General features: G+C 62.4%; 44 protein-coding genes and 1 pseudogene (1 of these 45 running past the window's edge). 13 read left to right on the forward strand and 32 right to left on the reverse strand.

The features are described 5' to 3' along the window. Window positions 1-689: 689 nt before the first annotated feature. From LB558_RS31105 to LB558_RS31115, 3 genes are all read right to left on the reverse strand, one after another. Window positions 690-1286 (reverse strand): hypothetical protein, encoded by a 597-nt coding sequence (locus LB558_RS31105; RefSeq protein ID WP_224701064.1) that lies wholly within the window; start codon window positions 1284-1286, stop codon window positions 690-692. Between the two features lie 23 nt (window positions 1287-1309). Next, complete coding sequence (locus LB558_RS31110) at window positions 1310-2053, reverse strand: DUF4142 domain-containing protein (protein WP_224700994.1); 744 nt, start codon at window positions 2051-2053, stop codon at window positions 1310-1312. Window positions 2054-2755: 702 nt separating this feature from the next. After that, window positions 2756-3133, reverse strand: coding sequence for a low affinity iron permease family protein (locus LB558_RS31115; protein ID WP_224700066.1), 378 nt, complete (start codon window positions 3131-3133; stop codon window positions 2756-2758). A 521-nt stretch (window positions 3134-3654) separates the two neighbouring features. On the opposite strand from LB558_RS31115, the gene LB558_RS31120 reads away from it, so the two are divergent. After that, entirely contained in the window at window positions 3655-3954 is a 300-nt protein-coding gene (locus tag LB558_RS31120; protein ID WP_224700995.1) for a DUF1236 domain-containing protein, read from the forward strand. 169 nt (window positions 3955-4123) lie between these two features. On the opposite strand, the gene LB558_RS31125 is transcribed toward LB558_RS31120, so the two are convergent. Then, the gene (locus LB558_RS31125; protein ID WP_224700996.1) at window positions 4124-4441 is read right to left on the reverse strand and encodes an ArsR/SmtB family transcription factor; all 318 of its coding nucleotides are present in this window, start codon (window positions 4439-4441) and stop codon (window positions 4124-4126) included. A gap of 993 nt (window positions 4442-5434) precedes the next feature. Between LB558_RS31125 and LB558_RS31130 the strand changes: the two genes are divergently transcribed. From LB558_RS31130 to LB558_RS31145, 4 genes are all read left to right on the forward strand, one after another. After that, window positions 5435-7984: a caspase family protein gene (locus LB558_RS31130; RefSeq protein ID WP_224700997.1), complete on the forward strand. Its 2550-nt coding sequence runs from the start codon at window positions 5435-5437 to the stop codon at window positions 7982-7984. 14 nt (window positions 7985-7998) lie between these two features. After that, the gene (locus tag LB558_RS31135; RefSeq protein WP_224700998.1) at window positions 7999-8328 is read left to right on the forward strand and encodes a hypothetical protein; all 330 of its coding nucleotides are present in this window, start codon (window positions 7999-8001) and stop codon (window positions 8326-8328) included. Between the two features lie 248 nt (window positions 8329-8576). After that, window positions 8577-9677, forward strand: coding sequence for an OmpA family protein (locus LB558_RS31140; protein ID WP_224700999.1), 1101 nt, complete (start codon window positions 8577-8579; stop codon window positions 9675-9677). 7 nt (window positions 9678-9684) lie between these two features. Next, window positions 9685-10929: a caspase family protein gene (locus tag LB558_RS31145; RefSeq protein ID WP_224701000.1), complete on the forward strand. Its 1245-nt coding sequence runs from the start codon at window positions 9685-9687 to the stop codon at window positions 10927-10929. Window positions 10930-10974: 45 nt separating this feature from the next. Here LB558_RS31145 and LB558_RS31150 read toward each other — a convergent pair whose 3' ends face one another. Next, a complete protein-coding gene (locus tag LB558_RS31150) occupies window positions 10975-11568 on the reverse strand; it encodes a DUF6931 family protein (protein WP_224701001.1) in 594 nt (197 codons plus the stop codon). A 190-nt stretch (window positions 11569-11758) separates the two neighbouring features. Here LB558_RS31150 and LB558_RS31155 point away from each other — a divergent pair, with 190 nt between their 5' ends. Further along, window positions 11759-12295: an OmpA family protein gene (locus LB558_RS31155; protein WP_224701002.1), complete on the forward strand. Its 537-nt coding sequence runs from the start codon at window positions 11759-11761 to the stop codon at window positions 12293-12295. Window positions 12296-12305: 10 nt separating this feature from the next. On the opposite strand, the gene LB558_RS31160 is transcribed toward LB558_RS31155, so the two are convergent. From LB558_RS31160 to tagH (LB558_RS31195), 8 genes are all read right to left on the reverse strand, one after another. Then, window positions 12306-13898, reverse strand: a complete 1593-nt coding sequence (locus LB558_RS31160; RefSeq protein ID WP_224701003.1) for a caspase family protein — start codon at window positions 13896-13898, stop codon at window positions 12306-12308. A 165-nt stretch (window positions 13899-14063) separates the two neighbouring features. After that, window positions 14064-16487 carry a M23 family metallopeptidase gene (locus LB558_RS31165; protein ID WP_224701004.1) on the reverse strand — a complete coding sequence of 808 codons (2424 nt, stop codon included), beginning with the start codon at window positions 16485-16487 and terminating at the stop codon, window positions 14064-14066. Further along, the gene (locus LB558_RS31170; protein ID WP_224701005.1) at window positions 16484-16894 is read right to left on the reverse strand and encodes a DUF1036 domain-containing protein; all 411 of its coding nucleotides are present in this window, start codon (window positions 16892-16894) and stop codon (window positions 16484-16486) included. The genes LB558_RS31165 and LB558_RS31170 overlap by 4 nt, the downstream gene beginning before the upstream one ends. Window positions 16895-17002: 108 nt before the next feature. Then, the gene (locus tag LB558_RS31175) at window positions 17003-19588 is read right to left on the reverse strand and encodes a serine/threonine-protein kinase (protein ID WP_224701006.1); all 2586 of its coding nucleotides are present in this window, start codon (window positions 19586-19588) and stop codon (window positions 17003-17005) included. Continuing rightward, window positions 19585-20367, reverse strand: coding sequence for a PP2C family protein-serine/threonine phosphatase (locus LB558_RS31180; protein ID WP_224701008.1), 783 nt, complete (start codon window positions 20365-20367; stop codon window positions 19585-19587). Before LB558_RS31180 ends, LB558_RS31175 begins: the two co-directional genes overlap by 4 nt. Window positions 20368-20526: 159 nt before the next feature. Beyond that, on the reverse strand, window positions 20527-24090 hold the full coding sequence (gene tssM, locus LB558_RS31185) for a type VI secretion system membrane subunit TssM (RefSeq protein ID WP_224701010.1): 3564 nt from the start codon (window positions 24088-24090) through the stop codon (window positions 20527-20529). Between the two features lie 22 nt (window positions 24091-24112). Further along, complete coding sequence (gene tssL / locus LB558_RS31190; RefSeq protein ID WP_224701012.1) at window positions 24113-25624, reverse strand: type VI secretion system protein TssL, long form; 1512 nt, start codon at window positions 25622-25624, stop codon at window positions 24113-24115. Window positions 25625-25922: 298 nt separating this feature from the next. Further along, window positions 25923-26975 (reverse strand): type VI secretion system-associated FHA domain protein TagH, encoded by a 1053-nt coding sequence (tagH, locus tag LB558_RS31195; RefSeq protein WP_224701014.1) that lies wholly within the window; start codon window positions 26973-26975, stop codon window positions 25923-25925. A 241-nt stretch (window positions 26976-27216) separates the two neighbouring features. Here tagH (LB558_RS31195) and tssI point away from each other — a divergent pair, with 241 nt between their 5' ends. Genes tssI through LB558_RS31210 form a run of 3 tightly spaced genes read left to right on the forward strand, consistent with a single transcriptional unit; the run spans window position 27217 to window position 31148 of the window. Beyond that, window positions 27217-29541: a type VI secretion system tip protein TssI/VgrG gene (tssI, locus tag LB558_RS31200; RefSeq protein WP_224701016.1), complete on the forward strand. Its 2325-nt coding sequence runs from the start codon at window positions 27217-27219 to the stop codon at window positions 29539-29541. A 10-nt stretch (window positions 29542-29551) separates the two neighbouring features. Continuing rightward, the gene (locus tag LB558_RS31205; protein WP_263495470.1) at window positions 29552-29974 is read left to right on the forward strand and encodes a DUF6484 domain-containing protein; all 423 of its coding nucleotides are present in this window, start codon (window positions 29552-29554) and stop codon (window positions 29972-29974) included. Window positions 29975-29984: 10 nt separating this feature from the next. Next, on the forward strand, window positions 29985-31148 hold the full coding sequence (locus tag LB558_RS31210; RefSeq protein ID WP_224701018.1) for a hypothetical protein: 1164 nt from the start codon (window positions 29985-29987) through the stop codon (window positions 31146-31148). Window positions 31149-31151: 3 nt separating this feature from the next. Here the strand turns inward: LB558_RS31210 and LB558_RS31215 are convergent, their stop codons facing one another. The 18 genes from LB558_RS31215 to tssA are packed head-to-tail and all read right to left on the reverse strand — an operon-like array spanning window position 31152 to window position 51163. Continuing rightward, a complete protein-coding gene (locus LB558_RS31215) occupies window positions 31152-32159 on the reverse strand; it encodes a hypothetical protein (RefSeq protein WP_224701019.1) in 1008 nt (335 codons plus the stop codon). Window positions 32160-32191: 32 nt separating this feature from the next. Further along, window positions 32192-33280, reverse strand: coding sequence for a DUF2169 domain-containing protein (locus LB558_RS31220; protein WP_224701021.1), 1089 nt, complete (start codon window positions 33278-33280; stop codon window positions 32192-32194). Window positions 33281-33283: 3 nt separating this feature from the next. Next, window positions 33284-33781, reverse strand: coding sequence for a hypothetical protein (locus LB558_RS31225; protein WP_224701023.1), 498 nt, complete (start codon window positions 33779-33781; stop codon window positions 33284-33286). Continuing rightward, window positions 33774-34256 carry a hypothetical protein gene (locus tag LB558_RS31230; RefSeq protein ID WP_224701025.1) on the reverse strand — a complete coding sequence of 161 codons (483 nt, stop codon included), beginning with the start codon at window positions 34254-34256 and terminating at the stop codon, window positions 33774-33776. The genes LB558_RS31225 and LB558_RS31230 overlap by 8 nt, the downstream gene beginning before the upstream one ends. A gap of 2 nt (window positions 34257-34258) precedes the next feature. After that, window positions 34259-35080 carry a DUF4150 domain-containing protein gene (locus LB558_RS31235; protein WP_224701027.1) on the reverse strand — a complete coding sequence of 274 codons (822 nt, stop codon included), beginning with the start codon at window positions 35078-35080 and terminating at the stop codon, window positions 34259-34261. Further along, a complete protein-coding gene (gene tagF / locus LB558_RS31240) occupies window positions 35077-35622 on the reverse strand; it encodes a type VI secretion system-associated protein TagF (RefSeq protein WP_224701029.1) in 546 nt (181 codons plus the stop codon). The genes LB558_RS31235 and tagF overlap by 4 nt, the downstream gene beginning before the upstream one ends. After that, window positions 35604-39140 carry a type VI secretion system membrane subunit TssM gene (gene tssM / locus LB558_RS31245; protein ID WP_224701031.1) on the reverse strand — a complete coding sequence of 1179 codons (3537 nt, stop codon included), beginning with the start codon at window positions 39138-39140 and terminating at the stop codon, window positions 35604-35606. Before tssM (LB558_RS31245) ends, tagF begins: the two co-directional genes overlap by 19 nt. A 1-nt stretch (window position 39141) precedes the next feature. After that, window positions 39142-40464, reverse strand: a complete 1323-nt coding sequence (gene icmH / locus LB558_RS31250) for a type IVB secretion system protein IcmH/DotU (protein WP_224701033.1) — start codon at window positions 40462-40464, stop codon at window positions 39142-39144. Window positions 40465-40468: 4 nt separating this feature from the next. Next, entirely contained in the window at window positions 40469-41803 is a 1335-nt protein-coding gene (gene tssK, locus LB558_RS31255) for a type VI secretion system baseplate subunit TssK (protein WP_224701034.1), read from the reverse strand. Window positions 41804-41843: 40 nt separating this feature from the next. Continuing rightward, complete coding sequence (gene tssJ / locus LB558_RS31260; RefSeq protein ID WP_224701036.1) at window positions 41844-42296, reverse strand: type VI secretion system lipoprotein TssJ; 453 nt, start codon at window positions 42294-42296, stop codon at window positions 41844-41846. Between the two features lie 3 nt (window positions 42297-42299). Then, window positions 42300-43769 (reverse strand): type VI secretion system-associated FHA domain protein TagH, encoded by a 1470-nt coding sequence (tagH, locus tag LB558_RS31265; RefSeq protein ID WP_224701038.1) that lies wholly within the window; start codon window positions 43767-43769, stop codon window positions 42300-42302. After that, window positions 43766-44851 (reverse strand): type VI secretion system baseplate subunit TssG, encoded by a 1086-nt coding sequence (tssG, locus tag LB558_RS31270; RefSeq protein ID WP_224701040.1) that lies wholly within the window; start codon window positions 44849-44851, stop codon window positions 43766-43768. The genes tagH (LB558_RS31265) and tssG overlap by 4 nt, the downstream gene beginning before the upstream one ends. Continuing rightward, the gene (gene tssF / locus LB558_RS31275; RefSeq protein ID WP_224701042.1) at window positions 44815-46689 is read right to left on the reverse strand and encodes a type VI secretion system baseplate subunit TssF; all 1875 of its coding nucleotides are present in this window, start codon (window positions 46687-46689) and stop codon (window positions 44815-44817) included. The genes tssG and tssF overlap by 37 nt, the downstream gene beginning before the upstream one ends. A 1-nt stretch (window position 46690) precedes the next feature. Beyond that, window positions 46691-47446, reverse strand: coding sequence for a type VI secretion system baseplate subunit TssE (gene tssE, locus LB558_RS31280; protein ID WP_224701067.1), 756 nt, complete (start codon window positions 47444-47446; stop codon window positions 46691-46693). After that, complete coding sequence (locus LB558_RS31285) at window positions 47433-47888, reverse strand: Hcp family type VI secretion system effector (protein ID WP_115143971.1); 456 nt, start codon at window positions 47886-47888, stop codon at window positions 47433-47435. Before LB558_RS31285 ends, tssE begins: the two co-directional genes overlap by 14 nt. A gap of 48 nt (window positions 47889-47936) precedes the next feature. Then, window positions 47937-49442 (reverse strand): type VI secretion system contractile sheath large subunit, encoded by a 1506-nt coding sequence (gene tssC, locus LB558_RS31290; RefSeq protein WP_023767751.1) that lies wholly within the window; start codon window positions 49440-49442, stop codon window positions 47937-47939. A 3-nt stretch (window positions 49443-49445) separates the two neighbouring features. Further along, window positions 49446-49985 carry a type VI secretion system contractile sheath small subunit gene (gene tssB / locus LB558_RS31295; protein WP_023767752.1) on the reverse strand — a complete coding sequence of 180 codons (540 nt, stop codon included), beginning with the start codon at window positions 49983-49985 and terminating at the stop codon, window positions 49446-49448. A 5-nt stretch (window positions 49986-49990) separates the two neighbouring features. After that, window positions 49991-51163 (reverse strand): type VI secretion system protein TssA, encoded by a 1173-nt coding sequence (gene tssA, locus LB558_RS31300; protein ID WP_224701069.1) that lies wholly within the window; start codon window positions 51161-51163, stop codon window positions 49991-49993. A gap of 322 nt (window positions 51164-51485) precedes the next feature. Here tssA and tssH point away from each other — a divergent pair, with 322 nt between their 5' ends. Both tssH and LB558_RS33275 read left to right on the forward strand, forming a co-directional pair. Beyond that, the gene (tssH, locus tag LB558_RS31305) at window positions 51486-54293 is read left to right on the forward strand and encodes a type VI secretion system ATPase TssH (protein ID WP_224701044.1); all 2808 of its coding nucleotides are present in this window, start codon (window positions 51486-51488) and stop codon (window positions 54291-54293) included. Window positions 54294-54381: 88 nt separating this feature from the next. Continuing rightward, a pseudogene (locus LB558_RS33275) lies at window positions 54382-54870 on the forward strand (DUF3363 domain-containing protein). 292 nt (window positions 54871-55162) lie between these two features. Here LB558_RS33275 and LB558_RS31315 read toward each other — a convergent pair. Further along, on the reverse strand, window positions 55163-55555 hold the full coding sequence (locus LB558_RS31315; protein WP_224701045.1) for a hypothetical protein: 393 nt from the start codon (window positions 55553-55555) through the stop codon (window positions 55163-55165). A 92-nt stretch (window positions 55556-55647) separates the two neighbouring features. On the opposite strand from LB558_RS31315, the gene LB558_RS31320 reads away from it, so the two are divergent. After that, on the forward strand, window positions 55648-56013 hold the full coding sequence (locus LB558_RS31320) for a hypothetical protein (protein WP_224701047.1): 366 nt from the start codon (window positions 55648-55650) through the stop codon (window positions 56011-56013). Window positions 56014-56275: 262 nt separating this feature from the next. After that, window positions 56276-57671, forward strand: partial view of an endonuclease/exonuclease/phosphatase family protein gene (locus tag LB558_RS31325; RefSeq protein WP_224701049.1) — the 5' portion only. It continues 620 nt past the right edge of the window; 1396 of the gene's 2016 nt are visible here — the first part of the coding sequence; the start codon lies at window positions 56276-56278; its stop codon lies off the right edge, out of view.

Genomic DNA, 57671 nt, shown 5'->3' on the forward strand with positions numbered 1-57671 from the left:
TCATTTCGCTAAGACTGGCTTTTGCGGCAAGGCGCACTCGGGACCAGTTCAGCAAAGCGCGTGCTGCTCTCGATTGATCTGCTGAGAGTTGGGTTCGGCTGTCCATAGGATTTGAACATTCGATACGTCTAAAATGTTCCTTCGATCTATGCGATGATCGGAGGATCGATTCCGCGCTCGGGGACGGTCGTCACGGGCGATGTCTCAGCAATGCATCGACAGGCTACAGGCGGGCACCTGGACGACGGGTGGGGCAAGCGGTGGGCGGGCTGCTGGCCAACTGATCGGTCAGTGTCGCCAACAGTGGCCCTCTCGTCCCGCGGCACCAGACACTTTGTTCCAGCCGTTTTACCGGGGCGAAGGGAAAGCAAGCAAACAAGAGCTTTGGGCGTTGGACTATACACCGCCAGCGAGACTGCCAAGGACATTGGCGGGTATTGACGTCGTTTCTCACGTCGGGGAAACCCGTTTCACCTTGGTGATGCTGATAGAGGTCCAACAACTCTTTTTTCCGAGAGTACGAGGCCTTTTCAAGCGGGATCAGCAGGTCGGCACCCGTCGTGTATTGCGCAGCGGTGGGCCATGGTGAACCCTCACGACGCAATTCGACCTTGGCGCGAACCTGAGATACGAGCGTTGCACCGCGCAGGAAGGACGAGGGCGGCTGTTAGCCGCCCACTCATTTCATCTCACACGGTGCGACGATCTCTGGCGCCTTCCAAGTCATCACCTGTGTAGACACCAGCCGTGGGATCGAAGCCGGTCCAACCGCCTGCTTCGTATTCGTTTCGCCGGCGGGCGATGTCGACGGAATCATATTGCTTCAGTATCTGTTCCGCGTCGGGGACAAGGTCGTCTTCGACCCTGGCTATAACCATTGTTCCCCCGCGCCGTACGCCTTCGGCATAAACATGTGCGTCGTTTTCCGGCACACCGGACTCTGTCATCGCACCGATGATGCCACCAGCTGCGCCACCGACCAAGGCACCGCCGACAGCGCCGACCGCAGTCGCTGCCAGCCAGCCCGCCGCAACCACGGGGCCGACACCAGGTATGGCCATCAGGCCAAGGCCGGTGAGCAGGCCGCCGGCCCCGCCGATAACGGCGCCGACACCAGCCCCGGCTGCCGCATCCTCGCCGGCCTCCGACGCTTCGCCCGTATGCCGGCCGCTTGAATTACTCGCCACGATGCTAATATCGTCGTGGGGAACGCCTGTGGCTTCAAGCTCGCCTACAGCGTCGCTTGCTTGATCATAATTGTCGAAGAGGCCTGTTACGGTTTTCATCTGATTTTTTCCTTTGTCGGTGATCAATTCTTGCCGGCAACGACGTTGCCTTGAAAGTCGAGGGCGATGGGTGCTGCTTTGCCGTCCTTGCTCGCGGTTCCACGCCAGATGCCCTTGTCATCCTTCGTAAGGGCGGAGACGTCCGAGTAACCCGCCTTCTCGATGGCGCTCTTGGCCTGGTCCTCGGTGAAGCTGTTGGCACCCGCCACCGGCGCCGCAGACTTTGTGGTGTCCGCATTGGACGCGGCTGGCGCGGAACTGTCGGGGGCAGCGGCGGCAGCCGCGACCTTGCCAATCATCTCCTGATGCATTTTGAGCGTCGGCAACGTCTCGCTTGCAAACGACTTAAGAGCGGAATTGTCGCCGTCCTTGGCGTAGCTTTCAAACATGCTTACCGCGTCGGCATGCGCCGACTTCTGCATGTCGGCATAGGATGCATCGACTGGCGCCGCAGCTGACTGCAATTTGTCGACGTCGCTCTTGTGGGCAGCGTCGAGGTCGGCGGGCACCTGCAATTTCTGTTCGCCGGCAATACTCTCGAGCTTGGCGTTCGCAGCCCCATGGTCGGAGATCATCTTCTGAGCGAAATCCTTAAGGGTCGGATCTTGGAGCTTGTCTTGTGCGACCTTGCTGGACTGCACTTCGAACATCCCGCCGATCGCGGCCTTCGTGACGAAGTCCTGGGCCGTCTCTGCTGCCAAGGCAGGCGGTACAACGGTCATTGCGGTGGCGATCGACAGCGATGCCATGCGTAGTTTAGTTCTCATGCTGAGGTTCCTTGGTTGAAGATGGCGATGAACTCCAATCTCCTGGCGCTATCTTTGTTCCGGACGGTGACAAATGTCGGCTATTTTCGAGGCGCCATTCCCGTCGTCGCGAAGCCGAGCGGCACCAATCCCAACCTCAGATCGATCGAAGAGTTGCTATTGCTCGCAGGGAGCCTGATGGCGGAGAAATCCAACGGTGAAAATTGGTATGCCTCCCGGCAAAGAGCCTCCGGCGGGCAACTGGTCGACATGCGCGACATAACGCCAGGTTGTTTGGCGCACAGCACTGGGCGCTGCACGTTTTGGTGGATTAAACTGATGAAAGCCCGCCGCCCCATTTGCGACGCGGCGGGCCTTCATCCCACCCCATCTTTGTCAACGCAAGTTTGCTGCCAAGCTTTTTTGATCCGTTATGGGACACAGGGACCCTCTCCGAGAGCGCTCAAACAGACATCCAAAATGCCTGCAGCAGGGCGCATAAGGATAAGACCAGGGCAGCGGTGGCAAAAAGCACGCCCTGCCAATTTGGCGGTGGCTCGGACATTAACTTGTCGGGGGGCGGCTGATTGTCATTCATGAAAAGCAATTTGCGGCGCTAAGTTGGTTCCGCTAATCCTTCATGTTGTCGGCAAAAATGCTCGTCGTCCTAAAGCTCACAATACCAAGACGACGACCACCGCACGACGAGCCGAGTGATACTGTTCATGATCTCTCTCCTGTTGCTTTCGAAAGTTCGCGCCTGGCAGCCCCAATCGTTTGAGACGCTTCTGCTTCGAGTTTTACAAGCTTCTCCCTGATCTCCTCCGGCTCGGCGTGCTCTAATCCGACAACGTCGTTTCTGGTTTCGTTCAGTGAAACGATAATCTCGTCCAGTTTTGCGTGGATGGCGGCGGTATCGCGATAGCCTTGTAAAAGGACAACACCGGTGATCACGATGGCGGCAACCGACAGGGCATAGGTAACCGCACTTGTCAGACCAAAAGGCACCAGGGCGGTGCACAAAACCATTGCTATGAGCATGACATAGAAGCCCGGCGGCCGAGATAGAAAGTCGGAGGCCGCGAAAAGCAGTCGGTTCATATCCGGGCCAAAGCCATCAAGGCGACCAGTGCGGTAATGGCCACACAGATAGGCACCGCTGCCAGCAAGCCTGCCTCCAAGATCCGACTCTCTTTGTCGCGCAACATCAGGTCACCTACTCCAAGTTGAAAATATAAAGGTGCGATAGCTAGGCGGCTAGCGAACCCTGCTATCGGCATAGGAAGGAACTTTGCTGCGCCGATCCACGACATGTCAGCCATGCACGAGTGCCATCACGAGATAAGGTGACGGCTGTCGCAAAATCGGTGCGAGTAACCGTCGTGCTTGGTCAGCACTTCATGCATCTGCTTTCTCCCAAATTCGAGAGACAACAGCCGCTGGGGGCGGGCGTTCCAGCCGCTGTCCCTGGCAGGACCAATGCGTGTTGTCGGGCCAGACCTAGGTCCCAAAGGACTAGACCTCAGTGCCTAAGGCGGAACGTTCAGGGCGGCTTGGTGTTCAAGTTGCCGGGCGGTGCGGGACGATGATCGTCATGGGCCGGACCCTACAGGAGAGCAGATATGAACATGCTTCTAAAGAACACCGCAGCTGCGATGTTGCTGTTGGCTGGGATCGGCTCAGCCGCCGCTGACGACATTATCATCCAGCCGGAACAAGACACCGTCATCCGCGAATATGTGAAGAAGCAGCCCCTTGCTTCGGTCCAGCTCCCCGGCGTGGAACTGAATGTCGGGACAGCTCTGCCGGACACGGTTGAAATCCATGAGGTTCCCAACGTGAAATACCGCTATGTGGTGGTCGACAACCGCACGGTGCTGGTGGACCCTGGCACCCGGAAAATCATCAAGGTTTACGACTGAACGAACTAATCCAACCCCGCCGCCAGTGAGGTGGCGGGGTTTGAGTCTACCAAATCAACAATCCGAATGAGATGATCAACCTTGAGGTCGAGACATCGCAGGCGCTCTGGCACGCCGTTTCGGCAAGGATGCGGTTTCCGAGACGAAACCTTCCAAAAGGTCTCGGGCTTTATGGATGACGGTCGCGGCCAGGCAGAGTCTCCCGCTCAACAAGCCAGTCGAGAAGCTCGAGGACTTTCAGGGCAGGATCTGTGCACGAGTAATACGCTTTTTGACGCTCCTGCCTCCGGGTGACCAGCCCAAATTCTCGCATTATGCCGAGATGTTGGGAGAGTGCTGAGTTGCTAAGCCCTAACCGCGGCGCCAGATCAGAAACGGACATTTCTCCGTCAGTAAGAATCAGCAGAGCGAGAAGGCGCTTTTCATTAGCCATGGCACCGAGCAGCTCGGCGGACGGCGCATAAATCCTGGGGTTTCTGGCCTTCATCATGTTTCCTCGCTAGCGAGCCGAGGGACTTTGGGCAGGCCCCTCAAATGTAAACAACCCGCCTCCACATCACGGCAGCGGCGGGCGTCACAAGGAAAGCGTGCCGGATCGTCGGGTGCCCCGGCTCGCCAGAACTATTAGCGTGGTGTAATGTTCCTTCAGAACGGCGTCGCTGTCTGACGACCAGCGTCGGCTGCTAAGCGCCTTAACTCCTGGATCGCCCCTTCTTCAAAGCCTGGGCACCCTTGGCTGCGGCCTCCAGGCGTTGTTCTCGAAGTCGCGCAGTTTTTGTATCTCGCGCCTCTCTCTCGGTCGCGTTAGCAACTTTTGCCTCACGGTCTGCGCGCTCCAATCGGTCTTTGTCGACGCTTCGCTGGGACACTTTGGCCTCCTACCAGGAGACCGTTGAATTTACTGTTCGCTAGATTGTTCCGGTCATTCGGCGACTGCCTTCCTGACGCTGGGGCCACCAACAAAGCAAAGCCCGACACCGGGTATTAACGGGGCTATTGGAGAGGCCAGCAAGTTGACGAGAAGGGTACTGGCCAACTAGCTTCCGCCATAGTGCTTCTCGCATCAAAGGGCCGGACCGCAACGCCGCATGTCGGCCTGGAGATTAGTTTCCTCTCGTTGTGGAGGAGGCGGCGACAGCATCGACGGCCGGAAGTGAAGACACGGACGCGATGCGCGTTGTTGCGGACGAAGCGCGCCAGCAACTCGGCCTGCAAGCCCACACCAGGGGGAACTAGTCGCTGGGTTGAAGCTTGGCGGGTGGATCGGATCTGGACAGCCACGCCGGAGAAGTTTGCCACTCATTGCGAATGGTTCGGCTCTGAGGTAGCTTACACGTTCGGATGAGGAAGGTGCCTGCTGCCGCGACGGTTTTCACTGTGTTTTGTGTCGCTGTCTTGGCGGATTGTGAGTTCTTTACAGACCTTGATGCCGCAATCTGGGGAGCTTGCGGCCGTCGATGTGGCGGTTGAGGCGGTTGCCATGCTCCGACTTTGCGGATTGATCGCGGTCTTCCTCGTAGGGATCCTGACGAGCTTCGCTGCGTCGGCTGATCGAAGGGTCGCCCTGGTGATCGGCAATTCTCAGTACCGCGAAATTCCCGCTCTCAAGAATCCTGACAAGGATGCCGAGGACGTATCCAGGACCTTTCGGTTGGCTGGTTTCGAAGTGTTCGTCGCCAAGGACCTCACAAAGCTGCAGTTCGAGGCACAGTTCCGCAACTACCTCGCGGCGGCGGATGGCGCCGATCTGTCCGTCGTCTACTATTCAGGTCACGGCTTTCAGATTGGTGGCGAGAATTTCCTGATCCCCGTGGATGCCTCGCTGAAGGATGCGGCCGACATAGAGGTCCAGGCGGTCAAGCTGGATGATGTCTTGCAGCAATTGCGCGCGAAATCGAAGATCCAGGTGATCATCCTCGATGCCTGCCGCAACAATCCATTTCCGCGCAAGGATTATTGGCTGAGGGACCAGCTGATCACGGCGGGCAACACCGGCCTTGCACAAGTCAAAAGTTCCTTGAACACGCTGATTGCCTTTGCCACCGAGCCAGGGGCGGTCGCCTATGATGGAGCGGGAGACATCAGCCCGTTTTCCTCCGCATTCTCTCATCGCGCGCTGGCGCCGAACCAGGAGATACGCACGGTCATGGCTGCGGTGCGCCGCGATGTGGTCAAGGCCACCGACGGCAAGCAGGTTCCGTGGGAAAACTCCTCGCTCATCGACGAGGTTGTCCTGATGCGCCGTACCAGCCGGCCCTCGCTGCCGCCAGTTCTGGAGAAAGTCGTGCCGTTGGGTGTCGGGCCTGTTGCCCTGGACCTGCCAGAACCGGTCGACGTCGATGGCGGATCAATCACCGTCAGCATCGAAAGGCCGCCTGCGCTCGGACGACTGCTGCTGGACGGCAAGGCTGTCGCGGTGGGCGAACAGATTCAGGGCAAGGACCTGCCGCGCCTGAAGCTGGATGTGCCCAAGGGGGTCGGTGCGACGGAAGAGGTGGACATGCTGGCCTACGCCACCCATGACAACTGGGGTGGCGTAGGCCAGGGCATCTTGGTGTTCCGTGTCAAAAACGGCCAAGGCGCCGATGGCGAACAGATCGTGGCCTCGCTCGAGACCGAGCAGAAACAGCAGGTGCTGGAGCGGGGCATCCATATCACCGGCGCCGCCGAGGCGATCGAAAACCGGCAGATCAGCGTCCCGGTGGGTGTCGGCCCGGTTCCGCTGAAGTTGGATTTTCCGACCAAGGATTCCGCGGTCAGCCTGAAACTCGCGAGGTATCCGGCAACGGGAACGCTGTCCCTGCCGGATCGTGCCCTGTCGCCAGAGTCGAGCCTGATGGCGGACGAGGTCGACCAGCTCCGCTACGAGCCCCAGATCGGTGCCGCCGCGCCGGTCGAGGTCGGCTTCGAGATACGGGCCGACAGCAGTTCGTCCAAGCCCGCCACCATGAAGCTGTCGCCAAGCGTCGATCCTTGCGACCAGGCCGCAGGCGAACCCCTCGATTTGCAAGGCATGGTCCCCGGCCTGCTGCCGAATGAAATCGGCGCGTCGGCTGTGACGGCCTGCGAGGCTGCGGTGAAGGCCTATCCCAATGTCGCCCGCTTCCGCTACCAACTGGGCCGAGCGCTGCTGGCGACCGGCAAGGTCGACCAGGCAAAGAAATCCATTCAGGAGGCTGCCGACAAGGGCCACGTCCGCGCTGTCTTCGAACTCGGCTACCTCAACGCAACGGGAACGGGAATGCCCAGCGACCGCAAGCAGGCCAACGCCTTCTACGCGGCGGCCTCCGACAAGGGCGATCCTTACGGGATGACGTCATGGGGCCGTGCCTTGTTCAATGGTTACGGGGTCGAACGCGACACCGGCAAGGGTCTGGACCTGCTGCTCAAGGGGGCGGCGATGGGGCATACCTATGCCATGAACGATCTCGCCGCGATCTTCACGGAAGGCCGCAACGGCGTGCCCGCCGATCCGGCCCGCGCCGTCGCCTTTTTGAAGGCAGGCGTCGAGCGGCAGGACATGTATTCGATGAACCTGCTCGGCGGTAATTACCTGGCCGGTGTGGGCGTCGAGAGGGATCCCGGGAAGGCGCAAGGGCTATTCCAAAAGGCTATGGATCTAGGCCAGCCCTACGCTCCGGCCAGCCTTGCGCGCATGTACCGGGATGGGGTTGGTGTCGAGCAAAACCTCGACGAAGCGCAAAGACTGTTCGAGCTGGCCACGGCACGCGGCGATCAGTCCGGCGCCTATGATCGCGCAGCGCTCGAAATGCAGAAGGGCGCCAATGCCGACCAGACGACAGCGGTACGTTATCTGGCCTTCGCGGTCGCGCTTGATCTTCGCAAGGAATTGCCGGGCGCCGAGACGACGCTGACGAAATTCGCAGTGAAGACGAAAACGGCCGCGCTCAAGCAATTGCGCGGCGAACTCAAGTCGAAGATCCCGGCGAAGGGCTCGCTCGACGACCAACTGGCCGACGCGGCCAGAGCGGTCTGGGAGCAAGCCAATCCGCGCCGGGACTTGTTTTGATCCACAAGGAGGCAATGGTGGGCAGGGCAGTGAAGCAGGCATTGATTGCGACCGTTCTATCCGCAGCTCTGGCAGCGCTAACCGGCTGTATGTCCATCGCGCCCAAGGCCGAGCCGACGCTGACGACGACGAAGCACAGGCCGAAGCTGGTTCGCACGACGACCGCGCCACAGATCCGTCAGCAGAAGAAGGTCATCGCCAAGAAGGTGGTCAAGCCGGTTGAGGAAACCACTGTTCCCCCGCCTGTCGTTCCTACCGCTGGTGGCGGCGGAGGCGCTGGCGGGAGCGGCGGAGGCGCTGGCGGGAGCGGCGGAGGCAGTAGCGGCGGCGGCTGGGGAGGTTGACCAAGTCTCGAGAGGGTCAGCGGTAGCTACGACCATGTTCTGGTCGTGGCAGAACCGACTCCTACAGCGTTCCACAAAGGGTTGGTTCCGCTGCGATTGGGAACAGTAGACGAGTGGAGGGCACCAAGTTCTTCTCCGATTATCTGGCATTGTCCGGATTTCCGGGAGTTGCTCGCCAACCAGTCGCAAGTGCTCTATGCTCCCGCCAGGTGTCGTGTCGATACGGTGGTCCTGGGCAGGGGCGTTCCATGTTCGAAGTCGTCGCATTCTGGTGGGAGACGAGGCTGAAAGGCCCCGTCACCCGAGGTCTTGGCCCTGTCGTCGTGCTATCCGGCTTGCTGCTGTTCGGATCGCAAACCGCCAACGCCACGCCGAACTGGACGCTTGATCCCACAGCTTCAGTCATCACCTACCAGTCGGTGAAGAAGAACACGATCGTCGAGACAAACAAGATCAGGAACATCACCGGCACGCTCAGTTCGGCGGGTGATGCCAAGGTCGCCTTCGACCTCAATTCGGTTGATACCGGCGTTGACCTGCGCAATGTCCGCATGCGCTTCCTGTTTTTCGAGACATTCAAATACCCGACGGCCGAGCTGACAGCGAAGGTGGATCCCGCCGCATTCGCCGATCTCGCGACAAAGCGCAGGGTGAAATCAACGCTGCCTTTCCGTCTCAATCTGCACGGCGTCGACAAGGACCTCGAGGCCAGCATCGTCGTCACCATGATCAGCGACACCATGGTGTCGGTCGCTTCGGAGGCTCCGGTCGCTGTCCATGTCGAGGATTTCGGCCTGCTGCCGAACGTCGACAAACTCCAGCAGGCGGCCAACGTGACCAACATCGTGCCCACCGCGTCGGTGTCGTTCGACTTCGTCTTCACCGCCGACGGCAGCAAGCCAGCCGCCACCCAAACCGCCGCAGCGAGTTCGGCCGATGTCGGCCCGGTTGCCACCGATGCCGCCAAGGCGAACTTCAGCGACGAGGAATGCCTGAACAGGTTCGCCGTGCTCTCGCGCACCGGCGCCATCTACTTCCGGCCGGCCAGCGCGCGGCTCGATGCGAAGAGCCGGCCGTTGCTGACGGAGGTCGAAGGCGTCGTCGGCAAATGCCCAAGCCTGAAGGTCGAGGTCTCCGGCTATACCGACTCCGATGGATCGCCGGACGCAAACAAGCAACTGTCGGAGCGGCGCGCCCAGGCGGTTGCCGACGCCCTGATTGCCGCGGGCATTCCGCGCAACCAGATCAGTGCCGCCGGCTATGGCGAGGAGCGACCGGTTGCCGCCAACGACTCGCCCAAGAACAAGGCACTCAATCGGCGGATCGAGTTTTCCGCTACCAAGCTCTGAGGTTACGGTGAGGTCCGATCTGATCGCCCGTTGCGGTGGCCTCTTTCGCGCCGGCGCCCTAGCGGCGCTCGCCTTGCTTTTGACTTTGACGGCCGCCAGCGCCGAGCGCCGCGTCGCACTGGTCCTCGGCAACGCCCAGTACCAGCACGCCGCACCGCTCGCCAATCCGGTGCGCGATGCTGAGGCCATGGCCGAGCGCTTGAAGAAGCTCGACTTCGAGGTGGTTTCAGGCTTCGATCTCACCAAGCCGCAGACGCAGGCGACGATCGCCCAGTTCGCAAAGCAGGTGCGCGGCGCGGATATCGCGCTGTTCTTCTACGCCGGCCACGGCTTGCAGGTTTCGGGCAAGAACTACCTGCTTCCGGTCGACGCCGCGCTGGAGGACGAAACCTCCCTCGACTTCGAGGCTGTGTCGGTTGATTTCGTTCTGCGCCAGATGTCGCGCGAGACCAGCATCAGGCTGGTATTTCTCGACGCTTGCCGCGACAACCCACTCGCCGAGGTGCTGGCCAAGACCGCGGGGGTCAACGGCGCGAGCAGCGGCCTTGCCGAAATCCCGATAGAAAAAGGTAGCGCTGGCACGCTCGTCGCTTTCGCCACCAGTCCCCATCAGCACGCCGGTGACGGGTCGGGCGGGCATTCGCCTTTCACCTCGGCGCTCCTCAAGCGTATCGGCGAATCCAATGTTCCCATCACCGAGGCCATGAACAGGGTCGCCAGCGACGTCTTCAAGGCGACCGCCGGCAAGCAGCGTCCCTGGATCAACGTTTCGCTTAAAACGGATGTCGTTCTGCACAAGGTCGATCTCAATGCGCCGTTGATCGTGGGCGAGGCGAGCGCAGCCCAGGCCGCGGGCGGTTCTGCCGCGGGCAACACTGGCGCTGCAAGCGCATCGGGCCAAGGTGACGATCAACTTGCGCTCGAAGTGCTGCGTCAGAAGATCCCCAGGCTGGCCTCCGATGACCCGGTCCTTTTCGACCATCCGATCGATTTCGGCGATCCGGCGATCGACGGCAAGAGCATCGCCCAGCTGATCAAGGGCAAGCCCCTGTTCAGTCCGGTGGAGGGATTGGACAAGTCGGTATGGGAGGACAAGCACTGCGACGGATGCCATGAATGGAACGAGGCGCGGCTGTGCGAGCAGGCGAAAAATTTCGCCGCCAACGATGCCTCCGTTTTGCGCCTGCAACATCCGCTTGGAACACGCTTCAAGGTGGCGCTTGCCAAATGGGCTCAAGGTGGCTGCAAGTAAGGCAGGACGATAATGGCATCCGCCCGGTTTCTGTCGGGACAGGTTCTAGTAGGCATCCGCCGATTGGCGTGGCGCCTCGATCTCGGCCATCTGGATACCCATTTCGACAAACGCGGAAAGAACGGCAAAGCGGTCCGCGAGTGCGACACGCGCCAGCCCGGCCAGAACACCGGCATTGACTGCATGGGCGGCAGGAAACGGCTGCAAGGCCGATGGTGCTTCTGCGCCTACAACAGATACGCCAGCAACAGAACCATTGTCACGCCATCCCGCCGCCAGGGCAATCCAGGCGCCGGGCGTTTTCGGTGGCGTTGCCTCTGCCTGGCTCACTGCGGCGCGATGGCGGGGGCTGTCCGGTTCACCGACCCAATCGCGAACATGGGCGAGCAATTCGTGATCCGTCCCATCGAGCAACTCGCTCAGATGGCTCAGGCATTCATGCGCCCACCAGACCGCGGCCCGATCGGGAAGCAGGTAGGCACAGAACGTGATCGCCTCCTCGGGAACGCGCCCGGCGAGCAGGCCGCGGCAAAACTCGATCGACGGCTGTTCGGTTGGAAGCGTCCTCATCTCCCGGGCAATAGCGGGACAGGCCATGAAGAGATCCCGTGCCGTCTTGAATCGAAGCCCATTGGCCATGACCGCCACGCTTTCATCGAGGAGATTTGGCCACTCAAGCCCCAGGCGCGGCGCGGGTCAAGTCTCTACCGGGCACGCTGCAACAACTGCGGGAACCGCCGTATCCCTGGCGTTTATCGACAGACAATTGCCCCGGAGTTTGGTATGATCCCCACCATCGAAATCGGATGCTCAAACAGGAGTAACCGCTATGCAATGGGGCAGTTCAGCCTTTGTGTTGGTGGTCGTGTTTTTCTCGACCCACGCTTCCGCCGATCCCGTTCAGAAATCAGAAGACATCGTGAAGTTCTTTGCCGGCGCGGCCGATCTCGGCAAGTCGCGAGGAATCTGTGTCGGCACCGAGGAAGAGTGCAAGAGCAAGACCAAGGCAAAAGACGCGCCGGGAGAAAAATCCAGCCTCGATATGCTGATCAATTTCAGCCTGGATTCGGCCACACTCGACACCACCGCGCGTGCTGAACTCGACGAGTTCGCCAAGGCGCTGAAGGACCGCCGGCTGAGCACGTTCAGCTTCGTCGTCGAAGGTTACACCGACGCCACCGGCACGGTGCATTACAACGAAGGCCTATCGCAACGGCGAGCGAAATCGGTGGCAGCCTTCCTGACGGCCAGTGGGGTCGATCCCGCCCGCATCAACGCGATCGGCATGGGCGAAAAGAATCCACGCAGTCCCAACCCGTACGATCCGGTCAACCGCCGCGTGGAAATGCGGATTGAGGTGCAGTAACGCGCGGCGGTCAGTGTTTGAGCACGCTGCCTACGGCCACACCAGCGCCGAATATCAGTGCCCTGGCGAGGAAATTGTCCCGCGGCGGAGCAGGTTCATCCCGCCGCACCATTATCTCGCGGTCGCGCCACTTCTGAGCGACCTGCCGTTGTTTGCGGGGTCCTTGTGCCACCGGCTTCATCGTGCGGGCCTTCTGCACGACGGGCTTCTTCGGCTGTGCTGTACGGGCTTGATCGGCGGCATTTCCGGCGCGCACGGCTGCCATCATGGGATCTGACTGGATCACCAGAAACGCCAGCTGCTCGCGCGTCAGATAGGTGGTTTGCGGCAGTCCGTTATCGGCTTGCCAGATGCCGATCGCCTCACGGGTCTGAGAGCCCAGGGTTCCGTCGATGCGCCCAATCTCGTTGCCCAATGCTTCGAGCCGCAACTGCAGGTCGATGCGGCCCTGGCGGTCGAGGGCCATCGCACTTTCCGTCAACTCGGTGCCCGGCGTCTGCTTCATCTCGTCCGGAACGCTGACAGAGGTGCGCACGGCGGAGCCGGAACCGGCGACCTGCTGGTTTTGAGCGTTCGGGCCGTTCAATTCGTCGATGTTCAACCGCGCCACGGTGGCGAAACGACCGCTCGGGAACTGGTCGAGATAGGCCTGATAGAACGGCTCGGAATTGTGCTTCGAAGCCTGATCCCAAAGACGTTGCTCGACTTCCCACGAAGGAGAGACACTGGGGACAGGGGCAGGGTCGGATGTCGCGGCTGCGTTCGATGCGTCGGCCACGGGATTTGCCGCCGCCGCCGCGGCAACGGGTTTTCCAAGAAAGACCTCGCGTCCCAGCGATGCGTTATGCCACGGCCGCTGGCGACCTTGCGTGGTTTCGGTCACCTCGCCGCGCACGCGCGTCAGCGCGCTCTGGATTTCGACGCCGGGTTCGGTCAGATGCCTGGCGAGCGCGGTGGAGTAAGGACTGTCGGCCCCGTCGCCGTCGAAGGCAATGGCGCCAGGATCCGTCGCATAGGCAATCAGCAGGCCGCCAGTACCGACGCCGTCCGATCTCGCTTCGACCGGCGCCAGGCCGGTACCCAGCGAAGTGGAGCGGCTTTTCGGCAGCGAGGCTGCCAGCGTCCTTGCCAGCGGATTGTCGCGGCAGGCATCGAGGATGATGACGCCAATCGCCGGGTCGGGCGGCAGCGCGGCCATGAAATCGTCGATCTGAACAGTGCGGGTCTTGAGATAGGCCGGCGACGTCAAATCGGCGTCGACAGGTATCAGGTAGTTCTTGCCGTCGACCTGCATGCCGTGACCGGCATAGAAGATGACCGCGAGGTCGGCGTCGTAGGCTTGCTCGGTGAACCGGCTGATGAGCCTGTGCATGCCGGCATTGTCCTGATCGACCCCTTCGATCACCTCGAAGCCGGCATTGCGCAGCGTCGATGCGATGAGGCGGGCATCGTTGGCCGGGTTGGGCAAGGTAACCGCATGGACATAGTTGCTGTTGCCGATCACCAGCGCGACGTGCTTGGCGTCAGGCGCGGCGGCCTCCGCGCCCAAAGCGGCAAGGAAAACCAGGATAATCCCGCTCAGCAAGACTGTGATCGTTTTCATGGACCAGCCCTCTACCCACCAGGGTGCTAAATTTCGTCGGCGACTGGGTCGCCTGTGCCAAAAATGGTTCCTGGACGTGTGTGGTCCTGACCGCGGCTTTGGTTCACAAAGGCCCGAGAAATAGTGACATCAATGGCCTGAGCGACTGATGCCGCACAGGCTGGGTCAAAGCGTATTCTGAATAGAGCTGATGAGAGCGGTGACGGCCTGCTTGTATTTTTCGAACTCCGGCGATGTCTGGCGGATTTCTGTCGTCGTCGTCGGCGGGGCGGCGTCGGTGGCCACACGGCTGAGCTTCTGGCCCATCTTCCTTTCGGCCCAGTCCACCACATAGCTGGCTGTCTTGCCCGTGAGAAACGGGTTGGCCTGAATGACGGAAGACCCCAGCACGGTGCTCAATTGTGCCGAACTTGGCGCCGACAGCACCTGATGCGCGCCTTCCATGCCCAAGAAATGACAGAGGTAGAGCCGGCCGGCCGTGATCTGGTGACCGCGCGCCCGAAGATAAGCTTCGCCCTCTCGCGCCAGGTTGCGAACCATCTCGCGCGAGATCGTGGCGTCGTAGCGCAGGGCGAGCAGGTCGGCGGTGGACAGCGAGCGCGCGAGGTCCGGGCGGTAGGTGTTCATCATCCGAAGCCAGGTCTTCGTTATGAATTGGCCGGCGCCGGTCGCCGAGGAATTCGGGTTCTTGGCGCGGGCGCTGCCGCCACTTTCGACATGAACGATCCGCTCGGTCAGCGTTTCGACGGCGACATCGCCAGAATTGCCAGAATTGCCGGAATTGCCAGTCTCGTAGGTGGCGACCGTGGTGACGGTGCCCAGCGGGTCGACCGCCTCGCCATTCTGATAGAGTTCGAAATGCAGATGCGGGCCGGTCGACAGCCCGGTAGTGCCGATATAGCCAATGACGTCGCCGGCCTTCACCTTGGTGCCGACTCCGCTCGCAATGGCAAATTTCTGCATATGCGCGTAGCGCGTCTCGCGCCCGTTCTCATGCGAGATCTTCACCAGATTGCCATAGCTGCCGCCATCGCCCTGGAAGCTGATCTCGCCGTCGAAGGCCGCCATGATCGGCGTGCCGACAGGGGCTGCCCAATCGACACCCTTGTGGATACGAACGACGCCGAGGATTGGGTGCTTGCGCGGGCCGAAGGTCGAGGTCATGACCCCGTTCACCGGCGTGACCATGCCGTTGGCGACAGTCAGCGAGCGCACCTCGTCATTGCCCGTGACGCAGGCGAATTGGCCGTCGCTCTGCTGGAAAACGAAACAGTCGATGGTCTTCTCACCGCCGTGGACGCCGACATAAAGCACCCGCCCGGACGTCTCTTCCTTGCCGCGCGGCGTCTGCGAGTAGATCAGCGCCAGGCGCTGGTCCTCGCTGGCGAAAGCGTCAAGGTCCTGTCCTCGCGACAGGTACATGATCGCCTCGCCGATGACGCCTGTTGGAACCTTGTTGCGCGCAGCCGTCGAATAGATCGCGTCGAGGAGGCGGTATTGCCGCTTGGGCCCGCCTTGATCGACACCGGAATAGTTGAACAAATCCTCGCGCACCCAAGGGTCGACGCCCGACACGAAGGCGCCTGCGGCGTTGCGCGTCAGCGTGCCGACAAAGACATTCTTGGCGAAGATCGAAACCTGCATGAGCGACATCGTCGTTGTCTCGCGGTTCGGCCGGAATCCGCGCATGGCGACGACGTAACCCGGTTCCAAACCGTCCCGATTGAAGAGCGCCTTCAGGGCTTCGCCCGCCAGCTTGGCATCGTCGGCGGAGAAATGTGCATCGAGCGCAACGCTGTCCAGGCTGCGGTCGTTGAGGATCTTCACGAAGGTGTCTTCGGTGGCCTCGAAGCGCTGGTACTCGCTGGTCACGGTTGCGACGGTGGTATTGTTCTCGATCTGGGTCTTCTTGAAGGCGGGCAGTGCTGCCTCGCCCTGATCGATGGTCTCTCCCCAGCCGGCCTCCGGGTCGTCGGCATGGGCCTTAGGCGCCGAACCGGCCGGGGCTTCTCTCGCATCGGGTGCCGCCAGGTCATTATCTAGGTCGCCCTGCTGGTCGTTGGGTGCCACCGGCGGGGCAGGCGGAGCGGCCTGCTCGGTGGGTGCGGCAGCCGGCGATGGCGGAGCGGTCCGCCGCTGTGCCTGGAAGAACGCGAAGTCCTCCTGCGTCGACGGGATCGTCGTCATGAACTTTTCGCTGGCACTCAGCATCACGTCGGAGAGGATCTCGATTTGCGGCGAGGCGCCGGAACTGTCGAGCTCGGCCGGGCGCGCTACCGCATGGCCCTTGCTTGCCGTGTCGGCATCGGGCGCTAGCGTGATCCACATCGGATCTCCCGCCAGGTCGATGATGGCAGGCACGTAGACGGATGCATCGGCCGGCACGTCGTCGGCGCCTTCGACCGCGTGCAGCTCCTCGTCCTCGTCGCCGAACGACCAATAGTCCGCGGTGAGGTAGAAACCGGCGGCGATCGACAGCAGGACAATTACGGCGAAGCCGGCAATGAGCCGGCGCCAAAGCGTGCGCCTGCGCAGGGCGGCGCGCGCTTGTTTTTTCTCCCTGAAGCTGGTGTCGATACTGTGCGTCACGGATTGCTTCCGGTCAGGAAGAAGGTCCACCGCACCTGTTCAAGCGTATCGACTTCGAGAAATTGCGCCGCGATATGGCCGCGCTGCCAACACTCGTCGATGCCGCGGATCGAAAACCGCCGCCGCTCGATGCACATCTCGGTCGATCCGGTCAGGATCGCATGGCCGAAGACATCAGTCGCATAGATGTAGATGTAGCGATTCGTCAGTTCCTCGTGGATGACGTTGACGCATTGATTGGCGCCGATGGTCCACCAGCCGTCGGTCTGGTCCGCATTGTCGACCTTCTGGCCGACCGCCAGATTGACGACGTCGAGTGTCTGGTTGCAGACGGTGAATTCGGCGTGCGCTTCGCCGGACACCAGCACGGCCAGCAGTGCCGCTCCCGCCATGACCGCGAGCTTCATGCGGCCCGTCAGGGCAGGCAGCGCTCGAGCCGGATCACGCTGCTCTATGGGCAGGCCGGCAGACGAGTGGGACAAACACGCGCGGCGGAGTTCCATCGGGCGCCGATGCTATCCGCCGAGCCGGAAATACTTGGCAGTGGCTGAAAATTGCGATCCGTCGGTCTCGATCTCTTCGAGAATTTTAGGCAGCAGAACCGAGGCCGGCGTCGGCGCGGAGAAGGCCGCCGCCTGGATATCCTGCGGGCCGGTGATCACCATTATGATTTGCGGCACGGCCTTCCCGGCGGCCTTGTCGGCGGCGCCGAGGCCAATCGGGATGCTGAAGGTGGCCTTGTCGGATTGTGCGACGATGCGGTCGTCGAGATTGAACACCATGCCCTTGTGATCGATCAGCAGGACACTGGAAATGAGCCCGCCGCGCGTCACCAGCGTGCCGCTGATCGGCGTACCATCCGGCACCGATGTCCGGTCGAGAACAAGCTGCGGCTTGTCGGCCGTGGTCTGCCCGAGAAAGCGCAGAAAGTTGGTGACTTCGCATTGGCTCGGCTCGATGAGGCGGACGCTGATGTCCGGCTCGACATGGAATTTTGCCTGGAAATCGCCGAGCATCTGCTCGAACGGCTGGACCGCGGTGCCAAACCCCTCGATCGCGGCGGCCTTGTCGGTCGACGACGTCATGGTCGCATAGAAACAGTCGCCGCCGCCAAAGTCTCGAACCCAGGAGACACGTTGCGCGCTATCGTCGACGACCGGGGGGATCGCCGGTTTGGGTACGTTCAACGCGACGACTGGTAGGTCCGGCTGTTTGGCCGGAGGTGGCGAGGCGTTTTGGCCCTCGGCGTTCGCGGTATCCGCCTGGCTCTCACTGGGCGCCGGCACGGTCGCCTTGGGCGCTGCCGGCTGGCTGATCTGCGGCTCGGGCTTTGCGGTCTCCACAACCTTTGGCAGGACCGGCGGCGGCGTTGCGACCTTCTCAGCTGGCGCGGCTGGAAAGGCCGGTGGGGCTAGAGCTGCTTCAGGCGCCGGAGCCGACGTTTGATTGTTGCTGGCCATCGTATCCGGCTGGGGTACCGGCGATGTCTTTGCGGACGGCTGCTGGGTATCCGCTATGGGCGGCTTCGGGGGTTCTTCAGTTTGTGCGGAGGCAGCGGGCTTCGCCGGCTCCGGCGCTTGCACTGGCTTGGCATCTGCCTGGCCTCCAGCCGGCGGCGCGCTCGCCTCTGTTTGTGGTTGCACTTCCATTGCCGGCGGCTTCGCGGGTTCCTCGGCCTGCGCGGGGACTTCGGCGGGCTTGGTCGGCTGCGGCTTTTGAGCCGCCGCGGCATCTGGCTGTTTTTCAGCCGGCGGGACGCTGGCCTCCGGCTGCGCGGGTGGAACCAGCTTTGCCGGCTCGGGGGAGCTCGCGACCTTGTCCGTCTGGGTCGGCTTTGACGCTTCAGCTACCGGCTTCGATGGTTTAGTCGCCGAAAGCGATGCCTTGCCGGGAGGCGGCGTCGCAGGCGTCATGAAGCCGCTCAGATACAGGCCCGCACCTGAGGCGACTGCCAGCGCCGCCAGTGCAGCGATCGCGATGGTTCGGGTCTTCGTGGATTTTCCGGGGACATTGCTCGCGCCCGTGCGCGGCGGGCTGGGGACGGCCTGAGGCAACGGTTTGGACAAATGCGCTGGCCGGACATGCGGAACGAAGCCCTGCTCGCCCGGGCCCGTTGCCGCCGGCGCGTTGTGCCCCGCGACATTGGATGGCTGGGGCTTGGGATCAGGAGCAAGGGTTTGCTCGGCTGGTGGCAAAGCCGGCCGGTCGCGGGGTGTCCTGGATGGGGGCGGTGTTGTCGCTTCGTCTTCGCCGCGCGTCATCCTGGCGATGTCAGCCATGCTGACCGGCCGGTCTTGCGGATCTGGCTGCAGCATGGCTTCGACAATGCCGCGAAAATCGTCGTCGATGTCTGAGAGATCAGGAACGGTTCGACGCTTTTCGATGATCTCGTACTGTGATCCGCTCATGTCGATCGGCTTGCCGCGCAGGGCGGCAGCCAGCACCAGCCCAAGGCTGTAGATGTCGGACTGCTCGCTGACGTCGCCGCTGTACAGCCCGAGCTGTTCGGGTGAAACATAGTTGTATTTTCCCGCGAACTTTCCGCCGATCAGCGTCTCCCCGCCCACGGTCGCCGATCGCGCAATGCCAAAATCGATGATCTTTGCGCGGTCGACCCGGCCCCCTGGCAGGATGATGTTATCGGGCGACAGGTCGCGATGGATTGCTCCGGCCTGATGCACGGCGGCCAGGCCGGATGCGAGGCGATGGCAAAGCTTGCGCACCTCTTCCGTCGGCATCGGCCCACGCCGCATGATGTCGAACAGCGACTCGCCGTCGACGAATTCCATGGCGAGGTAGGGACGGCCGATCCCGGGATCGATGGTGAAGACGTGGTATCGCACGACCGCGTCATGCGACAGGTGATTGAGGATCGAGGCCTCCTTGCGGAACAAGGACAGGATCGTCTGGTCACGGGCAAACTCGGGCAGCACGATCTTGATCGCGACGTGGTCGCCGGTCTGGATGTTGTGGCCGCGATAGACCTCGCCCATGCCGCCAAATGCGATCCGCTCGTCAAGTTCGTAGATGCCGCTGAGCTGCGTGCCGACCGCGGTGTTGGCCACCTGCGGCGATATTCGCGTCTTGTCGTCGGCGCTCATCGGCCTCTGCCCTCCGCTCTGGACAGATCAGGGTGGAGCGATTGTCCATTGCGCCCGGTTCCGATCTTCACCAGTACAATGGTGACATTGTCCGTTCCGCCCCGCGTCAGCACCGTTTGCAAAAGATTTTCGCAGGCCGCCTGAGGCGTTGCCGACACCACCGCGGCCTCGATCTCCGCATCAGTGACATGTGCCGTCAGCCCATCCGTGGCGAGCACGAAAATGTCCCCCGGCATCAGTTCGCCCTGCTGGAAGTCGATGACGAAGTCATCGCTGACGCCGACCGCATGCGTGATGACATTGCGGCGTGGCCAGGTGAGCGCCTCGGCCGCGCTGATCATGCCTCGATCCAGCAGCTCCTGCACTTCGGTGTGGTCCTTCGAAATCTGCGAGATCGCGGCGTTGCGGATCAGATAGACTCGGCTGTCGCCCGCCCACAGGCAGGCAAACCGTCCGTCCATCGCCAACAGGGCCGCGATCGTGGAGCCGATCGTGATGCCGCGCGATTCCGATATGCTGCGGATTTCGGCATTGGCCCGGCTCAGCCTGTCCTCGAAACGCGCCCGCAGGTCCGGAGCTGAGCTTGCGATGCCGATCGTGGCCAGGTGGTCGACAATGCTGGCCGAGGCGACCTCTCCGGCCTCATGCCCGCCCATTCCGTCTGCCACCACCCAAAGGCCGGTTCGCGGCTCAAGCAGGTAGTTGTCCTCATTGTGTTCGCGGACACAGCCCTTGTGGCTCACGCCGAAACTGTCAAAGGGAAGGGCGACATCGCTCACCTTGCCACCAAACGCGTCTCACGCGTCCTCTGCGGCGCACTCCCGGGCGCCCGCTCACACCAGTCTGCCACAGGCTCGGCCATTAAAGTATCGAAATTAAGGTCCGGGCGCCTGAGGCTCCCGAAGGGAGTCACCGCATTGAAAAGTTCGAAGCCCATCTCAAAACGCCTTCGGACAGCTGAATCCGGAAAGTGCCGGAAGCAGGAACGGGTTGGGGCCGGAGCCGGTCTGGATCGTATAGCTGACGTCGCGCCCGCCGATCACGAAGCGCGCTTGGACATTGTTGTCGGTGCCGGTGATGGTCGCCTTGTCCATTAGCCGCTTCAGCGCCCACGGCCCTTCGAACTTGATGGTGGATTCGCGGCCTGGCATGTCCGGCGTCAGGCTGAGACTGGCGGATCCACTGGCCGCTCCGCTCGGCCAGGTCACGATGCTCGGCGCGCTGCCCGCCTGGTTGCTCTGCACGGCCTGGCCGTCGACATCGAGCACCGCCGCATCGGCATCGCCATGCAGTGAGAACGGCGTGAAGGTGATGCTGGCCGAGGGCATCGAACCGCCTTGGGGAAAGAACGCGCTGCGGATTTCGGCCGCCTGCTGGAAGCTTTTCAGCGTCGATTTCGACAGGTCGCGGCCGAAGCGCGCATCCTGTTTCCAGCTCCAGTCCTGACCACTCATGTCGATCAGCGATGCTAGGTTTTGCGCGAAGAATCGGTCCAGCAGCCCGCCCGGTGCGAACAGTTTCGCGAAATCCGCCATCGCCACATCCTCGGTGCCATTGCCGGCGAAAGGATAACGACCGTTGACCGCCGCCTCGCAAGGCGCCGTGACCGCCTGGTCGAGCAGCTGGTTCAAATTCGTCACCGAAGTCTCGGCGACGTTGCCTTCGAATTCGTCCGCCATCGCATTGACCATTCTGGCGAGTGGCTTGGGCAGGCGCGAGGAATTGGCACGAAGGGTGGCGATCTGCAGCTGCAGATTGGCGTTGACGCGTTCCGTCTGCGACGGCACGTCGGTCGCCAGTTGAAGGCTCTTGTAGATGTCGCGGAAATTCTGGATCAAGGCATCGATCGGGCGGCGCCCGGCAGGACCGCTCACCAAGGTCTGGAACGACCTGTATTGCGCTTCGATGTTGCCCCCGGGGCTCTGGTTTTGCGCCGCCGCGGATCCCGTGCCGGCATGGCTTTGCGATTTTCCGGTAGCTATTTGTATGCCGATCCGAGCCAGCCCCCCGGCCATCTTGGTGGCGTCTTGCGACTGGCCTTGAACCGTGTCGGCTTCAACCCCGGTGGCTGGCTCCTTGCCAGAAGCAGCGCCCCGCGTAAGGGCAGTTTCGGCGGCGATCGCCGTAAACAGCTGTTCGATCGGCGAGGTTGGCGATGCGACGGCGGAAAGCGCGATATAGTGCGGCTTGTCCTTCAGCATCGCTTTGAATTTCAACCCATCAAGAACGCTGTTCCACGCGGTTGCGAACTCCTTGCCATAGCGATCGAGGAGCTCGGGGCCGAGCTTCAGCAACTCCTGATCGATGCCACCCTGTTCGCCGCCGCCGCCAAGCACCCACTGGTCGTCGACGAGCATCTGCGCAATGCGCGAGAGCTGTCCGAGATAGAAACGGTTGAAGCCGGCATAGGTATAGAGGCCGGGAACACGAAGGCCCGACAGGTCGCCGCCATCGACACGCTCGAATACCAGCGGCGTTTCCGGTCCGCCCTTCACGGAAACGGAGAAATCGTCAAGCGCTGCCGAATATACCGCCGACTTGATCAAGGCGGAGGCGCGGTCGGCAAGGCTCATGCGCCCGAGCGCGCGCTGGGCCGCCTCGACGAGCGGCTGGTTCAGTTCGAAAACCGGATCATAGGCGTCGTCCAGGGCAAGCATGGCGCGCAGGTGCTTTTCGAGTTGCTCGCGTCCCTCGCGGTTGTTTTCGCCTGGATAGCGGTTTTGTTCCCAATCCTGCTTCATCCAGGAAACGATCAACGCGTCGTCGACCTTCGGCGCCTTGCCGCCAAGCATCAGATAGATTTTCAACGGCTCGTAGAGCGCGGCGGGATCAGCCATCTGGGTCTGGATCGTCCGCTCGGCCTGGATCAGCAGGCGCGATCGGAACATGCGCTCCAGCGCTTGCCGGTAGGCCGTCCTCGAGGCCGAACGCAGTCTCTCCCGCTGGCTGAGGCCAAACGTCTCCTCGATCGGTGTCGGCGCGGCCCCGGTTTCGAACCCGGCCGGCAGATCACGCAGCTGGTCGAGCGGACCGATGACGTTTTCGAGGTCGACATCGGTAACCTTGGTGCTTTTGAGCAGCGCATCCGCCGTCGTGCGATACTGGCCCATGGCTTGCGTGGTGGAGGCGATCAGGGATCGGTTGGCAGTGAAGCTCAGGGCCAGGGTGCCGAGGGCCGCCGCGGCGATCAACGTGATGGCGCTAAGCCCGGCAAATCTGGCGATCGCTGCCCGCCTTGCCGCCGATTTGTCGTACGAGACCCATCCGGATTCAGCGAAAATGACGCTTGTCAGCAGATCATGCAAAAAGAAGCTTTTGCCGGTTCCCGACAGATGGGAGCAGGAATTGCTGCCGAAGCTGCGGCCGATCGCGCCCAACACCTGATCGATGGGCGTTCCCTCTTGTGTGCCTGACGAGAAATAGAGCCCCCGCAGGCTGGCATTCACCTGGCTGCGGCCCGGATCGAACAGGCCGGCGATAAAACTCGCAATTCGGCCCTTCATCGCGCCAAACTGCGCCGGGAAGCCAAAGACGGATATGCGCGCGACCGGGTCAGCCTCTTCCTGAAGTCGATCAGGCATCTCCTCGACCAGACGTCTTGCCAGTGCATCGAATTCGGCCGGCGCCTCGGCGGCCATGTTCTTCGTGCGATCGTTGGTCTGGAATGTCGCGCCCCAGACCTTGCGCCGGCGCGTCTCGTCGAAATCGCCGAAATAGTCCATGAAGCCGACAACAAGATCGGCCTTGGTGAACAGCAAATACACCGGAAACTGGATTTTCAGCGTCTCGTGGATTTCCCGCAGACGACTGCGTATCTCGACGACATGAGCGTCAAGCTGCTGATCGTCGAGGCCGATGAGATCGGCAAGGCTGATCGTCAGGATGACGCCGTTTATCGGTTGCCGTGTGCGGTATTTCTTGAGCAGCGACAGGAAGGCGAGCCAGCTCTTGCTGTCGCTTTGGGCGTTGGAATCCTGCGTCGTGTAGCGTCCGGCGGTGTCGATCAGCACGGCCTGGTCGGTGAACCACCAGTCGCAGGCGCGTGTTCCGCCAACACCGGCGACCGGCTGGGCATCACCCGAAACGGCCAGTGGGAAATTCAGGCCGGAATTGACCAGTGCCGTTGTCTTGCCTGCGCCGGGCGGCCCGATGATGATGTACCAGGGGACCTCATAGAGGAAATTGCGCTTGCCGCTCGATCGTTTAAGCGCGGCGATCGCCTCGTTCATGCGCGCCTCGAGCACCTGCGAGTCGGCATCCCTGTCGTCGTTGCGGGCAGCGGCCGTCTCCAGCGCCTTTTGCGCCTTGCGCATTCGCCAGAAACGCAATCCGTAGAAGAGCGCTACGGCCGCCACGATCACGCCAATGATTGCCGCACGAAGCCAGACAGGCCCGAGAGGACGGCGATCGGCAAAGCGGATCAATGGTCCGGCAAACCACACTGCCGCCAAAAAACCGGCCAGCGCGATCATGCTGAAGATCCGCAGCAGCCAACGCGTCATCGGCGCTTCCAACCGGCCGTGCTCACAATGTTTCCTCCTTGGCGATCATCACATCGACCCGGCGGTTCGTGGCGCGGCCTTCCGGTGTTGCATTGTCGGCGATCGGCTCGTCCTCGCCCTTGCCGTCGACGGTCAGTCGCGAGGGATCGCTGAACTTCGGCGCCATCATCGTTTCAACGGCCTTCGCCCTGGCCACGGACAGGTCAAAGTTGGACTTGAACGGGCCCGATTTTCGCGGCTTCACATTGTCCGTATGTCCAACGATCCTGATTGGCCCTTGCTCGGGTTCCAGGGCGGCTGCGATATCAGCGGCTATGGGCTGGAACTCCGGTTTCGCATCGGCTCGGCCGGACTGGAACAGTAGGAGATTGTTGATTTCAACGACGATGAAGTTGCCCTTCGTGCCGACGGTCAGCCCGCCGGCTTCGATGTCCATGGCCAGTGCCGAGCGGATGCGGTCGATCTGCGTGGTTGTGGCGGCGGGAGGGGTGATTTTTACCGTTTCCGCCAACGGCGCCACGCTGGCGCGCTCGATGGCGATCGGTGTCGATGGGTTGAGGGCCAGCAACTCGCCAGCGGTGGCATCGCCTTCATTGGTGATGAAGACCCGTAACGTGAAGAACGCCGCCGTCAGCAGTGCCGACGCCGCTGCCGCGATGGCCCAGAGCGGCAGGCGTGTCGAAAACTGGGTCACCGTCGCCGCCAAGCCCTGCCAGCGGGGCGAAATGTCCTCGTCGGCGCGAGGCTTGAAATAGCGAAGCGTTTCGTAGACGTCGCGCCGGACGCGTTCGAGATTGGTGTCGTCGCGTGTCAGGCCGCGATACTGGCCCTCGAACCCCAGCGACAGGCAGACATGCATCATTTCGAGCAGATCATAATGCGCCTCAGGGCTGGCCAGGATCTTGTTCAGCGCTTCGAAAAAGCCCGTGCCGGTGGGCTCGACGTGGAAGAACTGCGACAGCATGCTGTGCTGCGCCCAGGCGTCCTTGCGTGGCCAGGGCAGGTTGTCGATGAGATCGTCGGCTGTTTCGCACAGGACAAATTTCGCAATCCGCGCATCCTCTTCGGCAACGCGTGCTTTCTCCAATGCCCTGTCGAATCTATCGATCGCTTCGGTGATATGTTCGGCCAACGGTTCCGCTTGTCTCTCGACGGGGATAAGCCTGAGTTGGCCGAACAGCATCAGCAACGGTGCGGCCGCGGCAAGGATCGGGTTTGCCGCAAAATATCGGACACTGTCGGTGACGTTGAGCAGGGTCTCCTGCCGCAGAGCCGACGTCGGCGCCGCTGCGGAAGCACCGCTTCCTGCCGCCACCGACGGAGTTCCCTGATAAATCACGGTCCCGGACGCCCAGCCCGGCGGGGTATGCCGGCCGACGCCGGGATCGAACACAGTCGATTCCTTGATCTGCGATGGTTGTCCGTTATCCCCGGTTGGCTCCGGAGGGACCGGCGCTGGCTTTCGCTCACGCCGTGGCGTGGCGCGAATGACGGTCTTGCCCGCCGGGCCGAAAGGATCGTCCTTCGAGCTCATCGCCGATCGTCCGTCCGCGCGCGGCGCCCGCATTCTTGCCGGACAGGCGCAAAGCCGTTCGCGGTCAGGTAAAGCAAACGCGAGCCTTGCGGGGCAGGGCAGTGCCCGCAGGAAGGTCGGCTACATCGTGCTATCTCGCCGTAAGATGACATTGTCGCAGACCCCCAGGTCGATCAGCCTTACCCGCTTAGCGAATTGTCGTATGCGATCGTAATCTCAGAAACTCTCGATTGGAACCGGATGCTGCGCACCGAAGAGGTTGTCTTCGTCGGCGGCAGCGCCACGGCTCCCGAAGCGCCTATATCTGCTTGTCGGCCTTGGCATAGGCTTCGCTGAAATAGGCCAGGAATATGTCCAACATGCCGTTCTCGTGTGCTTCCTCCATGGTTCGCCAGGTCGCGACAAAAGCGTCCCAGGCCTGGCTCTTTTTCGACGAGAACGACGCCGGCGGAAGCTTTCTTCCGATCGCTTCCGGAGACAGGTCGTCAAGCAGCCGCGACAGCGCGGCCTGCATGGCGGCATAGGTGGCGAATTCGTGCGTCTTGAGATCGCGGAACGCATCCTCGATGCTACGCCTGGCATCGAGATAGCCGGCTCGGCGCCGTGCGAACATGATTTCGAGGATGTCGTCGGTTCCCGGAACGAACTTCAGCGGATTGTTGTCGGCGGCACTGATCATCGTTCGCTGTGTGCTCTTGGCCAGCATCTTCGCCGCCGCGCGTGCCTTCAGCAGCAAGGTCAGTTCCTCGACCACCATTCGCAGCACCGCACCGATTTCGGTGGCAACTTCATGCGGGTCGCGCGATTGCAGCAATTCCGGCGAAATGCCGGCTCCGATCGCGATTTCCCTCAGCACTTCATCCCTGGTCGAAGGTAGGGGCGGTTGCGACGGGAACGTCGACGCCGCAACGCGCTGCCCGGACCGTTGCTCCGCGGGATCGAAAAACGGCCCATCTCCGAATTCCAGCGAGCGGCCTGCCGCGACCGGCATTTCGCGCTGCGTCGAACCGTGGCTGGGGTGACCGGTCGCAGCGCGCTCCTCATCGATAGACACGAAGACGACATAGCGGCCGATGAGCATCCGGTCGCCGTTGGCCAGCCGATGCGGGCCGGTCATGCGCTGGTTCGATCCGTTGATGTAGGTTCCGTTGCGCGAGACATCGTGCAGCCAGAACGCACCTGCCTCGTAGCGGACCTCGCAATGCCGGCTCGAGATGAACTTGTCAGGGTCCGACAAGGTCCAGTCGCAAGCATCGCGTCCGATCTCGAAGCTGCGATCCCGCGCCGCGTAGCCGGTCGAGACGCCCTGAGGCAAGGCGTCGACATTGTTGATTTGCAGACTGATGTACATCCAGGATCGCCGCCGAACACTGACCGATATTCCACATTCTAGCAGTTTGCACATACAACAGGACAGCAGCGTTTCGAGGCGATGTACCAACAGGGTAAGGTTTTCCGCCATGCGTCTCTTTGGTCGGCGAGACAACATGTGGTAGGCTCAACATGGCCTGGTGCGGCGGGTCGAAAAAGTTCCTGGGGCGGGAGCTTCAAATCCACCGCGCCGGCGGCCGCGTCCAGGAGGGGCACGACCCATGCCGAACGAACGTGCCACGGTTGTGCAGACACCGGTCGGCGCCGAGCTGACCTTCACGCATCTTGTCGGGCGCGACGAGATCAGCCGCTGCTTTGCCTATACGGTCGGGTTCGTCGGGCCCAGTTCCGAGATCGATCCGTTGAAGATGCTGGGTGGCATGGTTTCGGTCGAAGGCGAATCCGATCCGAAACGGTGGTTCAGCGGCTTGGTGTCCGAATTTCGCCTGACCCGCATCGAGGACCGGCTGGCCTACTACGAAGCGGTCGTCAGGCCGTGGCTCTGGTTCCTCGGCAATTCGACCGATTGCCGGATCTTTCAAAACATGACCGCCGTCGAGATCGTCGAAAAGATCTTCTCGAAATACGGTACGGCGCAATTCGAAAAGCGGCTGCAAGGGTCGTACCCCTCGCGCGAATATTGCGTGCAGTACGACGAGAGCGATCTGGATTTCGTGCAGCGCCTGCTCGAGCACGAAGGCATCTTCTATTTCTTCGAACATGACCAGGGCAAGCACACGCTCGTGCTGTGCGACGCGATGAGCAAGCTTAAGCCGGCGCCGGGCTACGAGAAGATACCCTATAATTTCGAGGGACAGGGCTCGCGGCGCGACGTCGAATACATCACCGAATGGATTCCGGGCAGTTCGGTGCGGCCGGGGGCCTATGCCCATACCGACTATGATTTCCAGAAACCTGGCGCCGATCTGATGGCGAAGTCGGCCCAACCGTTCAGCCACAAGGAAGCCTCCGGCGAGAATTATCGCCAGCCTGGGGCGCATCTTGACGTTGGGCGCGGCGACACCCTGGCCGGTGTCCGGCGCGAGGAACTCCAGGCCGTTCACCAGCGCATCACGGCGGTCGGCACTGTGCGCGGCCTCCATTCCGGCTGTACCTTCAAGCTGGAAAGCTTTCCGCGCGATGACCAGAACCAGGAGTATCTGGTGGTCAGCGCCGAATACAGGTTGTTCGATCCGGGCTACAGGACCCAGAACGAGGCCCACAGCGAGAATTTCAAGGTCGTTCTGGGTGTCGCACCGACTGCCTTGCCCTATCGTCCGCCGCGGATCACGACGCGGCCGATCATGCGCGGGCCGCAGACGGCAACGGTGGTCGGCCCTTCCGGCGAGGAGATATTCACCGACAAATATGCCCGGGTGAAGGTGCAGTTCCACTGGGACCGCCTGGGCAAGAAGAACGAAGACAGTTCCTGCTTCGTCCGTGTTTCGCAGACCTGGGCCGGCAGCGGGTGGGGCTTCATCCAGATACCGCGCATTGGCCAGGAGGTGATCGTCGACTTCCTCGAAGGCGATCCCGACCTGCCGATCATCACCGGCAGGGTCTACAATGCCTCGCAGATGCCGCCCTACGGCCTGCCCGGCAACGCAACGCAATCGGGCTGGAAATCCAACTCTTCCAAAGGCGGCGGTGGTTACAACGAGCTGATGTTCGAGGACAAGGCCGGCTCCGAACTGGTCAATTTGCAGGCACAGAAGGACCACAACCTTCTGATCAAGCATGACCGCACCAAGCTGGTGCAGCACGATCAGTCGGACCGCATCGACCACGACGCCAAGCATTCCGTCGGCCACAACCTCGACGAGGACGTCGGCAACAACAAGACGGTCAAGGTCGGCGTCGATCAGACCACCAATATCGGCAACAACGACACCGAGACGGTGGGCGTCAATCGCTCGTTGACGGTGGGATCGAACGAGACGATCAATATCGGATCGAACTCGACGGAGACGGTCGGATCCAATCACACGCAGACCGTCGGGTTGATCCAGACGATCACCGTGGGTGCGGCGCGGGTGGATTCAGTGGGCGCGGCTGAAACCCGAAGCGTTGGCGCCGTCCAGACGAATGAGATCGGCGCATCACGCTCGATGACGGTGGGGGCCGGACAGACTCACACGATCGGAGCGGCAGACAGCTGGACAATCGCCGCCGCGCAAAGCGTGAAAGTCGGGGCGGACCAGAGTTTCGCCATTGGCGGCGCGCAGTCGTCGCAGATTGGCAAGGCCAGGTCGGCAAAGATCGGCGCTGACGACGCAACCGATGTCGGAGGCGCGCACGCGCTCAAGGTCGGCAAGGGCAGCGGCATTCAAATCGCGGACGACAGCTCGATCAAGGTCGGCAAGAACCTGGTGATCGAGGCGGGCGACTCGATCACGCTCAAGTGCGGCTCGGCGTCGATCCTCATGAAAAAGGACGGGACCATTGTCGCCGACGGCAAGAACATAACGCTCAAGGGCAGCGGCAAGATCACCGTCAAGGCCGATGGCGATGTGATCGTCAAGGGAAGCACCATCAACAACAATTGAGGGCGTCATCATGGAAGTGCTGGATCGTATCGATGGCGTCGTGATCGGCCTGTTGATCGGCTTCGAAGGCGGGGCGCCGCTTGTTGTCTTTGTGGGCAATCCGCGCGAGACGGCGATCGCAGCCCGTAGCCTGGCCGAACTGGACGTTTCGGCGATCGGTTCCGAACTGGCCCTTCTGTTCGAGGATGGCGATCCGGCGCGACCGCTGGTCGTGGGACGCATCGTCGATCCAGCGCACAAGAGCACGGGACTGCAAGTCGCTCGCGAAGGCGACCGTGTCGTCATTACCGGGAAGGAGCGCATAGAGCTGCGCTGCGGGCAGGCTTCGATCATCCTGGAGAAGAATGGCCGCGTGACCATCCGCGGCACCCAGTTGACGAGCCAGGCCAGCGGCACCAATCGCATTCGCGGCGGGGCCGTGCATCTCAACTGAGGCGCTGCCGATGCATAGCGTCGCGACCATCGCTGCCATCGTGGATCAGCATGCCGAAGATGCCGCTTTCCTCTGGCTTCGCCGCTGCAGGGAGATTGACGGTCCTATCCTCGACGACACCGATATCGGCCGCATGGATCAGCGTCTCGACGCGAACATCGAAGGGCTCATGGCTGCCGGCAAGGCCGGCTGGGAAGCTGCTCAGGCCAGGTTCACGGACTATGCCGAGCCGGGTGAGGTTTTCGTGCTTGGCACGCTGGCATTGCGCTGGGGAGACGCCGACCTGGTAGCAGTCGCGATCGACGCTGCGGCGGGCCTCGGCGAGGTCGGCCTGTCAAGCCTTTCCGCCGCGATCGCGCGTACGCCGCGTGAAAACCTGCGGCCGTTGATAGCGAAGTGGCTGGATACGCGCGATGCGCTGCGGCGCTGCCTTGGGCTCTCGGCGCTCTGGCACCATCGCGTCGATCCGGGGCCGCGTCTTCATGATCTGGCGAACCATACCGATGCAAGGGTGCGCAGCCGCGCCGTCAGGCTCGCCGGCGCGCTCAAGCGACGTGACCTTCTGCCCGCTGCCATGGCCGGCCTTGACGGCGAGACACCCAAGGAGCGTTTGAACGCGGCGCTTACAACTTGTCTGCTTGGCGAGACGCGATCCGCGCACCATGTGGTTGACAAGATCGTACTGACGCAACCAGGACTTGCCGAGGCAGCGACCGAGATACGCTTGCTGACCTCCGCGACGGAGCCCGGCAAGGGCTGGCTGCAGAAGCATCTGGAACAGCCCGCGCTTCGCGGCGTCGCTATAGCCTCGGTCGGCCTGTTCGGCGACCGTGCGGTGATGCCCTGGCTGATTGAGAAAATGCGTGAACCGGAGTTTGCCGGTGCTGCCGGTGCTGCCCTGCGCGACCTTTTCGAGGTCGATTTCGGCGACACCGATCTTTTTGTCGTCGACCCGGCTGTCATCGGCAAGGACTTCGCGCATCTGGACGACAGTTCGCTGCCGGTGGCGGACCGAGTCGAGGCATGGTGGAACGAGGGGCGGGGCGGACGCGATCACCGGCCTTTCAGATCGATGCGCCGATTGCGGCTCGACGCATTGCGCACCGCACTGGCGACTGCCGAGGCGCCACTCGCCGACTGGCGTATCACGCGCCGCTTCCCGGCTTGGATGTGAATTTCAAAGCCGGGTCATAAGGGCCATCACCGCCGCGGCGCGCAGGCCGTTCTCAGAGGCGAGTTCACATACGGCGGTTGGTCCGGGTGCATAGTCTTTGAGCAAGCTGTCGGCCGCCAGCATCAGCGCCAGTGCGCCAGCGGCTGATCCTATGTCGCCGATCGTCATGGCAGGATAGGCAGTAGGAAGGATCTCCCGGCGCGTGCGGTAGAAACGCGGCCGTGCGATCAACTGCTCCCAGCCACCATAGCGCTCGCCGTTACCGTTGCTGATGACGAAGTCGATATCGGGTTCGGACGGCCCCGATCCGCTCACCGCATCGCGCAGGGCGCCGAGCAAGGCGCGACCTTGGCTGTAACGTTCAGAGAGAACGCTGTCTTGCTCTTGGGCCAACCCCACGCCATGGATTGCCGCATGGACGCGTGCCTTCCCTTCCGGCTTGGGGGTCAGCCGGACAAAGGCTGCCGCCTCGCCCGGAACCAGGCCTTGCGCGTTGTCTGCTCCCTTGAGGCGCCCCGCCCGCCCCAGCCGAGCGAAATCCGTGTCATTGACCAGACTGTCGACCCCACCGAGCAGAACCTGCCCGACACCTTGCTGCTCCATCATTTCCAAGGCGCGTTCCAGTAGGCCGATGCTTGCTGCCGCGCCGCCATCGATCGCGCGTGACGCAACATGGAATTTCTGCCCGGTCGCCGACATCACCGCCGTCAGGAAATCTGGCGGCGCGATGTCTCCATAGGCCGGATGATTGCGAAAGCTTTCAGGCGGGGCAAGCAGAATTGCGGTTGTGTCGGATGGGCACGTTCCGCTACGCAGCGCCTCGCCAATAGCACGCGCGGCCATATTGACCAGCCATTGGCCATCGGTGCGCCGCAGTCGCGAGTGAGCCCGGATTCGTGCAACGATCTGTGTTGCGCCCAGCGGTTCGTTCAGGATCATTTCCTCGAAGGCGGAGAGACCGGCCCTGATGGCCGCGACCGTTTGTGGCGCGTTAAGCCCGGCGGGCGTCACCGCTCCTGACCCAGCTATATAGAGCGGCCGCTTCAAGGGAGCCACACGGCGCGGGCGTGCAACGTGCCATCGCCGCCCAGCGGAGAATAATATTGCTTACCCTTTCGTCTGGCCAGCAGAAGTGCTGGCGTGACATGGCCGAATATTATTTCACGCAACGCCGGGGCATTCCGGCGCGTCACCAAAGATAGCCGTGCTTTCAGCGTCAGTCGCCAAAGATCCGGTTCGATGATCACTGTGTCAGGTATGAAGGCGCGCTCTTCTACCCTGTCGTCATAGATCAACCTTACGGGCGCGGTTATCCGTGGCAAGCGGAAACTCCATCGTGCCGTTGGCGTGAGGCCGACCAACGACACCTCTTCACCGCCGGCAAGCCGTGGTAGCTGCTGGTCGGCGGGCGTGCAAAGGTGATGTCGCGGATCGAAATCACTTGGTGGCAAAGGCCATTGCGTTTCGATCCATGCCTGGTCATAGGTGCCTGCATAGGCGATCCTTGGCTGCCAGCCACGCCCGATCACTCCAAACCCGGCCGGCTTCGGCCGGTCAGCGGGGCTGAGATACGGTTCGCCCGGATAGGTGATGTTCGGAGCCCGTGTCTTGACTGCGGGATCGGCGGAAACCGCATGATGGAAGCCCACGCCGACAGGATTGCGTTGTTCGACCCTGCCATCTGGGGTGGTGCCACCATAAGCACGCTCGTAGATGATTGGCATGGTCCTGAAAGGATGTGGCTGGCTGTAACTGCCGGAATCGTAGATACGGTCGCCGGCAACGTTCAGCACTTTGCGGACGCTGCCGACAGTCAGGCCAACTTGCATCTCACGCACCGGTTTGCCGTTTGGAGCATAGGCTGTACCGTTGACGATCACTTCCGCGGCTGGCTTGACCGGAGCGATGTCCGCCTCGTATCGATTCGACGAACGGACCGGGTCGCCAAACGGTACGTCGCCGAACGCAATCGGCATTTGTTCGTCCGCTGGGCAAAGCTCCCTATCTTGCTTCGGGGTCTCGAAGCTCGCCGAGAACATTGCCACCAGCACCTCCTGACCCTCGGCATCGGGCTGCACATGGATCGCTCCGGCAAAAGGCGTACGGTTTTCGAGCCAGACGGCGCGCGGCATCGTTCAGCACCAACTGCCTTTCTCGTCGAGACCAAGCGGCCAATAGGGCATGGCGGTTAGCACGAGAATGGCGCGCTTATGCCTGGCCCGGTCCAGTGTTGCCAGCAGGAAGTCCTCGGGAAGCATCGCCGCTTCCGGCGGCAGCTTGGCGGCTTCTTGAACGCAGGCGAGCCAATAGGTGCGCACGACCGACACGACGGTCTCGTGCGCTGCGGGACCGGCCGGCCAGCCGGCATAAGCCTTGCGCGCCGCATCCCGCAGGCTCTCGCCGTCCTCCGCGTGATTGTCGACGATTTCGCGCCACCATTCGATGGCCTGCTCAGTCATGCCCGCCAGCTCATCGAGGTAGAGCTGGTGCAATGGAACAAGATCAGGCTGGCAAGCAAGGTGCACCGGCGTGTCGACATAGTCCGGCATCGTGCCGCGTACATCCTTCGGCGCGTGGTGCAACCGCCGCCATCCGCGCTCGACATCGTGCAAGATGAAATCGGTGTCATCCATTTCCGACCTCTCTCTCGACCAGGAGATAGTCCTCCAGCCCGACGGGAATGAACATGAATTGACGGAAATGTGCGTAGAGGTCTGGACGCTCCTCCCGCAGCCGTTCGATCAGGACCTGGTGTGGCTCCGATGCCCGCTCGTCATACTCGTCCTCATCGTCCTCGTCGCCACCGAAATCGTCGTCGTCCGTTCCCCAATCTTCCTCGGAAGGGTCCTGCTCGTCTTCCAGCTCCTCCTCGCGATCCAGGCGCTCAATGAGGATGGCAAGCCTGAGGAAATGCTTCCGGAAAATCTGGACCATCACGGGATGTGACCCTGTCCGGCTCGGCCAGATATCATCGATATTGAAGCCCTTGGCAGTGTATTTCCGGCTTGCTTTCAACCGCTCGAACCACTGCACCACAGCTGGTAGTGCGGCTTCCATATCCGCGACATATTCCTCGAAAATCCGGTCGAAGTCGCCACCTGATGTCATCGCTATATTCCAAGCTTCGTGAGCAGCGCCGTCGTGTCTGCCGTGCTGACGCTGCCGCCTTGGGTGTTTGAGCATGCCGCGCATTGCGGCTGAACGGACTTGTTGTCTTTTTTCCATTTCTCGAAAATTGCCGGGTTGCGGCAGCCGCCCAGTTCCTTCCAAACGACGGACTGCGGAGGCTGATGGTCGGCAACCCAACGTTTGCCACGGTTATAGCGACGGCCGCTGCTCTTGAAGAAACCTGTATTGATCGATTTCTGGCACGACCAACAGGCCGCGCGCCCGCGTACGTGCGCCCGCTGCCGCTTCGTGGTCTTCGTTTCCGGAGGATCTTCCTTGCCCGGCGGGCATCCCTTGCCCGCGTCGGCCAGCATCGTGGCGAATTCCGGCCGCTGCAGGTTCTCGATGACCTTGACATAAGTGCAGATAATGTTGGGCGGCGTCGACATGCAGTTCTGGATGGCAAGGTCGCTGTGGCGCCCCACACCCTTGCCCTCGACCTTCACCGTGAAAGACCAAAGCGTGCACGATGCCTTTCCCTTCGTCTTGTGTGTCACGACGCCTCCGCCCTGCGTCCCGGCCTCGTTGCCTGAACTGGTGGATACCTCGGAAACGTTTTCCAACGCGGTCGGATTGCCGTCGATTTTGACGCTCTTGCTTCCCTTCGTCAGATCGCCAGCCGACATGTTGTTCACATAGGGTACTGGCACCGGCCCGGTTGGCGGTGGCGGCGGAGACAGACAAACGTCAATGGGGGCAGTCCCCGTGCCCCCGCTCCCTTTGTGGAAGAAACCGTTGCCTTCTGCAAAGACCGTGCAGCTCATTGCTCCGACACCTCTGTCACGGCTCTTGCTGCCCGCATCGCCGGCAGGGCGTTCGCGGCAAGATCATGGATGTCGACAAAGCTGAATTCGTAGATTTCCCAGTCGTCACACCAGAAGGCGATCGGCTGCGCCTCACTTTGTGATGCTGGAGGCGCAAGCGTGGCAAGCTTTTCGTTCAATCGCGCCATCGGCCAGGAATCCTCGACAGCGCCCTTGATGAAACCCGCGACCATATCGAACCACCGATCGCCAGGATCGGGCGGCGAGCCCAGCCGCACGATTGCGAAGGGATAGTGCCGGCCGACGCGGTCCTCGCTCATCCGCCAGACGCCGGCGCAGGGCTGCTCGCCAAAAATGCCGGCCTGGACAATGAAACGCCAGGCCCGCGGATCGAGCTCGCCCTCATCGGGCCGCGCGCGCAATTCCATCGACATCCAGCGGTCCCAGCGGTCGATAAACGTCCGCGGCAGATTGGCGGCGACGAAATCCCCCGTCGCCGGTATCTTGCCGAAGAAGCCGGTGCTTATATCTGCGGCGGACATGAGAATTTCTTGAACATCTGGAGGTTGTAGGGGTTTTCGACGCTGGCGGCCTTCAGCTCGAAATCGGCGTACATGCCTTTCGTCCCCAGGCGCAGGCTGTAGACATCGGACAGCGAGGTTCCGGTGAATCGGCCGCTGCGCAGCATCCTCAGCCACGCCCAGCTGCCGGTCTCGTTGAGCATGATTTCAGGTGAGCCATCAATGGGCTGGAAGGCGAGCGAGATGACCCCGGTGCCGTCCTTGCCGGGCCAAGTCATCGGTTGCGGCCGCGTCGCGTTGTTGAAGTAAACGAGCGTCTGGCCATCGAGATTGAGCGTCACACGCGTGACGTTCGGGGACAGGTCCTTCGGTTCGAGCGTGAAGCTCATCACCGGTCCGGTACCACCGGGAAAGAGGTCGTCGCGTATCCGCCTGGCCTGCTCGAACGCTGCCAGCGCCGAAGGGTCGAGGCCAAAGTCGGCACGCCATTTCCACGGCTGGCTAGCAGTGTCTACATAGCTGATCAAATGGTCATTGACGAAACCGTCGATCAGCCCGGCCGGTCCGAACAGGCGGGCGAAGTCGCGGACATTAACGTCCACCGCGCTTTCCGGACTGAATGGATAGCGGTCGTTCAGCGCGGCCTGGCAGAAAGGCAGTATGTCCGCCCGCCAGATGGCGTTGAGCTCCGAAGTGACCGCCTTCTGCGTCAAATTGCTGGTGTCGCCGGCAATTCCGCCGAGCCAGGCGTTGATCGGGTCCGGCAGAATTTGCGCTTGCCTGGCGACCGCACCCGTCAGTTCGGCAAGGCCGCCTTGCTTCTTGATGGCATCCTGGGGATCGGGATTGGCTGTGACAGTCTGCAACACGTTGGACAGCGCCGTCAGAGCCACCACTGCGGCGTCGAGTGCTGGCGGCTGGCCGTCGACCTCGGCAATAGCACCTTTGAGCGGCTTGAAGTGTTCCGCCACCAGGTTGCCTGTAAGATCCACCTCGTCAGCAGAGCCCGCGCGTGGAAGCAGCTTTGCCCCCGTTTTGACGATCTTGCCGAGCTTGCCGAGTTTGCCGAGCAGTTTCGAGCCGCCCTTGGCCGCCGCCTTGTCGTCGGATGGCGCTTCATCGGACCGGGTAAGCTCGGTCTCCCGAACGACCGCCGTGAGCAGGCGTTTCAGTGCTGAATCGGCGCTGGAAAGATCCTTCAGATTCTCGCTGGCGACATTGAGGTCGCTCAACGGCGCTAGCCTCATATCGCGCAGGAAGCTGTCCCACTGCGCGATATAGTCATCGTAATAGAGCTTCAGGATGTCCTCGGACAGTGCCGACACCGACGTTTCGGAGTTCTCGGAGCAGCCCCCGGCGAAGACCACCCGATCCAGCGCCGCTTGTGCTGCCACGTCCTCGATCCGGTCAAGAATGGCGTCGTGGAAGCCGGAATAGGTGAATGCTCCGGAAATGCCGACGCGAAGCGTCTTGTCGGAGCGACGCGCAAAAACCTTGGCGCCGTTGGGACCACCGAAATTCGCCGGGATCCATTCCTTGAGCCCCGCCACCGCCGGATCGGCCAGCAACTGCTTGTAGGCACGCGCCGGCAACGAAATCGTGCACACTGTTTTCAGCGCTTCGGCAACCAGGGCCTGGTCGGGCTCGATATAACTTTCGTCGACCGTCATCCGGCGGATGGCGGCAAGCTGATGCTCTTCGGCGTCGGCGGTTGGAAATGGTGCCGCGGCCGCGAATTCGGGCAGGCTGTTCACCCACCAGTTCTGGGCGTAGTCGGGATCCATCTGCGACAGACCCGTCATCATGCGGTAGGTCTTGAGAGCGCCGAGCATGAAATCCGGATCGCGGATCTGCCGCCACATGGTGGCCTCGAGAAGGGCTACCATGTGCGGCTCAAGCACGTTGCGCAGGGCGTGATCGTAGGTGTCGGTCTGAGCCCGCACCAGTTCCGCCGAGGCCGATGGTCCCAGCAGATCCTGGACTGCGCCCGGCGGTACTGTCCGGGCATTTGCGACCGCGTCCATCGCCTCGAGCGCGTTGTCGATGGCAGGCTGCTGCACCGATCCCGGGTTTGCGGCAGTCGAGGTCAGCGGCGTTTGCAGTGCCTCGAACTGGCTTGCCTGGGCCGAGATCGCGTTGCGGTTGTCGAAATAGGACCAGGTGAACAGCCCGCTGGCCAGCAAGGCCGTCGCAGCACATGCGGCCGCCGCGCCACGCCACATCCAGGCCCGGCGGCGTTGCGCCAGCGGGTCGAATGTACCCAGGCCTGCTTCCCTGAATATGACGTCGGTGAGCAGGTTCTTCAGGAAGAAGCTGCGTTTCTCCACCCTTGGTGTGGCCAGGGCCCGCCGTGCCGGAAGACCGAAGGACGACGAGAGCGCCGCAGTCAGCCGGTCGATGGGTGCCCCTTCCTGGGTCGCCGATGTCAGATATAGGCCGCGCAGCCATGCAGCCTCCTCATACCGGCTTTCGCCGAACATCGCCTCGACCAGGACCTGGATCGGTTCGGACAGGCTTGCGAGTTGGGCGGGAAACCGGAAGATCTCGGCACGGGCCGCGAGTTTTTCCTCATCCTCCAGGCGCGGCACCAGCCGACGCTCGAGTTCCGTGGTCAGCGTCGAAATTTCTCGTTCGATGGTCTTGGCATCCACGCGCGCATCCAACGCGAAGGTCGTTCCCCAGACCTGCTCGCGCGAGGCGGTGGACAACCCGCCAAAGAAGGCCTCGAAACCCTTGATCAGATCGGCCTTGGTCAGCATCAGATAGACCGGAAGGCGGATTTCGAGCCGGTCGTTGAGTTCGGCCAGCCGGCGTCGGATCTTGCGGCCGTGTGCCTTGATGGCTTCGTCGCCCTCCGAAAGTACGTCGATCGAAAGCGCGACGATCACGCCGTTCAGCGCGCGGCGACCGCGATGCCTCTTCAAAAGGTCGAGGAAGCCCAGCCATTCCACTGCGTCCACATCAGGCTGGCTCTCCTGCTGAACATAGCGGCCAGCAGTGTCGATCAGAACCGCGTTCTCGGAAAAGAACCAGTCGCAGTTGCGGGTGCCACCGACCCCTTGCAGGTCGTCCGTGAGGTCGATCGGAAAATTCAGTCCGGACTGCCGCAGAGCCGTGGTCTTGCCGGTGGCTGGCGGCCCGACGATCACATACCATGGCATCTCGCGCAGAAACTTACGTCCGCCCAACTTGCGGCGCTTCAGTTCGGCCATCACCTCGGTGAACTTGGCACCCACGGCAGCGACGTTCTCTTCGCCGGGGCTCAGCGGCTTTTCCACCGCGGGCGCGGCGATCTCGGCGACGAACAGGCGGTTGGCGCGGATCGCCCGGCGCTGGGCGACGATCAGCCAGATCAGCCAGAAGATGACCAGCAGCGCCATGATGACGATGCGCACATTTTCGGAGGCGAATGGTTCATAGGGACCGACCCTGACGATCGGGCCGAACACCCAGATGACCAGAGAAAGCAGCGTGATGCCGATCAGCGTCCACAGCCAGCGCGATGTCAGAACCGCCCAGAGGAAGCGCAGGATCAACATCTCACAGCCTCTTTTCGACAAGCACCTCGACGCGGCGGTTCAAGGCTCGCCCCTGGCGCGTGCTGTCACTGGCAACCGGGTCCGTGGCGGCACGGCCCTCGGAATGGACGCGGTCCCGTGGCACTCCATTCTGGACCAGCATGTCGGCGATCGTCTGGGCTCGAGCCTCCGACAGTCGCTGGTTGGTCGACAGCGGATTGGTCTTCTGTAGAGGAACGCTGTCCGTATGACCGATGACCGTGATGTTCCCGATCAGCTCCAGATTGGCGAGGATCACCTTGGCGATCGAGCCGATCAGGGGCTCGAAGCCTTCGGTCAGTTGTGGCCGCGACGACTGGAACAGTTCGGGGTTGGAGGCCTGGATGATCAGCTTGGCCAGCGAAACGCTCTCGGTGCCGGTGAGGGCGGATTTGAGATCGGCCGGCGCTCCGGCCTGGAATTCCGGCAACAGGGCAAAATCCACTTTCTCCGGCGGCGGGGCGTCGACCTTGGGCGAGGTCCGGGTGATGCTCCCGCGTTCAGGCGGCGGCAATGCGCGCACAAGGGCTGATAGTTCGACCGCCTGGCTGCTCAGTCCCATCGACAGCCCGATATGGATGGCCGTGGCGACGACCGCCGCGCCGAGCGCCATGACCCAGATCGGTACGATGAAGCGTTGCGGCTCGTCGGATGCGATCACGCCCTTCCAGTTTGGCGACAGCGGCGCGCCTTCGGCGTCGGCGTCGCGCAGGAAGCGTGCCGCCGCCGCGCGAACCGCATTGAGCGAGCGGTCGCCTGAGCGGCCGGGCACGCGATATTTGCCGCGGAAGCCGAGCGCCATGCAATTATACTGCAGCTCCAGCAATTCGCGGTCACGGTTGGGATGGCGCTCAAGTTCGTCGAGACGCGTGAAGAACTGCGTGCCGGCATCGACGTCGCCGCGCAGCATCACCACGAGCGGATGCCGCGGCCAGGCGCTGGCCCCGCCCCATGGCGTGTTCAAAGCGAGATCGTCGAGCAACGCCGCCACCACCCAGGCCGCCTGGTCGGCCCGATCGAGCGAGGATACGGTCGCCATTGCCGTGTCGCGTGCCCGAATCAGTTCTTCGAGCAATCGCGTGCGCAACGCCTCCGGGTTCTCCGGCGCCAGTGCGCTTTCAAGCTCGGGCGCGAATTCCAGCAAGGGCGCGAAAGCGTTGACGAGCGCGTTCGGGTGGGTTCGAGACCGCTTGACCGCCGCGCCCGTCAACAGCGGCGCCATCGGCCGCGGCATCGGCGCGCCGGTCAGCCTTATGCGGGTGCGTTCGCGATCCTCCGACAGTCCGAAAGGATCATCGCGGCTCATCATCTCACCTGTTCACCGAATAGCAGTCCACCTGCGGCTCGCTCGGCAACACGCCCGAAACGCCGATCACGAAGCCGGGGGCATCGAGCAGCGACGCCCAGTGCTCGCTTTTCTGGTCCAGCTCGAGGCACAGCCGATCGCCATCGTAAGGGATTTCGCGCGGCTGGGAATGAAGTGGTTTCAGCGGAATGCCGGGCAGACGCGATTTCCACAGGCCCTCGAACTGGTCGGCCGAGCCGACGGTCGCCTGGTTGACGAAAATCTTGCGCAGCGCGTCTTCCGACAGCTCCGAACCAACCCGGATGACGATGCGGCTGGCGACCAGCAGCTTCGGGTTGTCGATGCGGATTTTCCAGACATTGGTCGAATGCCGCATGACCGGCAGCGCCCGCGATTTCGGCTCGATGTATCGCAGGCTGAGGATGAGCGAGCGCAGCGCATCCGCCAGCGCCATGTAGGCTGGGCCTGGGGCCATGTGATCATACGCGGGCAACTCACCCAGGCGCCGCGCGCTCGAGCCATAGGTCGCCATCGAACCGGCTAGCCCGGCAAGTTCCAGGTAGAGCTCGGCCGGATGGAAGACGTCCTGCGCCAGCATGTGGGCTAGCCGCGGCCGTGCGGCATTGGCGAGGTTGAGCATCAGCAGGTCTTCGACGCTGCGCCCCGGTCCGCCCATCACCATCTTGCCATGCGCCTCGGCGATCTGGTCTAGTCCCGTGACGACTTCCTGCAGCAATTGCCGATACCAGGCGACCGCGCCTGTCACCAGTGTCGGCGGCAGGAAGGTCTCGTCCAGCGAGACGCCGCCATCGGCTCGAACCCCCTTGAGGTCGGCGATCGGCAAGGCGGTGTAGCCGCCAACCGATTTGCCGGGTGCCAGCAGCAGCGCCTGCGGCCGGGCGATTTCGATTTCTTCAGGATCCGAACCGCCCTGGACGGCGTCGCGCACCGAAACGATCCGCCCATGGTAGCGCGCTCCCGAGGCGGCGGCGTGTGCGGGATCGAAGCCGACACCGCCGGGCGGCTCGAGCGGCAAGGCGACCAGCACCGATCCGGCGCCTGTATCCGGGGTGACCGGCAACGGTCGCGGTGCGTCCATCATCTCTGGAATGGCGAAGGGTGTCCCATCCGGGAAGATGCCGCGAGCCGACAGGATGGCGATCTGTCCGGCATCGAGCAACGCCTGGTCCAGCGTCAGTTGTTGAAAGCCGAACGTATGCAACTGGCCGGCTTGCAACGCGCCGCGCACCGTCGCCTCGAAAAAGCGATCCTGCTGCTGGAAATGCTGGGTCCGCAGGAAAAGCCCTTCGGACCACAGCACCCTGTTTGTATCGCTCATGCCGCTACTCTCTGCATCGAGCTTCCCCTTGCCCTGGCCGCTAGGCGGAAATACCGCCGCTGCCAAGCGTGACATTGATCGTGAATTTTGATCCCGATGACACCGACTTGGTCGTGCGCCAGTTCCTGCCGGTCGGCTCACGGATCAGCGCAACGAAGCCCAGCGCCGCCGCGTCCGGTTCGACGGTGATGGTCTTGGACGCGGATTTCCCCGGCCCGACGGCGATCTGGTCGGATCCGATGAGATCGCCTGCCAGCGCCGAGCCGGCATCGCCCTGCAGGGCAAAGTAGTCGGCGGAATTGAATTTGCCAGTGCTGCGGAGCCGCATGACGAGAACTGTCACCGGCCGGTCGCCACCGCCTGGTCCTGGGTTCATGCCGGCCCCGCCGGACACGTTGACGGTGATCACCGAAGGTTTCGGCGGACCGCTCTGGCAAGCCGCAAGCAGTCCAGTCGCGCCCATGGTAACAACGAATTGACGTCGATCAATCATGTCTCACTCCTCCTCATATGCATCCCGAAAATCAGCGCCGATTTCGCCAAGGAAGCTTTTCTCGGCGCTCTCGGCGATTTCACGATGGCGTTTTTGGTAAAGCTCCCACAGCTTCGCGCTGCGCCCGCCTGCAAGGAGGTTGCCGAGCGCCGAATTCGACTTCAGCTCCTGCTCGATCGCCGTCGGCTCAAAACGGTCGACCATACGTCGCAAAGCGGCCTGTACGCCGCGCCAGGCGCGCACGTGGTGTTGCGCGAGATCGCGAACCGCGTCGGCGATTGCCGCTTCGCCGGCGAGAAATCCGGGGCTGCGCTCGGCGATAAGCGTGATGATAGCGTCGTCGACCGTCGGCAGGAACTTGAGCGGATTGACTTCGGACGCCCCGACCATGGTCTGGGCGACGCGGGCGTTGCCCTTTTCCTCGGCCCGCTTGCGAAGAAGCTGCATCAGGCCTTCCATCATCAGGCGGTATTCGCGGCCGAACTTCTCCATTTCCGCGACGCTGTCGCGCCCGGGGAAATCGGCTTCCTCGACACCCATGCCGCGCAGGAATGCGGAGCGAAGCGCCATGTCCCCCAGTTGCGCCGCTGCCGGCAGGCGGGCAGGTTTTGCGGCAGCGCCCGTCCGCGCTGCGGCGTCTGCCGCCTGCACAGGCAGATTCGAGCGATTGGCGGATTGCGGTCGTGAGGCGATGCGCTCATGCTGTCCGTTCGAGCCGACGCCGTTTGCCGAACTTGGAGCGGCCGCTGGTCCGAAACCAAAGTCATCATTGAATTCGAACGGCTTTCCGGCGGCGGGTTCAGTTGGGCGGTTAAGAGAGGGCACAGGGTCGATGCTGAACGGATCCGCGAAGCTTGCCGCACTGCCAGTTTCGGGATGAGGATCAACGCCCGTCGAACCAGGCGTCGAAACCGGATCGAGGCTGAACGGGTCATCGAAAGCAGGCGAGCTGCGCTGACTGGAAGCAGCACGCTCGAACGCGCCAGCAACCGGCTGCTCGAACGGGTTGGGCAGATCGGCCGGTCGTGGCCGTCGCGGCTCTTCCTCGACCTTGGCGGAAAAGAAGTCGTCACCGCCAAGGCTTATCGGCCCCCGCGATGCCTGGGGTAGGCGTTCGGGAACCAGCTGGCTGGCTGCTGCCGGTGCCTGGGCGGTTGGCGTCTGCAGTTCGACATGGACGACATAGTCGCCAAGCCTCAACCGCATGCCGCTTTGAAGGCGCGTCGACTGGCCGGCACCGAGCGGGCTGTCGGAGTCGTTTATGTACAGTCCGCTGCTCGACGTGTCGGTGACGAAGTAGCCGTCTCGCCCGCCCGTGATCCTGCAATGGGCGCGGGAAACGAACATGTCAGGATCGTTGATCTGCCAGCCTGCGTCGGCGCTGCGGCCGATCACCAGCTCGCCTTCGTCCAGCCGGGTCTGCCGTACCGCCTGGGTGCGTGGCCCTTGCTCCAGCGTCAGCAGCAGGCTCATGCCGCGACCCCCGCCATTTCCGGCCGCCATCCGACAATTGTCCGCAGCCGCAGATCGTCAGCATCGCCCCTTTCGGCGGGCCGCGCAAGCCAGGCGGTTCGGCCGAGCTGGACCGCGCCGATACGCGGCGGCGGCACGGCTTCGCGCGCCAGCACGATGCGCAGGTCGACGTCGAGCGTCTCCCCGACCATGTCGCGAACGGCCTGCTTGAACAGTTTGAGGCGCGAACCTCCCGGCAGGAACGCCTTGAACTCGTCGAAGCCGAGAGGGCCGACGCGCAGCTCGATCCTGCTTTGGCGGTTGAACACGCGCGGGCCGATCGTCGCTCCCCGGCCTAGCCCCGTATAGGCTTTCGCGAGGCGCGTCTGCAGCCTGGTCGGAATGGTTATCCAGGCGGCGATGAATTCCTTGATTTGAACCGGCACCCTGAAGGCTTCCGCCAGGAACAGAGTCAGCCGTTCCGGACCATCGATCTGACTGGCGAGCGAAGCGGCTTGCCGAAGCTTGACAGTGTCGAGATCAGGATTCTGGGTTCCGGGAAGCCCGATACCCGCCATCGCTTCAAGCATGGCGCGAACGCGACCGCCGACCGCGCGCTCGACCTGGACCGCCGGATGCGCATCCGCCCAGGCGCGGTAGTAGAGAGCGATCATGCGGTGCTGAAGGATGTTGACGAAGTCCACGAAGGTGGTGTCGCTGGTCTGCTGTGAATCGGCGCCGGCGAACCAGCGCTGCGACAGGCGGTCGAGCACCCAGCGCGTCAGATGCAGCGGCATTGGCCCCTCGGGTCCCAACAGACCGAGATTTGCAACCGTGACCCGGGCCGGTGCCTTGTCGCTGGCCTCGCGAAATTGCACCAGGTCCCGCGCGGAAAAGGCCAGCCGCACATGCTGGCCGAGCCTTGCCGGCTCGCGGTCGGGGCGTCCGGAATGGCCGAACAGGCGGCTCCGCTGTTCGAGACGGCGCAGCAGTTCAAAAAAGTCGAATCCTTCAGACAGACCTTCGGCCCGGTCCGGGCCAGCCTTGTCCAGATCAGGCGTCTTGTCTAGATCAGGTAGCGATTGCCGGGCGTCATCGGCCATGGCACATCCTCCTGCTTCTGCAGCAGCCGCGTGCGGGTTCGCACGAAGCCGTTTATTCCGGCATGACGGGCAAACAGCCGCGCCAGCAAGGCCGACAGCAGCAAGGTGCTTTGCCCGGCCAGCACCGACTGATCGACATGCAGCGTCACTTCAGTGCCACGTCCGAAGCACATCGGCCCGTCGATCTGCAGTCGCTCGATGACCGACCGCGAGTCGATGCGCACGATCGAATGCACGTTGCGGGCAAGGCTTGGATCGCCCCGGTCGGCATAAAGATCGAGCAGCGCATGCAGCGGATCAACGCCGCGGCCGTCCTTGGCAAGGCTCAAGAAATTGAGCGCCAGCTGCGCCACCAGTCGCCAGGCGAGATCGTCGGCTCGGGATTCACCATCGGCTCCGGCGGGCAGTGCCGCGGGGATGGCCGGCTGCGGTGGACGCAACGCGCCGAGCAGCCGGACGGATTCGACCGGATCACCGGCCTCCAGCGTCAAGGTCGGATTGTCGTCGAGGATCGGCAGGTCGCGGTTGGTGCAAAGCGCCATGATGTCGAGACGCTTCAACGGGCGGTTCGCGGGGTTTCCAAGCGGCCGCGATACGGCCAGGAAAACGTCGTCCCCGGTGTATGAGGTGCGGGTCAGGCCGTCACGCCGTTCATCCTCCGTTGCCCGGCGTGGACGCCGCTCCGTCGAATATACCCAGCCGCTGCCGCGGTTCTGCCCGAGGCTGAACAGCTCCGGTATCTCGGCCTCGCTGCCTTCACTGTCGGCATCCTCGACGCGCAGGACCCGATAGATCTCGAAGTCGCGCGCCCGCGTGCGGTCGGCGTGCAGCACCTGCCGCGTCTTGCGCTGATCGAGCTCGACGACGTTGCACTCACGCTCGAACAGATTGATGATCGGCGTCGCGAAAAGTTCGAAATCCGCCGGCGTCAGGTCGGCGAGTTCAGGCACCGGGCGGCGGAACAGGAAGATGATCTCCAGTCCGGCCTCGCATTTGCGCACCACCTGTTGCAGTCCCATGACCCGCGCATAGTGAAAGCGCTCCGGCATGACGAAATATTCGCGCAGCAGGCGGTACCCTTCGAATGTCGGACGGGTGCGCGGCATCAGGGCCTCGTCGTCGCTGATGCCGACCATTTCGGGTGCCGGCAAGGGCGACAGCCGGTTGGTCTTGCCTTCCGGTCGTGCGCCAATGGTCACGCAAGCGCCGAAAATGGCGTCGAACAGAAGCGGCGCCTTGGTGCGTCCAGCAAAATAGAGGTCGAGCCGGTCGAGCGCCAATTCGTCGAGTTTGCCTTTTCCGGTCCGCGTCAGCGCGAGGCGCAGCGCCGCCTCGCCGGCGATGCCACCAATCGCTCCGATGCCGGCCGCCGCCAGCGCGCTGCGGTCCTGAAAATAGCTGACCGAAGTGATCGCTATCGGCCATAAGGTCATGTCCTGTGCGGTCGAGAACGTGCAGCGCGTTGACAGGCCGGGTTGCAGGCTGGAGACTAGCCGCGTGTTGCGCTTGACGACGTGGCCGGCCGGCATGATCTGCACCTGCTGTCCGGGTTTCAGCACCGCCATTGCCGTTGCCGGCGCCGGCGTGACGAGATCGGGATAGAGGACATCGAGCACGCTGCGCGAAAATCGCGAGCGCTCGGCGTCGACCTTTAGTCGGGTACGCGCGGCGAGGAAGGCGACACCGTCCAGCAGCCGTTCGACATAAGGATCCGGGCAGGGCACCGTATCGAGGGAGAGGTTGCGCGCCACTGCCGGATGCATGTCGGCGAATTCCGCCGCAAGGCCGCGGATATGGGTCAGTTCCTCCTCGTAGTATTCGATGAAGACCCGGTCCATCTCAGGCGTCCCTAATTTCGGTCCGCGCCAAGCCGTTGTCGAGATTGATCGTGGTGCGCAGGCGCATGCGTTCCGGTATGGGCGTCATGATCAGCACGGCGTCTATCTCGATCTTCAGGCCCACGGTCTTGTCGCCCAGGGTGACGCTAACCTTCGTCGCGCTTTCCTTGAGCCGGGGCTCAAAGGTGGCGAGCACCGAGCGGATTTCGCGCGCCAGCACGTCGCGGTCGAAGTCGCGGGACGACCTGCCCGAGAAGGAAGGCACGCCGTAATTGACCACGCTTCGTCGCACCTCCGGAAAATCGGCGAGCGACGGCGGATTGTCCGCCATCTGCTCGTTTTCCAGGTCGGAAAGCAGCGGCGTGGCCTCGAAGCGCTCGGTGTTGAACAGCGCCTCGATGTCCCGCCGCACTGCTTCCCGCAGCACGCGTGCCGACACCACCACGCCACGGCTTTCGATCTCGACGCGGTGCTGGGTCTGAAAGGCCAGGCGATGCAGACGTCGTTTCTGATCGGGCGTCAGTTCCGCATCCGCATCGATGGTCCGCGCACTGCCGCCAACGAGGGTATCGAGACGGTCCGCGCCAAGCTCGTCCAGCAGGACATGGCGCAGCCCGTCTATCTCCGAGGTCAAGCCCGGCAGGTCGTTGACGAGGCGATCCCACAGCGACGGCTGGACCGCCTCGCTTTTCGCCCGCAGGCTGCCCGCGATCTGCTGCTTGCCCGCGCCGGGCCGCCGAACCTCACTTGCCGACATAGACATCCATTTCGGCTTCGTCATTGCCGTCATAGACGAACTTGATCTTCTTGTAGGCGAAGCTGACCTCTTCCTGGATCAGGTCTTCCTCATCCTCTGCCTGCGACATGTCGTATTCCATGATCGAGGCGTCGGTGAGTGTCACGACCAGATAATCCTTGGTCTCGCCATCGATGGTCCGGCGTGCGGAGAACACCACTTCATCAAGCGCCTTGTTCTCGAACAGGGCCTTTTTCAGATAGGGCGAGGATTTGTCGTAGTGCTTGATGAACTTGATCATGCCCATGGATACGCGCCCACGGCGTGACAGCGAATTTGGATCATAAGGTGCGACCATCTTGTAGTCGACGCCATGGATTTCGATCTCGTCATCGTGGCCGTCGCGGGTGCTGGGCCCTTTGATATCGGGAACCTTCAGAAAACCATCAATCTTGACTGGCATTGTCTTTCTCCACCGCTTTCAAACAAAACAAGGTCTGGTTGCTGCAAATCAGGTCTTCACGGACGGCAGTTCCGATACCAGCCGCAGCGAGGCGTTGATGCCTTCCAACTGGTAATGCGGGCGCAGATAGAAGCGGGCGTTGTAATAACCCGGCCGTCCTTCCACGCTGTCCACCTGGACTTCGGCTGCGGCAAGCGGGCGCTTGGCCCGCGCCTTGTCGTCGGCAAAGGCGGGGTTTGCCAGCACGTAGCGGTTGATCCACTCGGTCAGCCAAATCTGCATGTCGGAGCGCTCCTTGAACGAGCCGACCTTGTCGCGCGCAATCGCCTTGAGGTAGTGCGCGAAGCGCGAGACCGGAAAGAGATAGGGCAGGTTGGCGCTCAGCCTTTCGTTCGACTGCGCGTCGGGGTCGACCAGCCGGCCGGCTCGCGTCTCGTCGTCCTGCAGCGAATGGGCGCCGATGAAGGCGGCCAGATCGGTATTCTTTCGATGCAGGATCGGCATCAGGCCGAGCTTGGCCAGTTCGGCCTCGCGCCGATCGTCGATGGCGACTTCGGTCGGACATTTCATCGCGATGGAGCCGTCGTCGGTCGGGAAGCTGTGCACCGGCAAATTGAGCACAGTGCCGCCATTCTCGACGCCGCGGATCTGCGTGCCCCAGCCGAAAAGCTTGTGGCTGCGGTTGATGTTGACGCCCATCGGGAAGGCGGCGTTCATCCAGACATATTTGTTGTGATCGCCTTCCACCTCTTCCTCGAAGGTGAAGCCCTTCACCGGAACGGTATCGGTGCCGTAGGGCAGCCTGGCGAGAACGCGGGGCATGGTCAGGCCGATATAGCGGGCGTCCTCGCTCTCGCGCAGCGACTGCCACGAGGCATAGGCCGGGTTGGAGACGATTTGCTGCAGGTCTTGCGGGTTCGGCAATTCCTGCCAGCTGTCCATGCGGAACAGGCGCGGCGAGGCGGCTGCGATAAACGGCGTGTGCGCCGAGGCGCAGATGCCGGAGATGTTGCGCAGCAGACCGACGTCGCGCGGGTGGTTGGAGAATTCATAGGCGCCGATCACACAGCCGATCGGCTCGCCACCCAGCATCGAATACTCGTCCGTATAGACCTTCTTGAAAATCGGGCTCTGGTCCCACATCTGACCTTCATAGTCTTCGAGCGTGTCGGCCAGCTGCTCCTTGGAGATGTTCATCACCCGGATCTTCAGCTTCTGATCCGTCTCGGTGTTGTTGACGAGATACCAGAGGCCGCGCCATGTGCCTTCCATCTCGCGCACTTCCGGCGCGTGCAGGATCTCGTTGACCTGTGTCGTCAGCATCTTGTCGATGCCCGCGATCAGCGACTTGATCGACTTGATCGCATTGGACGAGATGGTCGTGGTGTCGGAACGCGATTGCGCCGCGAGCGCGAGATTGCGCACGAGTTGCTGCAACTTCTCGCTGTCGTCCTTCTTGACCTTGAAGTCCTTCTCGAGGAGCCCGCTGAATTCGTCGAGGTTTATGGCTTCGGCCTCGGCGGTGACGGCGGCGGTCTTTTGCTGTTCGGCCATGGTCTACTCCCCTGCCTTGTCGTCGTCGGCCAGTGCCTGGCTGGCGATCTTGCCAAGCAGCGGCTCGTTGTTCAGCAACTGCGCGATGCGTTTCTCGGCGTCGACGCGGCCGTCCATGAAGCCGAGCAGTTCCTCGAGTTGGCGGCGCATCTTGAGGATCTCGGCCAGTTGCGGCACCTGCTCGGCGACCTTGTCGGGAGCGAAATCACCCATCTTGGTGAAGGTGAGATCGAGCGCCAGTTCCTCGTCGCGCTCCTGGCCTTCGGCTTGCGGCAGCGTGTTCTTCACCCGGGCTTTGACGCGGGGCCCGAGCGCTTCCATGAATTTGGGGAAGCGGTTCGCGTCGGTCTCGACGAAGGACCGGTCCAGCACCGATTTTGACGCTTCCTTGGTCTGCGAAGCGCCGGAAAGGTCGGCCATCACGGCCATGACAAACGGCAATTCGATCGTCGTCGGGCTACCGTAGGTTTCCACGTCGTAGGCGATCTGCACCCGTGGCGCGCGATTTCGTTCGATGACCTTCGCTTTGCTTTCGGCTGGCATGTCTGTTACCTTTCATCCTTCTGAGCCGCCTTCTTGACATCGGGAACGCCGGCAAGGAGCCGGAATTCCTTCAGCCCAGACGGGGCGAGATCTTCCATCAGTTCAACGAAATCCATGTGCACCATGCGGCGCACACGCCGCGCCAGATGCGGTATAGGGCTCGACGGTTCGGTGCGGTCATAGAAGGCGACGACCAGGTCGAGGCACTTCACCACGTCGTCGCGCGAGGAGATCCGGTCGGGAAGCCCCGTGCTCGAGTCCGTGTAGCTTGCCGCACTTGCCATAGTCTCGGCTCCATGACCGTTTCGAGCAGGCGTTGCTGGTTCTGCCGGAATGGGCGGCTTGGCCGCGCCATTCGCCACCGCACCCGCTGCCGAATTCCGTTCGAGGGTCGTCAGCAAACGCTGCAGAAACCGCTTTAAGTCCGGGACCGGAGCGCCGCCGCCTTCGAGGCGGGCGCTCAGCGCGGCTTCGACCGCGTCAAGGGCCGCGATCGCCGCCCGCGCGTCGGCGACCAACGCGACCATCTCTGAACCGGCCTGATCGATCTGTGCCGCACATCCGGCGCGCACCCGGTTCAATAATTGCCCGTGCGTACTCACCAGTGCGGTCTTTTCCGCCATGTTCAATCCCGAGGCGGCTTCCTGGAGCATGACACGGTCGTCGAGCGCGCTTTGTTCCAGGTCGCGTCCGCTGATTGGCCCGATCGCGCGTGGCGCAAAGAAAATCATTTGCCGCAGGTTCGCCAACAGCCCGTCCTGACCATTCTGCAGGTCGAGCAGCGCGTTGATCCGGCGCAAGGCGGCATCGCGAGGCAAAGCGTTGGGCCGCATGGCCGGATGCATGGTTTCCCAATGCTGATCGAAGGTCTGCGCAATGAGGGTCAGACCCTGCGCCAGCCCGGCCAGTCCGTCTTCATTGGCCAGCGCACGCGTTACGATGACCAGCAGGCGCAGGTCCCGGCCATGCGCGCGCAAGTCCGCCGCCTTTTCCAGCACCACGGACCAGTCGACCGGAATGGTGCTTTGCGAAGTGGGCTTGTTGTTGCCGTCGTGGACGACCTTGACCTCGGGCTCGGTCAGGCGCTCTAGCTCATGGAAAGCCGGGTCGTTGCGCAAATCCTCCCCTGACGGATTTTCACCGTCGAGCGGAGTAAGCCAGAGTGCGACATCAATCACACCAACCCCCAACGTCCGACCCTCGAACCGTACGTGACCTAACGTTATCACACCGTTGCACTTTACCACAATTCGACGACTGCTTAAAAATTAACAGAAGCTAAATGCCGCCGCCTCTTGAGCGCGATTGCCGAACCCTGAATGTGAAATGCATTGCATGAAACCGGCAATTCCATGGTTATTTGCCGCCGGTGGTGCGGGACTTTGCACAAACGGAAGGTAGCGGCTGAACCGCGTATCGAGGCCCCGTCCATCACACGTTTTGTCAAGTGATGGCTTATGTGGCAGTTTATCGGCTGGCAGATCGCAGGAGCACGGTTCGATGGAACAGCGCCGGTCATCGCAGACCTTCAAACGCAAGGAGTTGGTGGGCAAGCTAAATCCTGTGGGTGTCCGAGCCTTCAAGGCTGCTGCCGACAGTGCCAAGCTGCGCGGCAATCCTTACGTCGAGCTCGTACACTTCATCGAGCAGCTGGTGCTTTCCGACCGTTCGGATGTGCAGATGATCATCTCCGATGCCGGCGTGGACGCGAGCAGGCTTACGGCCGATATGCCCCGCGCTGTCGACAAGCTGCCTTATGGGGCCACATCGATCGAGGAGTTCTCCGACCATATCTTTCATGCCATTCAGGAAGCCTGGAACCTCGCGACGTTGGAGTTCGGCGTTGAAGAAGTCCGCAGCGGCCATATAATCCTTGCCTGCCTGAAGACACCGGTTCTGGAAGGCCTGCTGTCTAAGATTAGCGGCGAGTTCGACAAGATCGACGCCGACGCGGTCATCGCGCGGTTCGCCGATGTCGTAGAGGGCTCACTCGAAGCCGGTGCTTCGACCACGGTCTCCACCGCGGAGGCGCCGAAGCGGGCTCCGGGCGGCGATTCGGCGCTGGCGAAATACGCCACCGACCTCACCCGGCGCGCCCGCGACGGCAAGATCGATCCGGTCGTCGGCCGCGATCCGGAGATCCGGCAGATCGTCGATATCCTGATGCGGCGCCGGCAGAACAACCCGATCCTGACCGGCGAGGCCGGGGTCGGCAAGACCGCGGTCGTCGAGGGCTTTGCCTTGCGTGTCGCCGCGGACGACGTGCCCCCCACACTGCAAGGGGTCAGTGTGCGCATGCTCGATGTCGGATTGATGCAGGCGGGTGCCAGCGTGAAGGGCGAGTTCGAAAAGCGGCTGAAGGCCGTCATCGATGAGGTACAGTCTTCCGAAACCCCGGTCATCCTGTTCATCGATGAGGCCCACACCTTGATCGGCGCAGGCGGCGCTGCTGGAACCGGCGATGCGGCCAATCTCTTGAAGCCGGCGCTGGCGCGCGGCGAACTGCGTACGATCGCGGCAACGACCTGGGCCGAATACAAGCAGCACATCGAGAAAGACCCAGCCCTGACCCGCCGTTTCCAGGTGGTCAAGATCGACGAGCCTTCGGAGGCGGTGGCCGTTCTCATGTTGCGCGGCGTCGCCGGCGTTCTGGAGCAGCACCACAAGGTGCAGATACTGGATGAGGCGATCGAGGCGGCGGTCAGCTTGTCGCATCGCTACATCCCGGCGCGCCAACTGCCTGACAAGGCGGTGAGCCTTCTCGACACCGCTTGCGCCCGTGTCGCCATATCGCAGCACGCCACGCCAGCCGAGGTCGAGGACATCATGCGTCGCCGCCAGGCGCTGGAGGTCGAGCGCGGCATCATCGGCCGCGAGGCCGCGATCGGCATTGAGGTGACCGATCGGCAGGCGCGCGTCGAGACCGGGCTTGCCGAAAGCGAGGTCACTCTGGCCGCGGCGCAGCAGCGTTGGGATCGTGAAAAGGCGTTGGTTGCCGAGATCCTCGAATTGCGCGCCAGGCTGCGCGGCGAGGGCGTGCCGCTCGATGTGGCGACGGACGCAGAGGCCGATACCGAAACGGCAGTGGCGGACGCAGAAAAGACCAAGGTACCAAAGGCTGAGCCACCCAAGACTGAGCCCAAGGCCGAAACGACGAAGACCCACGCGGCCAAAGCCAAGGTCGAGGTGCCAGTGGTTGCCGATCCTGCGCCGTCATTTCCGGCGGCCGACCTTGCGCGTCTGCGCGAACTCATGCCTGAGCTTGCCGCCGCTCAGGGCGAGACACCGCTGATCCTGCCGTCCGTCGATCGAAATGCGGTGGCGACCGTGGTCCAGGACTGGACTGGTATCCCGACGGGACGGATGCTGTCCAGCCAGACCGAAAAGGCGCTCAAGCTCGCCACCACGCTTTCGGAGCGGGTCGTCGGCCAGGATCACGCCATGGAGATGATCGCCAAACGCGTGCAGACCAGCCGCGCCGGGCTTGGCGCGCCGGAAAAGCCGGTGGGCATCTTCCTGCTCTGCGGCCCCTCTGGCGTCGGCAAGACCGAAACCGCATTGGCGCTGGCCGAAACGCTTTATGGCGGCGAGCAGAACCTGATCTCGATCAACATGTCCGAGTTCCAGGAGGCGCATACGGTCTCGACGCTCAAAGGCGCGCCGCCTGGTTATGTCGGCTACGGGAAGGGCGGCATCCTGACCGAAGCGGTGCGCAGAAAACCCTATTCGGTGATCCTGCTCGACGAGGTCGAGAAGGCGCATCCGGATGTGCACGAAATCTTCTTCCAGGTCTTTGACAAGGGGATGATGGACGACAGCGAGGGCCGGCGGATCGACTTCAAGAACACGCTGATCCTGCTCACCTCGAATGTCGGCTCGGAAGTCATCATGGACCGCACCAGGAATGGCACGCTGCGGGCCGGGCTCGATGATCTGGACACCGCCTTGCGCGGCCCGTTGCTGAAGGTCTTCCCGGCGGCCTTTCTCGGCCGGGTGGTGACCATTCCTTACTATCCGCTCTCGGATTCGATGATCGAAGCGATCACCCGTCATCAGTTCGCCAAGATCGCCCGCCGGCTGCGTGCAACCAACGATGCGGAATTGGTGATCGGCGATGGTGTCATGGATCTGGTCAAGGCCCGTTGCATCGAGATCGAATCCGGCGGGCGGATGATCGATGCCATCCTGACAAACACGCTGCTGCCGGAATTGAGCCGCGGCGTGCTGAACCGCTCGCTCGAGGGTGAAAAGATGACAAAGGTAACCGTCGGCGTCTCCAAGGAGGGCTTCACCTATTCCTTCGAGTAGGGAATGTTGATGACGGTTGCTTCGGCTTCTTCGTGCATAGGCAAGCTGAGCCGACTAGTGATGCCAACCGCTGGAAGATACCGAGGACATCGCCGAGCAAGGTGCTACCTACGATGCCCGCAACCGGGAGAGGGCTTTTACTGTCCGCACGCTTTCTTTCCTCGATCTAGACAAACAGGTGACGAGCGATGGCGCAACCTGGAGCTGCCCTCGGCAAACCGGACACCGCTGGCACAAATCGGATTTGATCGAGAAGTCAGTGAAGGCGGTGGACCAGCGCCGGCAGAGCCTCGTCGACATGGGCCATGCCACGCGCCTCAACGACGGACGTATCCGGGCGTCAAAGGATCTGCTGCAGCGACTCGAACAGGCCGAAGTCGCCCGCGTCGGCCGTATGACGGTGGCCGAGCGCGGGCTGAGCTTTATAAGGGCTTAGACTGGTGAGCTTGTCAGCGGCCGGCTGGTCGGGGCGGCAAATCTCGCCTCCGGCCGTTTTGCCATGATTGACGACGGTGTCGGCTTCCAGCTCGGGCCTTGGCAACCAGCGCTCGAAAAGCGCATCGGCCAGCACATTTGAGCGCTGCTGCCTTCCGGGTCGGTCAGAAACGCATCGTAAGCGGCATGAGCAAGCCCTTTCCTATCCGAAGACGACATTACGTCTTCCAACAAAGCGAACGGCAACTTCGCGCCTCATCTCGGATGTTCGGCAAATTTTACCTTCGCTCGAAAGCGGACGGTCTGCCGAAGATAACATGAGTGCGTTGCTCGACGATGGGCTGATCCAGCAATGACCCCGCATGTCAGATTCCTGCAATATGGGACGTTGTCATGTCGATGACCATCGCCGTTGTCTTACTGCTCACATGCACTCAAATGCAGCGATAAGTCTCTCGGGTAGTGTCTCGAGGCACTACCGTTTCTCGGACCGACTGGATCCTATAAAGGCCGGCCTTTTTGAAGCCGGAGAGGAAGAGCTCGAAGGATAGCGGGTCTGCGAAGGGAAGGTGGGCAAGGTAGCCAAGTGAGAGGTCCGGTTGCCGCCGCAGTGTGGCCTCGACTGCGACATACGCGTTTTCCATCTCGCCCAGATGTGCGTAGGCCGCCGCGAGAAAGGAATGGATGAAGAACTGGTCGCCGGCCTTCCGATAAGCGTCGATGGCCTCGGCATATCGGCCAAGCAGGAAGAGCGCGCTGCCCTTCACCTCCCAGAACCAGACCGGGGGCAATGGGTCGAGCAGTATGGCCCTTTCGAGGACCGCCAAGGACTGCTGAGGCTGGCCGCCGTAGTTGAGCCAGCTTGCATAATCTCCGGCAATGTTAACGTCGTGCGGATGAGCGTACGGGCCTGCTGGAAATGCAATCCGGCATCCCCATGCTTGCGCATATGTACGAGCACGAGGCCCATGCTCTGGTTGCAGATGCCGTCATTCCGGTGGAGCAGGAGCGCCGTGCGCGCAGACTGCAAGGCACTTTGCAGCGTACGGGAATCGCGGTCGTACCAGAATCGCGCAACCAGGCACTGCGCCAGATACGCATGACCTTGAGCAAAAGCCGGATCGAGTTCGGCGCTCCGGGCCAACATGGATTCGCCCTTGTCCATTTCATACTGATGGTAGTGCGCGCGACCCTGCAAGTAGTATTCGTAGGCGGCCCAATCGGCCGGCGGGGTTCGCCGCGAGCGGCTAGTCGCATCTGCCTCGGCGGCGCCTTTGACAGTTGAAGCTACGAGAGCCGCCACCTCCTCCTGAACCGAAAAGATGTCTTCGAGCGCCCGGTCGTAGCGTTGAGCCCACAAATGGAAGCCGCTGCGCCGTCGATCAGTTGCGCCGTGATCCGGATGCGGTCCGGGGCGCCCCCACTGGTAATGCGCGACCCGCTCCTCCTCTTGAAAGATGATGACCGGACCATGTCCGATCCGCTAGACAGCCCCCCCATTCTAGCTCATCCTGACGCAACGTAACCTAAGGCTATCGGAGCGTTCGATGCCGGCCCTGCGCGTCATGACCTTTAACGTCCAAATGTTGCCTCTCGCCGCGATGATCGTACTCGGCGCGAGCGACGACGCCGTGGAGCGGGCGGACCGCGTTGTCGACGCGATCTTGTCTCTACCCGCCGACGAGCAGCCGGACGTCATCGCCTTCAACGAGGTGTTCCACGAGGATGCGAGAGACAGGCTTATCGACCGGCTGACCGGCTATCCCAACCGCATCGAGAAGGTGGACAATAGCTTCGACGTCGAAGATGCCGGCATCATGCTGTTCAGCAAGTACGAATTCCTGCAATTGCCGCGCGGGGACAATTTCTACACCCGCATCTACGATGACAGCGCTGGCGACGACTCTCATGCGGCGAAGGCGGTCTGCATAGTCCAGTTCAACTACCCGACCGACAATGTCACGCTCGCCTTCACTCACCTGCAGGCCTCTTACGTGAACGACACGGAGCATTCGGACGTCCGCTCCCGACAGATCGATTCCGTCTTCGGCGCGATCGGCACGGCTCTTCAGGAGTTCGACGCCAGAAACTGGCGCAACATCATCTTCATGGGCGACCTCAACATCCGCGGCGATCTGGCCGCCGGCACGACGGAGTGGCGTGACGTGTTCGAACTCGGAACGCTCGGCTCCACCTTCGTCGATGGCTGGCGGGAATGGATGCACGCGCCAGGGGAAGCTGGAGCCGACCCCGGGTTGACGAATATCGACTTCGAGCAGAGCATTATGCGGCGGCTCGACTATCAATGCTTCATCCGGTCAGCATCGTCCGAGATCGTCGCTCACCACATGCAGGTCAGGCTGCGCGATCAGAGCGACCATTTTGCCCTAGAATCCTATGTCTGCCGCCGTTTCCCGCATTGCACACCGTCGGACGCCATCCTTCTTTCCAACGCCCCCTATCTTGGCGCGGGATCGCCCGCCAAGTCGGTTAGGGTCCGTTTCGAGGATTTGGACGGATATCAATGGATATATGTCGACAAGCCGGGCACCTACACGATCCACTCCTCGGTCGCGCTTTCGCTCTCGCTCTATCTGGACGACGACTTCACCCACGCGATCCAGCCTGCGGATACGCTCGACATTACTCATGTGCCTGCGGGCCTCGGCAGCTACATCATCCGCCATCAGTTGGGGCGGGAGGGGAAAACCTTCGCCATGCGGCGACCTTTCTTCGCCGCTGTGCGCAACCGTTCGAACGGGCCGCCGATGGGCGAGCTGACGATCTTTCGTCACACCGGAGATACGCCCGAGCGCGCAATCTGGCTTTCGCCTCACACCGAGGTTGGTGCCGGGTTCCCGCAGGACCAGCCCTTGGGGACGACCGATCTCTGCTGGTTCCGCGCATTTCTGCCGAAGACCTTCGCGGGGGCAAGTCGGGCGG

This window comes from Mesorhizobium sp. CO1-1-8, assembly GCF_020164875.1.
Lineage (GTDB): Bacteria > Pseudomonadota > Alphaproteobacteria > Rhizobiales > Rhizobiaceae > Mesorhizobium.

Excerpts from the sequence above, each read along its gene's own strand:
- tssJ (WP_224701036.1), bottom strand. The coding sequence starts at position 42,296 with ATGATTGATCGACGTCAATTCGTTGTTACCATGGGCGCGACTGGACTG.
- LB558_RS31125 (WP_224700996.1), bottom strand. The coding sequence starts at position 4,441 with ATGAAGGCCAGAAACCCCAGGATTTATGCGCCGTCCGCCGAGCTGCTC.
- LB558_RS31160 (WP_224701003.1), bottom strand. The coding sequence starts at position 13,898 with ATGAAAACGATCACAGTCTTGCTGAGCGGGATTATCCTGGTTTTCCTT.
- tagH (WP_224701014.1), bottom strand. The coding sequence starts at position 26,975 with ATGTACATCAGTCTGCAAATCAACAATGTCGACGCCTTGCCTCAGGGC.
- LB558_RS31110 (WP_224700994.1), bottom strand. The coding sequence starts at position 2,053 with ATGAGAACTAAACTACGCATGGCATCGCTGTCGATCGCCACCGCAATG.
- LB558_RS31120 (WP_224700995.1), top strand. The coding sequence starts at position 3,655 with ATGAACATGCTTCTAAAGAACACCGCAGCTGCGATGTTGCTGTTGGCT.
- tssF (WP_224701042.1), bottom strand. The coding sequence starts at position 46,689 with ATGGACCGGGTCTTCATCGAATACTACGAGGAGGAACTGACCCATATC.
- LB558_RS31170 (WP_224701005.1), bottom strand. The coding sequence starts at position 16,894 with ATGAAGCTCGCGGTCATGGCGGGAGCGGCACTGCTGGCCGTGCTGGTG.
- tssB (WP_023767752.1), bottom strand. The coding sequence starts at position 49,985 with ATGCCAGCCGAAAGCAAAGCGAAGGTCATCGAACGAAATCGCGCGCCA.
- tssC (WP_023767751.1), bottom strand. The coding sequence starts at position 49,442 with ATGGCCGAACAGCAAAAGACCGCCGCCGTCACCGCCGAGGCCGAAGCC.
- tssK (WP_224701034.1), bottom strand. The coding sequence starts at position 41,803 with ATGAGCGATACAAACAGGGTGCTGTGGTCCGAAGGGCTTTTCCTGCGG.
- LB558_RS31150 (WP_224701001.1), bottom strand. The coding sequence starts at position 11,568 with ATGGCCAATGGGCTTCGATTCAAGACGGCACGGGATCTCTTCATGGCC.
- LB558_RS31285 (WP_115143971.1), bottom strand. The coding sequence starts at position 47,888 with ATGCCAGTCAAGATTGATGGTTTTCTGAAGGTTCCCGATATCAAAGGG.
- LB558_RS31135 (WP_224700998.1), top strand. The coding sequence starts at position 7,999 with ATGGTGGGCAGGGCAGTGAAGCAGGCATTGATTGCGACCGTTCTATCC.
- tssG (WP_224701040.1), bottom strand. The coding sequence starts at position 44,851 with ATGGCCGATGACGCCCGGCAATCGCTACCTGATCTAGACAAGACGCCT.
- tssM (WP_224701010.1), bottom strand. The coding sequence starts at position 24,090 with ATGACGCGTTGGCTGCTGCGGATCTTCAGCATGATCGCGCTGGCCGGT.
- LB558_RS31235 (WP_224701027.1), bottom strand. The coding sequence starts at position 35,080 with ATGAGCTGCACGGTCTTTGCAGAAGGCAACGGTTTCTTCCACAAAGGG.
- LB558_RS31140 (WP_224700999.1), top strand. The coding sequence starts at position 8,577 with ATGTTCGAAGTCGTCGCATTCTGGTGGGAGACGAGGCTGAAAGGCCCC.
- tagH (WP_224701038.1), bottom strand. The coding sequence starts at position 43,769 with ATGAGCCTGCTGCTGACGCTGGAGCAAGGGCCACGCACCCAGGCGGTA.
- LB558_RS31130 (WP_224700997.1), top strand. The coding sequence starts at position 5,435 with ATGCTCCGACTTTGCGGATTGATCGCGGTCTTCCTCGTAGGGATCCTG.
- LB558_RS31155 (WP_224701002.1), top strand. The coding sequence starts at position 11,759 with ATGCAATGGGGCAGTTCAGCCTTTGTGTTGGTGGTCGTGTTTTTCTCG.
- tagF (WP_224701029.1), bottom strand. The coding sequence starts at position 35,622 with ATGTCCGCCGCAGATATAAGCACCGGCTTCTTCGGCAAGATACCGGCG.
- LB558_RS31225 (WP_224701023.1), bottom strand. The coding sequence starts at position 33,781 with ATGGATGACACCGATTTCATCTTGCACGATGTCGAGCGCGGATGGCGG.
- tssL (WP_224701012.1), bottom strand. The coding sequence starts at position 25,624 with ATGAGCTCGAAGGACGATCCTTTCGGCCCGGCGGGCAAGACCGTCATT.
- LB558_RS31320 (WP_224701047.1), top strand. The coding sequence starts at position 55,648 with ATGCAATCCGGCATCCCCATGCTTGCGCATATGTACGAGCACGAGGCC.
- tssE (WP_224701067.1), bottom strand. The coding sequence starts at position 47,446 with ATGTCGGCAAGTGAGGTTCGGCGGCCCGGCGCGGGCAAGCAGCAGATC.
- LB558_RS31210 (WP_224701018.1), top strand. The coding sequence starts at position 29,985 with ATGCATAGCGTCGCGACCATCGCTGCCATCGTGGATCAGCATGCCGAA.
- LB558_RS31115 (WP_224700066.1), bottom strand. The coding sequence starts at position 3,133 with ATGAACCGACTGCTTTTCGCGGCCTCCGACTTTCTATCTCGGCCGCCG.
- icmH (WP_224701033.1), bottom strand. The coding sequence starts at position 40,464 with ATGAGCCGCGATGATCCTTTCGGACTGTCGGAGGATCGCGAACGCACC.
- LB558_RS31175 (WP_224701006.1), bottom strand. The coding sequence starts at position 19,588 with ATGAGCGCCGACGACAAGACGCGAATATCGCCGCAGGTGGCCAACACC.
- LB558_RS31230 (WP_224701025.1), bottom strand. The coding sequence starts at position 34,256 with ATGACATCAGGTGGCGACTTCGACCGGATTTTCGAGGAATATGTCGCG.
- LB558_RS31105 (WP_224701064.1), bottom strand. The coding sequence starts at position 1,286 with ATGAAAACCGTAACAGGCCTCTTCGACAATTATGATCAAGCAAGCGAC.
- LB558_RS31205 (WP_263495470.1), top strand. The coding sequence starts at position 29,552 with ATGGAAGTGCTGGATCGTATCGATGGCGTCGTGATCGGCCTGTTGATC.
- tssH (WP_224701044.1), top strand. The coding sequence starts at position 51,486 with ATGGAACAGCGCCGGTCATCGCAGACCTTCAAACGCAAGGAGTTGGTG.
- tssI (WP_224701016.1), top strand. The coding sequence starts at position 27,217 with ATGCCGAACGAACGTGCCACGGTTGTGCAGACACCGGTCGGCGCCGAG.
- tssM (WP_224701031.1), bottom strand. The coding sequence starts at position 39,140 with ATGTTGATCCTGCGCTTCCTCTGGGCGGTTCTGACATCGCGCTGGCTG.
- LB558_RS31220 (WP_224701021.1), bottom strand. The coding sequence starts at position 33,280 with ATGCCGCGCGCCGTCTGGCTCGAAAACCGTACGCCTTTTGCCGGAGCG.